Origin of the sequence: Klebsiella sp. CB_Kp196, from assembly GCF_040061575.1 — a bacterium.
Lineage (GTDB): Bacteria > Pseudomonadota > Gammaproteobacteria > Enterobacterales > Enterobacteriaceae > Klebsiella > Klebsiella michiganensis.
Window position 1 is genome coordinate 115,343 of record NZ_JBEAFH010000031.1, and the last position, 57,671, is coordinate 173,013.

Here is a 57,671-nt window from a genome sequence, read left to right on the forward strand (position 1 = left end):
TTTTCAGCTCCAGCGCATCGGTGGAGTCCCATACGCGCGGATCTTCATGCGGAATGAACGGCAGTTCGATCGGACGGGAGCCCGCCGCGATGATAGCGTTGTCGAAGTTGATGACGGTTTTACCGTTTTCGCCTTCCACTTCCAGGGTGTTAGCGCCGGTAAATTTACCCAGACCGTTAACTACCTTCACTTTACGCCCTTTGGCCATGCCAGCCAGACCGCCGGTCAGCTGAGTGATGACTTTTTCTTTCCAGGTGCGAATCTTGTCAATGTCAGTTTTCGGTTCACCGAAAACGATGCCGTGTTCGGCCAGCGCTTTCGCTTCTTCGATAACTTTAGCAACGTGCAGCAGTGCTTTAGAAGGGATACAGCCGACGTTCAGGCAAACACCGCCGAGGGTGCTGTAACGTTCTACGATGACGGTTTCCAGACCTAAATCAGCGCAACGGAAGGCAGCAGAATAACCTGCGGGGCCTGCCCCAAGTACCACGACCTGAGTTTTGATTTCAGTACTCATCATGACCTCTGTTATTTGTATCCGGCGGGTCTGACGCTATTGTTTTTACGCCCATGTCCACCGGGACGTTCTATCCGCAAGCATTTTACAAAATTGTTAACAATTTTGAAACAACAAACGGCAAACGATTTTGTCCTTTATTGCTGGTAACTTCAAAACGCAGAAGAGATTACCAGAAAAAAGCCGGCCGTCAGGCCGGCTTTTTGCTTACATCACCAGGCGGCGAATGTCGCTCAGCATATTGTTGATGATGGTGATAAAGCGCGCACCATCAGCACCGTCGATCACGCGGTGGTCGAAGGACAGAGAGATCGGCATCATCAGACGCGGCACGAACTCTTTGCCATTCCATACCGGCTCCATAGCGGACTTGGACACACCGAGGATAGCCACTTCCGGCGCGTTCACAATCGGTGCGAAGTGGGTGGTCCCCAGGCCGCCGATGCTGGAGATAGTGAAGCAACCGCCCTGCATTTCGCCAGCGGTCAGCTTACCATCACGCGCTTTCTTGGAAATCACGGTCAGTTCACGAGACAGCTCGGTAATGCTCTTCTTGTTCACGTCTTTGAAGACCGGAACAACCAGACCATTCGGGGTATCAACCGCCACACCGATATTGATGTATTTCTTCAGCGTCAGACGCTGTGCATCTTCAGACAGGGAGCTGTTGAAGCGCGGCATCTGCTCAAGCGCCGCGGCAACGGCTTTCATGATGAAGACCACCGGAGTGAATTTCACGTCCAGCTTACGCTTCTCAGCTTCGGCGTTCTGCTGTTTACGGAACGCTTCCAGATCGGTGATATCGGTTTTGTCGAAGTGCGTAACGTGCGGGATCATCACCCAGTTACGGCTCAGGTTAGCACCAGAGATCTTCTGGATACGGCCCAGTTCAACTTCTTCCACTTCACCAAACTTGCTGAAGTCCACTTTCGGCCACGGCAGCATGCCCGGGATACCGCCACCGGTAGCAGCAGGCGCGGCTTCAGCGCGTTTAACCGCTTCTTTCACGTAGGCCTGAACGTCTTCGCGCAGGATACGGCCTTTACGACCAGTTCCTTTCACTTTCGCCAGGTTTACACCGAACTCGCGCGCCAGGCGACGAATCAGCGGGGTGGCGTGAACGTAAGCGTCGTTTTCAGCGAACTCAGATTTGCCTTCTGCTTTTGCAGCAGGTGCAGCTGGTTTAGCAGCCTGAGCCGGTGCAGCAGCTGGTGCTGGGGCAGCCGCGGCAGCCGGAGCTGCGGCAGGCGCAGCGCCTTCCACTTCGAAGACCATAATCAGGGAGCCGGTGGAGACTTTGTCGCCGGTGCTGATTTTGATCTCTTTCACGGTACCCGCGAACGGCGCCGGCACTTCCATGGAAGCTTTGTCGCCTTCAACGGTGATCAGTGACTGTTCAGCGGCAATTTTATCGCCCACTTTCACCATCACTTCAGTCACTTCAACTTCATCGCCGCCGATATCCGGCACGTGAACTTCTTTAGAACCTGAAGCTGCCGGTGCAGCAGCAGCCGGAGCGGCTTCCGCTTTCGCCGGCGCCGCGGCAGGCGCTGCGCCCGCCACTTCGAAGATCATGATCAGGGAACCCGTGGACACTTTGTCGCCGGTGTTAATCTTGATCTCTTTCACGGTACCGGCGAACGGCGCCGGCACTTCCATAGAGGCTTTATCGCCTTCTACGGTGATCAGGGATTGTTCAGCGGCGATGGTGTCGCCCACTTTTACCATGATTTCCGTGACTTCAACTTCATCACCGCCGATATCCGGTACATGAACTTCTTTCGCGCTGGCGGCTGCCGGTGCTGCGGCGGCCGGAGCGGCTTCTTTCTTCTCTTCCTGCGCAGGTGCAGCGGCTGCTGCACCATCGGCGGAATCGAAAATCATGATCAGTTTACCGGTCTCGGTTTTGTCGCCGACGGAGACTTTGATCTCTTTAACGACGCCAGCCTGCGGAGACGGGACTTCCATAGAGGCTTTGTCGCCTTCTACGGTGATCAGCGACTGTTCAGCTTCAACTTTGTCGCCCACTTTGACCAGAATCTCGGTGATTTCAACTTCATCAGCCCCGATGTCCGGTACTTTGATTTCGATAGCCATTATTCTTTTACCTCTTACGCCAGACGCGGGTTAACTTTATCTGCATCGATGTTGAATTTAGTGATGGCTTCCGCAACCACTTTCTTATCGATTTCGCCACGTTTAGCCAGTTCGCCCAGCGCTGCTACCACCACGTAGGAAGCGTCAACTTCGAAGTGGTGACGCAGGTTTTCACGGCTGTCAGAGCGACCGAAGCCGTCGGTACCCAGTACGCGGTAATCATCGGCCGGTACGTAAGTACGAACCTGCTCAGCGAACAGTTTCATATAGTCAGTAGATGCGACTGCCGGAGCGTCGTTCATCACCTGAGCGATGTACGGAACGCGCGGCGTTTCCAGCGGATGCAGCATGTTCCAGCGTTCACAATCCTGGCCATCGCGCGCCAGTTCGGTGAAGGAGGTGACGCTATAAACGTCAGAGCCTACGCCGTAGTCTTTGGCCAGGATCTGCGCTGCTTCACGGACGTGACGCAGGATAGAACCGGAGCCCAGCAGCTGAACTTTACCTTTGCTACCTTCAACGGTTTCGAGTTTGTAGATACCTTTACGGATACCTTCCTCGGCGCCTGCTGGCATTGCCGGCATGTGGTAGTTTTCGTTCAGCGTGGTGATGTAGTAGTAAACGTTCTCTTGTTTCTCACCGTACATACGCTCCAGACCATCGTGCATGATGACCGCAACTTCGTACGCGTAAGACGGATCGTAAGAGATACAGTTCGGGATGGTCAGAGACTGAATGTGGCTGTGGCCATCTTCGTGCTGCAGACCTTCGCCGTTCAGCGTGGTACGACCGGAAGTCCCGCCGATCAGGAAGCCGCGAGCCTGCTGGTCGCCGGCCTGCCAGCACAGGTCACCGATACGCTGGAACCCGAACATGGAGTAGTAGATGTAGAACGGGATCATCGGCAGGTTGTTGGTGCTGTAGGAGGTCGCAGCAGCCAGCCAGGATGCACCGGCACCCAGTTCGTTGATACCTTCCTGCAGAATCTGGCCTTTCTCGTCTTCTTTGTAGTAAGCAACCTGCTCACGGTCCTGCGGAGTGTACTGCTGACCGTTCGGGCTGTAGATACCAATCTGACGGAACAGGCCTTCCATACCAAAAGTACGCGCTTCATCGGCGATGATCGGCACGAGGCGGTCTTTGATGGATTTGTTCTTCAGCATCACGTTCAGGGCACGAACGAACGCGATAGTGGTAGAGATCTCTTTATTCTGCTCTTCCAGCAGCGGACCGAAATCTTCCAGGGTCGGCAGCTCCAGCTTCTCATCGAAGTTTGGCTGACGGCTCGGCAGATAGCCGTGCAGTTTCTGACGCTGGGCGTGCAGATAGGTGTGCTCTTCAGAACCTTCCGGGAAGGTCACGTACGGCAGTTTTTCGATGTCAGCATCGGCAACCGGCACGTTGAAACGATCGCGGACGTAGCGAACGCCGTCCATGTTCATTTTCTTAACCTGGTGAGCGATGTTTTTACCTTCAGCGGTGTCACCCATGCCGTAACCTTTAATGGTATGGGCGAGGATTACGGTGGCTTTGCCTTTGGTTTCCTGTGCTTTTTTCAGCGCAGCGTAGACTTTCTTCGGATCGTGACCGCCGCGGTTCAGGGCCCAGATCTGCTCGTCAGTCCAGTCGGCAACCAGCGCTGCGGTTTCCGGATATTTACCGAAGAAGTGCTCACGCACGTAAGCGCCGTCTTTGGATTTGAAGGTCTGGTAGTCACCGTCAACGGTCTCTTCCATCAGCTGGATCAGTTTACCGCTGGTATCTTTACGCAGCAGCTCATCCCAGCGTCCGCCCCAGATAACCTTGATAACGTTCCAGCCAGCACCGCCAAAGATGCCTTCCAGTTCGTTAATGATCTTGCCATTACCGGTAACCGGGCCGTCAAGGCGCTGCAGGTTACAGTTGATAACGAAGACCAGGTTGTCCAGCTTCTCACGGGTCGCGATGGTGATCGCGCCTTTGGATTCCGGCTCGTCCATCTCGCCGTCGCCGAGGAAAGCGTAAACGGTTTGTTTAGAGGTGTCTTTCAGGCCGCGGTGTTCCAGATACTTCAGGAACTTAGCCTGATAAATCGCACCGATTGGGCCCAGACCCATAGAGACGGTCGGGAACTGCCAGAATTCCGGCATCAGTTTCGGGTGCGGATAAGAGGAGAGACCTTTACCGTGAACTTCCTGACGGAAGTTGTTCATCTGCTCTTCAGTCAGACGACCTTCCAGGAAAGCACGCGCGTAGACGCCCGGAGAGATGTGGCCCTGGAAGTAAACCAGGTCGCCGCCGTCCTGCTCGTTGCGTGCGCGGAAGAAGTGGTTAAAGCACACTTCATAGAAGGTTGCGGAAGACTGGAAGGAAGCCATGTGGCCGCCCAGTTCGAGATCTTTTTTCGATGCGCGCAGAACGGTCATAATCGCGTTCCAGCGGATCGCAGAACGGATACGACGTTCCAGATCCAGATTCCCCGGGTATTCCGGCTCATCTTCAACGGCAATAGTGTTCACGTAGCCGCCGGTTGATGCGCCAGCAGCCACTTTCACCCCGCCTTTGCGGGCTTCAGAAAGGAGTTGGTCAATAAGATACTGAGCGCGCTCAACACCTTCTTCACGGATGACCGATTCGATCGCCTGTAGCCAGTCGCGAGTTTCGATCGGATCCACGTCATTTGGTAAACGTTCTGACATGGGGGGTATTCCTTATCTATCTAATCGTTGATTAATCTGGAACCTGTCCCATTGCGCTCTTTGTTCTTCATACTTCTGGCTGTCTCTTTGTTGGCTTCGCTTCCTCACCCCAGTCACATAGTTCACTATGCTCCCGGGGATTCGCGCGCTTGCCGCCGCGATACACCCAAAATTATTTTGAACAACTAAAAGTGCAATAAGACAGGTTCTGCGTTTAGTTGCCGCGCTCTAAAAATGGCGCTTAAGAACCGGAGTTCTCATCTTTTCGTTGCTGTAAACGACGCAGTGAGCGTTCACGACGGCTCTGCTCACGGCTACGATCCAGCAAAATTTCCTCAATGAACGCCAGGTGACGATGCGACGCTTCACGCGCCTGCTCCGGTTCCCCGGCGATTATCGCCTCAAAAATGCGAGTACGATGATTGCTGACCTGCGGGAGCATCTCCCGACGGGCGTACAACAATTCAAAATTCTGGCGAACGTTCTGGGCCAGCATCGGCTCCATACAGCGTAGTAGATGGAGCAGCACCACATTGTGCGCCGCTTCGGTGACGGCGATTTGATACTGGACGACGGCATCGGATTCGGCGTCGAGATCGCCGGACTGCTGAGCCCGCTCAATGGCCTGATGCAGCTCGCGAATGCGTTCGCGGTCTTCATCATTGCTGCGCAGCGCCGCGTAATAAGCCGCGATGCCTTCAAGCGCGTGACGGGTTTCCAGCAGATCAAATTGGGATTCAGGGTGGTCGGACAGTAGCTCTACCAGCGGGTCGCTGAAGCTCTGCCACAGGCGGCTTTGTACAAACGTTCCGCCCCCCTGGCGACGAAGCAACAAGCCCTTAGCTTCGAGGCGTTGAATAGCCTCACGGAGCGAGGGACGGGAAACGTCGAACTGTTTTGCCAGTTCACGTTCTGGCGGGAGTTTTTCACCGGGGCGCAACGTCCCCTCAAGGATTAAAAACTCCAGCTGCTGCTCTATCACATCGGATAGTTTTGGTTGGCGGATCTTGCTGTAGGCCATATTCCCTGTCTCTGCCATTAGCCCGGAGTCAATTGGTCTTACCAATTCATAGTTCGTATCGCTAAAGTAACAAAGTATTCACCTTCTGTCCATACAGGTTTTGATTGAAATCATTAAACCCGGCACGTTTTAACAACCTTACAGAAATAACATTTCAAAAATGTAACCTTGCACAAATGTTGTGTTTACTCACAAAGAGGTAGCGTTAACGTAATAGAAACGAAAAATTACGCTATCTGAACCGATTCAACGCCTTATTCAGTGAATATAAATTCAATAAATTTGCATGAATGACAAATAGTGGGTAGGCACTGGCGCATGGGGTGGGATTTACAAATGGCGTCTTTTTGCTCGCTTCGTCATCATCCCTTCATAAAGCAGGTGCATTCAGCGGCGCTTATCACTATTCTCCATGATACGAAAGGCCTTTTCATGAATTCCCTCTCCGCCTTGCGTAAAGAAATAAGTACATCAACGGAATTTGATAATTACACAAACACAACAATATGTGCGCTACATCACTCGGGGCAAAACGGGCCGCAGGCTCAGTGAAAATTCGCTGACTATGCTATCAGGCAGGGATGGACAGCGAAGAAGTCACCTGATGGATGACGCGGACAAACATAATAACCATAACCACACACGAGGTTTCATGATGGAAGGTCAACAGCATGGCGATCGGCTAAAGCGCGGCCTTAAAAACCGCCATATTCAGCTTATTGCGCTGGGAGGCGCTATCGGTACCGGTTTGTTTCTGGGTAGCGCATCCGTCATCCAAAACGCGGGTCCCGGTATTATTCTCGGCTACGCAATTGCCGGTTTTATTGCTTTCCTGATTATGCGTCAGCTGGGCGAGATGGTCGTCGAAGAGCCGGTAGCCGGTTCATTTAGTCATTTTGCCTACAAATACTGGGGCGGCTTTGCAGGCTTCGCTTCCGGCTGGAACTACTGGGTGCTTTACGTGCTGGTCGCGATGGCCGAGCTGACCGCGGTCGGGAAATACGTCCAGTTCTGGTGGCCGGAAATTCCTACCTGGGTTTCTGCGGCCGTTTTCTTTATCGCTATCAACGCCATCAACCTGACGAACGTCAAGGTGTTTGGCGAGATGGAGTTCTGGTTCGCGATCATCAAAGTCGTCGCCGTCGTGGCGATGATCCTGTTCGGCGGCTGGCTGCTGTTCAGCGGCAACGGCGGCCCGCAGGCCACCGTACGCAACCTGTGGGAGCAAGGCGGATTCCTGCCGCACGGCTTCACCGGGCTGGTAATGATGATGGCGATTATTATGTTCTCTTTCGGCGGGCTGGAGCTGGTCGGTATCACCGCCGCCGAAGCGGATAACCCGGAGCAGAGCATTCCGAAGGCCACCAACCAGGTCATCTACCGCATCCTGATTTTCTATGTGGGCTCGCTGGCCGTTCTGCTTTCGCTGCTGCCGTGGAGCCGCGTAACCGCCGATACCAGCCCGTTCGTCCTGATTTTCCACGAGCTGGGCGATACCTTCGTCGCGAATGCGCTGAATATTGTGGTGTTAACCGCGGCGCTCTCCGTTTACAACAGCTGCGTATACTGCAACAGCCGGATGCTGTTCGGTCTGGCCCAGCAGGGTAACGCGCCAAAAGCGCTGATGAGCGTCGATAAACGCGGCGTGCCGGTCAACACCATCCTCGTCTCCGCGGTGGTCACCGCGCTGTGCGTACTGATTAACTACTTCGCGCCGGAATCCGCGTTTGGTCTGCTGATGGCGCTGGTGGTTTCAGCCCTGGTGATCAACTGGGCGATGATTAGCCTGGCGCACATGAAATTCCGTCGCGCTAAGCAGCAGCAGGGCGTGGTCACCCGCTTCCCGGCGCTGCTTTATCCGCTGGGCAACTGGATCTGCCTGCTGTTTATGGCGGGAGTGCTGGTGATCATGCTGATGACCCCTGGCATGGCGATTTCCGTCTACCTTATCCCGGTATGGATTGCCGTTCTCGGCGTCGGCTACCTGTTTAAACAGAAAACCGCCAGCGCCATTAAAGCATAATCCTGCATCTCCACAAGCTGTGTCCGCCCGCCGCTGGCGGACACAGCGCATTGTTACCTGCTTCACACTTTACCCCTGATAACCGATTTATCCATATCGTTAACCCTATCCTGCAACGCATTAGTCCATTACCCGGCTAATAATTCTCTCCATACCGCCACGGGGAGATCGCTGCGATGAATGGCAATAAGCTTTCAGTTAAAGAAAAAATAGGCTACGGGATGGGTGACGCCGGATGCAATATCATATTCGGCGCCATCATGTTGTTTGTTAACTATTTTTATACGGATATTTTTGGTCTCGCGCCGGCGCTGGTGGGCGTTTTGCTGCTTTCCGTACGCGTTATTGATGCCGTCACCGATCCGATTATGGGGGCGATGGCCGACCGTACCCGCAGTAAATACGGGCGCTTTCGCCCATGGCTGCTGTGGATTGCCTTCCCGTACGCGCTGTTCAGCGTGCTGATGTTTACCACCCCGGAGTGGTCGTACAATAGCAAGGTTATCTATGCTTTCGTCACCTACTTCCTGCTCTCGCTGACCTACACCGCGATCAACATCCCCTACTGCTCCTTGGGTAGCGTGATTACGAATGACCCGAAGGAACGCGTGGCCTGCCAGTCCTATCGCTTCGTGATGGTCGGTATCGCCACGCTCCTGCTCTCCCTGACGCTGCTGCCGATGGCGGACTGGTTCGGCGGTGAGGATAAAGCCAAAGGCTATCAGATGGCGATGACCGTGCTGGCGATTATCGGTATGTGCATGTTCCTGTTCTGCTTTGCCACCGTTCGTGAACGCGTAAAACCCGCCGTCCAGACCAACGACGAACTGAAAAAAGATCTGAAAGACGTCTGGAAAAACGACCAGTGGGTTCGCATCCTGCTGCTAACGCTGTGCAACGTTTGTCCGGGCTTTATTCGCATGGCCGCCACCATGTACTACGTCACCTGGGTGATGCAGCAAAGCACCCACTTCGCCACGCTGTTTATCAGCCTCGGGGTAGTCGGCATGATGATCGGCAGTATGCTGGCTAAAGTCCTGACCGACCGCTGGTGCAAACTGCAGGTGTTTTTCTGGACCAACATCGTGCTGGCGGTTTTCTCCTGCGCTTTCTACTTCTTCGACCCGCACGCCACCATGATGATTATGGTGCTCTACTTCCTGCTGAACATTCTGCATCAGATCCCCTCGCCGCTGCACTGGTCGCTGATGGCCGACGTGGATGACTACGGCGAATGGAAGACCGGCAAACGCATCACCGGCATCAGCTTCTCCGGCAACCTGTTCTTCCTGAAGGTCGGTCTGGCCATCGCCGGCGCGATGGTTGGCTTCCTGCTCTCCTGGTACGGTTACGATGCCGGTGCGAAGCAGCAAAGCGCCTCCGCGATTAACGGTATCGTATTGTTATTCAGCGTTATCCCCGGCATCGGCTATCTGATTACCGCCGGGGTGGTGCGTATGCTGAAGGTAAACCGCGAATTTATGCGGCTAATTCAGTCCGACCTGGAGAAACGCCGGGTCAACTACAGCGAGCTCAACGACTATCAGGAACTGAAAACCGGCGAACAGGTAAGGAAAGCGTAATGAAAAACTGGCCGAATCCATTTATTGAACAACGCGCGGACCCGTATATTCTGCGCCATCAGGAGAGCTACTACTTTATTGCCTCGGTGCCGGAGTATGACCGTCTGGAAATCCGCCGCTCAGCAACCCTTGAAGGTTTACGCCACGCGCAGCCGGTGGTCGTCTGGCGTAAACCGGACAGCGGCCCGATGAGCCAGCTCATATGGGCCCCGGAGCTGCATGAAATTGACGGCAAATGGTATATCTACTTTGCCGCCAGCCACACCCACGATCTGGATGCGCAGGGCATGTTCCAGCACCGCATGTTCGCGCTCGAATGCGCGGACAGCGACCCGTTAACCGGTAAATGGCAGGAAAAAGGCCAGATTAAAACGCCGCTTGATACCTTTGCGCTGGATGCCACCACCTTCCGCCATCAGGGTAAACGGTGGTACCTGTGGGCGCAAAAAGATCCTGAAATTAAGGGCAATACCAACCTCTATCTGGCTGAACTGGCAAATCCGTGGACGCTAAAAGGTCAGCCGGTCAGGCTGAGTCAACCCGAGTTTGACTGGGAGTGCCGGGGTTTTCTGGTGAATGAAGGCCCGGCGGTCCTGTTCCACGGCGACAAGCTGTTCGTCAGCTACTCCGCCAGCGCCACCGACGAAAACTACTGCATGGGCTTATTGTGGATAGACGTTAACGCCGACCCGCTGCGGCCGGAAAACTGGCATAAAGCGCCACAGCCGGTGTTCCGTACCAGCTATGAGAATCGTCAGTATGGGCCCGGACACAATAGCTTTACGCAAACGCCGGAGGGAGAAGATGTGCTGGTGTACCACGCGCGCAACTACACCAAAATCGAAGGCGACCCGCTGTACGATCCGAATCGCCATACCCGCCTGAAGCGGATTCGCTGGCAGGAAAACGGGATGCCTGATTTTGGCATCCCGGCAGCAGATACGGATTAAAAGCGAAACCTGCCCGCCAGCGGGCAGGTGCTTAAATCAGCGTACCGTAAATCGTCAGCAGCGCCATAATCACCACCACCACCAGCGATGTTTTTTTCGCCATGGAGACCGCCGCCTTCGGCGTCGCCACTTTATCCACGTGCGGCTCGCGCGCCAGCGAATACTGCGCCAGGCGCGTCAGCACCTGATACTGCGAAGAGTGGCGGTCGCCCAGCGAGGCAAACCACGCTGGCAAAGCCTTTTCCCCGTGCCCAACCAGCGCGTACACCACGCCGACCAGACGTACCGGAACCCAGTCGACCACGTGCAGAATGCCGTCAATACCCGACTGTAAGCGATGACGCGGCGTCTGATAACGCGCCAGCCAGGTCTGCCAGGCCCGCAGCGTACAGTAGGCAATCAGGGTTAACGGTCCCCACGGCCCGCCGACAACGAACCAGAACAGCGGAGCGAGATAGTAGCGGTAGTTAATCCACAGCAGCGCGTTTTGCAGCTCGCTCAGATATTCACGCTGGTCGCAGCCGGGCGGCACGCCGTGGATCAGGGTGAGCTCGCTGGCCATGGCGTCGCAGGCGCGGCTATCATCGCGCGCCGCCGCCTTCAGGTAGGCGTGATAGTGCAGACGGACTTTGCCCGCGCCGATGCACAGCAGGCCCAGCAGGATCCAGAACACCAGCAGAGGAATGTTAAACAGCTGCCCCTGCAGCAGACGCTGAATAATAAACACGACCGCCGCCGCCGCGACCGTCATCAGTAGGGTAGTGAGCAGGGAATAATGCTTTACCCGGCGAAACAGCACTTCCAGCCGGTGATCGAGCTGCCAGTGCTCGCCCAGCTTAAACAAACGCTCGGCAATGAGGACTAACAGCGTAGTGAACAACGTCATGGCATCTCCTTATTCTGACGACGGGGTTAACAGACCGCGAAATTTTACCCAGTCAAAAGCCGGGCCGGGATCCGTTTTACGCACTGGCGCAATATCGCTATGGCCGGTGATATTGTCAGCTATCGCCGGATAGCGCGAGATAAGCTGACGGGTAACGGCAACCAGCTGCTGATACTGCGCGTCGGTATAAGCCAGCTCGTCGGTCCCTTCCAGCTCAATGCCTATCGAAAAATCATTACAGCGCTCGCGCCCGTGATAGCTGGAAACCCCCGCGTGCCAGGCGCGCTGGTCGAAAGGCACATACTGCACGATTTCACCATCGCGGCGAATCAGACAGTGTGCCGAAACGCGAAGATGCGCGATTTCAGCAAAGAAAGGGTGGGCATGGGGATCGAGCGTACCGGTGAACAGGGCATCAATCCATGGCCCGCCAAATTCGCCGGGCGGCAGGCTTATATTATGCACCACCAGCAAAGAGGGGGTTTCATTATCCGGGCGGCTATCGTGGTGCGGCGAAGGAACCCGACGCGCCTCTTCCAGCCATCCCCCGTTCAACTGCATGTTGAGTCTCCTTTTACTAGCTTATGCATTCGCGGCACCGTGACCAAACAATCCCCGGCATCATACCCACGCTCGCTCGGTTGGCTAACGCTAAAACTTCACGCTGGCGCCGCCGGCGAAAGGACGCGGATGTGGTACAGAAACGTCGTTCAGGTTAGCATGTTTCCCACTTCTGAATCTTATCTATCTGGAGCTTTATCATGACGCCTCGTCGCTACAATCCCGACCGCCGCCGTGACGCGCTGCTGGAGCGTATTAATCTTGATATTACCGATGCCGTCGCTCAATCCCTGCGGGAAGATTTAGGCGGTGAAGTGGATGCGAACAACGATATTAGCGCGCAATTATTGCCGCAGGATGCGCGCTCGCATGCCGTCGTCATCACCCGTGAAGACGGCGTGTTTTGCGGTAAACGCTGGGTAGAAGAAGTCTTTATTCAGCTTGCGGGCGACGACGTTAACTTCACCTGGCACGTTGCCGATGGCGACGCGGTAAAAGCCAATCAGCCGCTATTCGAGCTGGAAGGCCCTTCGCGGATCCTGCTCACCGGCGAACGTACCGCACTCAATTTCGTGCAGACGCTCTCCGGGGTGGCCAGCGAAGTCCGCCGCTATGTCGACCTGCTGGCAGGCACCAAAACTCAGCTGCTCGATACGCGCAAAACGCTGCCGGGCCTGCGCACGGCACTGAAATATGCGGTCCTGTGCGGCGGCGGGGCCAATCATCGCCTCGGCCTCTCCGATGCCTTTCTGATTAAAGAGAACCATATTATCGCTTCCGGCTCGGTACGGCAGGCGGTAGAAAAAGCGTTCTGGCTGCACCCGGATGTGCCGGTTGAGGTGGAAGTCGAAACCCTTGAAGAGCTGGATGAAGCGCTGAAAGCCGGCGCTGACATCATTATGCTCGACAACTTCACTACCGACCTGATGCGCGAAGCGGTCAAACACACCAACGGCCAGGCGGCGCTGGAAGTCTCCGGCAACGTCACATTCGAGACTATTCGTGAATTTGCTGAAACCGGCGTCGATTACATCTCCGTTGGCGCGTTGACCAAGCACGTCCGCGCTCTCGATCTCTCTATGCGCTTCCGCTAATCCCCCTGCCCCGGTTCGTCGTTGATGCCGGGGCGCACTTTTGCGAGCCGGCTCGCACGCCAATAATCCCTCAATGCAACCCGCAAAAAAAGCCTGGAAGCGTGCTTCTCCAGACGCGATCTGCCGCTCGTATCGCTAAACAAACCCCGGCAAAGTGCTCCCGAAGATAACAAGGAGCAACTTATGGACAAACAACGCGGCTTTACCCTCATCGAACTTATGGTGGTCATTGGGATCATCGCCATTCTCAGCGCAATCGGCATTCCGGCTTATCAGAACTATCTGCGAAAAGCGGCGCTTACCGATATGCTGCAAACCTTCGTCCCGTTCCGCACCGCCATTGAGCTGTGCGCGCTGGAGCACGGCGGATTAACCACCTGCGATGGCGGCAGCAACGGTATCCCCTCGCCCGCCACAACCCGCTACGTCTCGGCTATGACCGTCGCCACAGGCGTTGTCACGCTCACCGGGCAGGAAAGCCTTAATGGCTTAAGCGTCACGCTGACGCCGACCTGGGATAACGCTAACGGCATCACCGGCTGGCAGCGAGTGTGCAACATTACCGGCGATAGCGCACTCAAGCAGGCCTGTGAAGACGTGTTCCGTTTTAACTGAGGGCGCGGCAATGAAAACTGAACAATTGATACCTCTTTGCCAGCGCTATCAGGCCTTGCTACTCGATAGCAATGAACACACCATCGCTATCGCCGTGGTTGACGCCCCCGCCCCGGAGCTGCTGGAAGCGTTACGTTTCGCGACGCAGAAAAGGATTGATATCGAGTGCTGGAGCCAGGACCAGATGGACAAGCGGCTGCAGACGCCGGGAATATCAACCCTCACCCGGCCTGTTGAAGCCTCGGCCAGCATCGTTGAACAGGTAAATAGCCTTCTGGAACAGGCCCTGCGCCAGCGCGCATCGGATATTCATATTGAACCCGGTGACGATCGCCTGAGAATTCGCCTGCGGGTAGATGGCGTACTCCATTCTCTTGCGCCGCTTGCGCCGGAACTGGCCGCCCCCATCACCGCCCGACTTAAAGTGCTCAGCAATCTGGATATCGCTGAACACCGGGTACCGCAGGACGGTCAGTTTACCCTCACGCTCGCAGACCGCCCGATCTCGTTTCGGATCGCCACGCTTCCCTGCCGCGGCGGGGAAAAAATCGTCCTTCGCTTATTACACCAGGTCGAACAAGCGCTGGACCTCGAAGCGCTGGGGCTATCATCTCAGCAGCTTGCCGCCTTTCGCTCGGCGCTTAACCAACCTCAGGGGCTGATGCTGGTCACCGGCCCGACGGGAAGTGGGAAAACCGTCACTTTGTACAGCGCGCTGCAGGCGCGGAATCGCGACGAGGTCAATATATGCAGCGTTGAAGATCCGCTGGAGATCCCCATCGTGGGGATGAATCAGACGCAGATTAATCCGCGGGCGGGCTTAACCTTTCACAGCGTACTGCGCGCCCTGCTACGCCAGGATCCCGATATCGTGATGGTCGGAGAGATACGCGATGCAGAAACCGCTGAAATTGCGATAAAAGCAGCGCAAACCGGGCACCTGGTTCTCTCAACGCTGCACACCAATTCAACCAGTGAAACGCTGGTTCGCCTGCAGCAGATGGGCGTTGCGCGCTGGATGATCTCATCCGCACTTTCTCTGGTGGTTGCTCAACGCCTGGTACGCAAACTGTGCCCGCACTGCCGCCGGGAAACCGGCAGTTCGGCCGATGTTCCACACAGCCTGTGGCCGCGGGCGCTTCCTCGCTGGCAGGCTCCGGGCTGTCAGCACTGCTATCACGGCTACTACGGTCGCCTGGCGCTATTTGAGCTGCTCCCCGTCACCACCGCGTTACGGCAGGCGATTACTCAAGGTCTTAGCGCCGGAGAGATCGAGTCCCTGGCGCGCGAATCCGGCATGATGACGCTGTTTGAGAGCGGCTGTCTGGCCGTCGAACGTGGGATGACAAGTCTGGAAGAGGTCATTCGCGTGTTGGGGATACCGCATGGCGACTAAACGACTGTGGCGCTGGCGCGGTCTCTCTCTCCAGGGCATTCCCTGCCAGGGAACGCTCTGGCAGGATAATCGCCCTGAGGCATTGCAGGCTCTGCAGCGGCAGCGAATTATCCCGCTGACGCTGCGCCGCTGTAGCGTGCAAAGCGCCCTCTGGCATCCGCGCTACAGTGGCGAAATCATCCGCCAGCTGGCCGCGCTTCTTCAGGCCGGTCTCCCCCTGGCCGAGGGGCTGGAACTGCTGGCGCAGCAGCAGCCCAATGCGCAATGGCAGGCGTTGCTGCAAACCCTGGCGGAGGATCTGGCGCAGGGCATTTCGCTTTCAGGCTCCCTGGAAAAATGGCCTGAGGCGTTCCCTCCGCTCTATCTGGCCATGATTCGCACCGGTGAACTTACCGGTAAACTGGAGCTTTGCTGCGCTCAGTTGGCCAGGCAGCAGCGAGAGCAACTGCTCCTCACCGAAAAAGTGAAAAAAGCGCTGCGCTACCCGTTGATTATCTTATCCCTGGCGCTGCTGGTGGTTATGGGAATGCTGTGCTTTGTCTTACCGGAGTTCGCCGCTATATATCAAACCTTCAACACCCCGCTGCCGTGGCTGACCCGCGCGGTAATAAGCATTGGCGAAGGGTTAACTCGCTGTTGGCCACTGCTCGCTGCCCTGGGTATTTTACCTGCAATACTCAACCGGCTGATTTGCCAGCGGCCAGGCTGGCTGCTGTACCGTCAGAAGCTGCTCCATACGCTGCCGGTATTTGGCAAACTGCTATGCGGCCAGCGGCTTAGCCAGATTTTTACCGTACTCGCATTGACGCAAAGCGCCGGAATCAGCTTCCTGCAAGGCCTGCAAAGCGTGGAGGAAACCCTGAGCTGCCCGCTATGGCGGCAGAGGCTCCAGCAGGTTTGCCGGCAAATTACCCACGGCGATCCCATCTGGCAGGCGCTCGCCAACGGCGGAGGCTTCACGCCGCTTTGCCTACAACTGATCCGTACCGGTGAAGCCTCGGGTTCGCTGGATACCATGCTGGACAATCTGGCTCGTCACCATAGTGAGCAGACGCATCAGCAGGCAGATAATCTGGCGACCTTGCTGGAACCGATGATGTTGGTAGTGACCGGAACGATTGTCGGCGTGCTGGTGGTGGCGATGTATTTACCCATTTTTCATCTGGGCGACGCCATTAGCGGAATGGGGGGATAACGCTGGCGCAAGCGCGCCAGCGAACGGCATTACAGGCTGTTGAACACGCGGTTCTCTTGTTCCTGTACGCGAATAAAAGTCGTGCGTTTAGTCAGTTCTTTCAGCCGTGAAGCACCTACGTAGGTGCATGCGGAACGCAGACCGCCAAGAATATCGCGCGCGGTGTTTTCAACCGGGCCGCGCAGAGGCAGCTTAACAGTTTTGCCTTCAGCCGCACGGTACTGGGCTACGCCGCCAACGTGACGGGTCATCGCCGACTCCGAGCTCATGCCGTAGAACAGCATGAATTTTTCGCCGTTTTCTTCAACCACTGTACCGCCGCTCTCTTCGTGACCGGCCAGCATACCGCCAAGCATCACGAAATCCGCGCCGCCGCCGAAGGCTTTAGCCACATCGCCCGGCATAGTACATCCGCCGTCACTGATAATCTGCCCGCCCAGGCCGTGCGCCGCATCGGCACACTCAATCACTGCGGAAAGCTGCGGATAGCCGACGCCGGTTTTCACGCGGGTTGTACATACGGAGCCCGGACCGATACCCACCTTAACGATATCAGCCCCCGAAAGAATCAGCTCTTCGCACATTTCGCCGGTCACAACGTTGCCCGCAATAATGGTTTTCTGCGGCCAGGCTTCGCGGGCTTTCGCGACAAACTGCACGAAGTGCTCTGAATAGCCATTCGCCACGTCAATGCACACAAAGCTAAGCTGCGGATTTTGCATCAGAATCTGTTTTGTTTTTTCAAAATCCGCATCGGAGGTGCCGGTAGAGACCATGACGTGCTGCACGACATCTGCCGATACGCTCTGAACAAACGCCTGCCACTGTTCAACGCTGTAATGCTTATGTACGGCGGTCAAAACGCCAAATGAAGCCAGGGCTTTAGCCATGGCAAACGTGCCAACGGTGTCCATGTTAGCAGCAATGATCGGCACACCAGACCAGGTCTGGCCAGAATGTTTGAAAGTGAATTCACGTTCCAGCTGTACGTCAGAACGGCTTTTGAGGGTAGAACGTTTCGGGCGGATAAGAACGTCTTTAAAACCAAGCTTCAAATCTTCTTCAATACGCATGTGCGAATTCCTGGGGTTAATTGCATTATTGTGAGAGCACAACTCCAGTGACGTTATCATACGCACGAATCATGGCCGCGCAAGACTGCGATTTTCACTTTTTTTACGCTACAATCGTATAAATTTACCTGGTGAACAGCCAAAAGCGAATTTGCGATATCCCATCGCAGGCGTATCATTTTTAACCATTTGATTTACATGCGCAAAAAGAACCAGGGTACGTGGTGACAGCCATTTATTGGTTGATATCACGTCGATAAAACCACTGTCGCAGTGGCGTCGTCGCGTCGTAAATCACGGCTCTGTTATTGAAAAATGTGCATGTAGTCAGTTTCAGGATTGAGGTGTATGACATACACGGTAGCGTTAACAGGCGGTATCGGTAGCGGTAAAAGTACCGTAGCCGACGCATTCTCACACCTCGGGGTTAACGTTATTGATGCTGACATTATCGCGCGCCAGGTGGTCGAGCCCGGTACCCCGGGGCTAAACGCGATTGCTCAACGCTTTGGTCCGCAAATCCTGAATAAAGATGGCACCCTTAACCGTCGCGCTCTGCGTGAGCATATTTTCGCTCACGCAGAGGATAAGAACTGGCTAAACGCGCTGCTGCACCCGCAAATTCAGCAGGAAACGCGTCGCCAGATGCAGCTTGCCACCTCGTCTTATATTCTCTGGGTTGTACCTTTACTGGTCGAAAACCGTTTGTCCGCCAAAGCCGATCGGGTTCTTGTTGTCGATGTGCCGAAAGAGACGCAGATAGCGCGCACGATGCTTCGCGATCGGGTCAGTCGGCAACATGCGGAACATATTCTTGCCGCTCAGGCAACGCGCGAGCAGCGCCTTGCCGTTGCGGATGATGTTATTGAAAATATGGGTTCACCTGATGCCATCGCATCAGCTGTCGCCCGCCTGCATGCAAAGTATCAACAGCTGGCAACGCAGGCCGCCTCACAGGAAAAACCGTAATGTCTACCCCTGTTCTATTTGAACATCCGCTTAATGAAAAAATGCGCACCTGGCTGCGTATTGAGTTTTTGCTCCAGCAGCTGACCGTACATCCCGCCATTACCAGCCATGCGGATGCGCTGCATTTTTTCCGCAATATCGGCGACCTTTTAGATGTTTTTGAACGCGGTGAAGTACGTACCGATCTGATGAAAGAGCTGGATCGCCAGCAGAGGAAGCTGCAATCCTGGGCGGAAGTCCCTGGGGTTGATCAGGATCGTATCAACGAACTGCGTCAGCAGCTGAAGCAATCAGGCAGTACGTTAATGTCGGCGCCGCGTATCGGCCAGTACCTGCGAGAGGATCGCCTGATCGCCCTGGTACGCCAACGCCTGAGTATCCCGGGCGGCTGCTGTAGCTTCGATCTTCCGACGCTGCACATCTGGCTGCATATGCCGCAGGAATATCGTGATGAGCAGGTCGGTAAGTGGCTGACCAGCCTGGAACCGTTGACGCAATCGCTGATGCTCATTCTCGATCTCATCCGTAACTCGGCCCCCTTCCGTAAGCAGACCAGCCTGAACGGTTTTTATCAGGACAACGGCGAAGATGCCGATCTGCTGCGTCTGCGTTTGGATCTTGCCAGCCAGCTCTACCCCCAAATATCAGGCCACAAGAGCCGCTTTGCCATCCGCTTTATGCCGCTGGACAGCGAGCACGGCATCGTGCCGGAACGTTTTGATTTTGAACTGGCCTGCTGTTAAGGAGTCGATATGTCAGAAGAGATAACCGTCAACTGCCCAACCTGCGGCAAAATTGTGGTCTGGAATGAGCAGAGCCCGCATCGCCCGTTCTGCTCCAAACGCTGTCAGCTTATCGATTTAGGCGAATGGGCAGCGGAAGAGAAACGTATCCCGAGCAGCAGCGATCTGTCAGATAGCGACGGCTGGAGCGAAGAAAAAGAGTAACGGATTTCGGGCGGGCATGCGCAGGCCCGCCCTGATTTGCCGGATGCAGGCGCACCCTACCCGATCAGAGAACCTTGAATTAACTTCGTAATGACGGGTTCGTTTGCCGGCGGAAAATCCTCAGCAACGAGCGCGCTCTGCGCAATCCAGCGGCCCGGCTGCCCTTCTTTCCCCCACGGCTCGCCTTCCCAGCTGTTCACCAGCCAGAACCATAGCGTGATATGGCGATCGGGAAACTGATACTCCAGCTTATCAAACAGGCTGTAAGCTTTGGCTGTAATGCCGACCTCTTCCTGCAGCTCGCGTACTAAGGCCTGTTCGGACGACTCGCCCTCTTCAATTTTACCGCCCGGGAATTCAAGCTTGTTCGCCATATGCGCATCGGCGGCTCGCTGAGTGATAAAAATCTCCCCTTGCGAATTACGGATAATACCCACTGAAATTTGCAGCGTTTTCATTGTCTTCATTCCATAAAAAAGGCGCAGATATCTGCGCCCTGGTATTCAATATTGTAAAAGCTTAGCTCAGGCGACCGTGGCACTGCTTGTATTTTTTGCCAGAACCGCACGGGCAAGGATCGTTACGACCCACTTTGCGCTCGCCGGTTTGTTCAGCCAGCGCGGCCGCGGCTGCGCTATCATCGTCCTGATGGCTCAGCTGCTGCATCTGCGCCAGACGCTCAGCTTCTTCACGACGCTGCTGCTCCATCGCTTCAACCTCTTCCGGCATCCGCACCTGAACTTTGCTCAGGGTACTGATCACTTCATATTTCAGGGATTCCAGCATTGAAGCGAACATGGAGAAAGATTCACGCTTATATTCCTGCTTCGGATCTTTCTGCGCATAGCCGCGCAGGTGGATACCCTGACGCAGGTAGTCCATCGCCGCCAGGTGCTCTTTCCACAGGGAGTCCAGCGTTTGCAGCATGACGCCTTTTTCAAAGTGACGCATCATCTCAGCGCCAACCACTTCTTCCTTACGCTGATAGGTTTCAATAGCGCTCTGCAGAATGCGCTCACGCAGCGTTTCTTCATGAAGCTCCGGCTCTTTATCCAGCCACTCTTTGAGCGGCAGCTCGAGGTCGAAGTCATTTTTCAGACGCTCCTGCAGGCCTTCAATATCCCACATCTCTTCCAGCGACTGCGGAGGAATATGGGCATCGATGGTCGCTTTAAATACGTCTTCACGAATGCTGTTAATCGTCTCGCTCACGTCGGTCACGTCGAGCAGCTCATTACGCTGGGTGTAAATAGCGCGACGCTGATCGTTAGCCACATCGTCATATTCCAGCAGCTGCTTACGAATATCGAAGTTGCGGCTCTCGACTTTACGCTGCGCGTTGGCAATCGCTTTCGTCACCCACGGATGCTCGATAGCCTCACCCGGCTTCATACCCAGTTTACGCATCATGCCGGACACGCGGTCAGACGCGAAGATACGCATCAGGGCATCTTCCATCGACAGATAGAAACGGGAAGAACCGGCGTCCCCCTGACGGCCTGAACGACCGCGGAGCTGGTTATCAATACGGCGGGATTCATGGCGTTCGGTGCCGATGATATGCAGACCGCCCGCAGCCAGTACCGCATCGTGACGAACCTGCCAGTCGGCTTTGATCTGCGCAATCTGTTCCGGAGTCGGGTCTTCCAGCTGGGCGACCTCGGCCTGCCAGCTACCGCCAAGCATAATGTCGGTACCACGGCCGGCCATGTTGGTTGCAATGGTTACCGCAGACGGATAGCCCGCCTGCGCAACGATGTCCGCTTCGCTGGCGTGGAATTTCGCGTTCAGCACGTTGTGCTTGATGCCCGCCTTCGTTAATTCATTAGAGACCACTTCTGATTTTTCGATAGAAATGGTACCCACCAGCACCGGCTGGCCCGCGGCGGTACGCTGCTTAATATCTTCGATAATGGCCTGAATTTTTTCCGCTTCGGTCATATAGACCAGGTCCGCCATGTCTTTACGAATCATCGGACGGTTGGTCGGAACCACAACGGTATCCAGCTTATAGATTGAGCTAAATTCAAACGCTTCGGTATCGGCGGTACCGGTCATCCCTGCCAGCTTCTCGTACAGGCGGAAATAGTTCTGGAAGGTAATTGAAGCCAGCGTCTGGTTCTCGTTCTGAATATCAACGCCTTCTTTAGCTTCAACGGCCTGGTGCAGGCCATCGGACCAGCGGCGCCCCTGCATCGTACGGCCGGTGTGTTCGTCGACGATGATCACTTCGCCATCTTTCACGATGTAATCAACATCGCGGGTGAACAGCACATGCGCGCGCAGCGCGGCGGTCACGTGGTGCATCAGCATGATATTGGTCGGTGAGTACAGCGACTCGCCTTCCTCCATAATACCTTCATTCACCAGCAGCTCTTCAATCAACACCAGGCCGCGTTCGGTCAGGTTTACCTGACGCGCTTTCTCATCGACGGAGAAGTGCCCTTCGCCGGTAAAGGTTTCGGAGTCTTCTTTATCCTGACGCACCAGGTGCGGAATGATCTTGTTCACCTTCTTATACATTTCCGAGCTGTCTTCAGCCGGGCCGGAAATAATAAGCGGGGTACGCGCTTCATCGATCAGAATGGAGTCGACTTCATCCACCAGCGCATAGTGCAGCTTGCGCTGTACGCGCTCTTCAGGACTGAAGGCCATATTGTCGCGCAGATAGTCAAAGCCGTATTCGTTGTTGGTACCGTAAGTAATATCGGCTGCGTAGGCTTCACGCTTGGCCGGCGCAGGCAGGCCGGACATGTTAATGCCAACGGTCATCCCCAGGAATTCAAACAGCGGGCGGTTGTTCTCGGCATCACGCTGCGCCAGATAGTCGTTGACGGTCACCACGTGAACGCCTTTACCGGTCAGCGCATTCAGATAGGCAGGCAGAGTTGCGGTCAGCGTTTTACCTTCACCGGTACGCATTTCTGCAATACAGCGATCGTTGAGAACCATGCCGCCCAGCAGCTGAACGTCAAAGTGACGCATGCCGAAGACGCGTTTACTGGCTTCACGCACGACGGCAAAGGCTTCCGGGATCAGGCTCTCCAGGGCTTCGCCTTTTTCCAGGCGAGCGCGGAACTCAGCGGTTTTCCCTTTCAGTTCGTCGTCGGACAGTTTTTCCATGGACGGTTCCATGGCGTTGATCACGTTGACGGCTTTGCGCATACGACGCAGCGTACGGTCGTTACGGCTACCGAATACTTTAGTTAATAATTTGATTAGCATAATAAAATCTCAAACGCCCCGCGGTGCGGAGTCACAAAAAAATAGAATGGTCCGTTTTTGGTTTAGCTGAGACGTTGAGGCCCTGCGCGTATGCCGGCCACCTGGCTAATCCAGGTACAGACGCGAAACGCGCAGTGGGAAATAGAGGGGTTATATGCCGCCAGATGAACAATGGCCGGAGGTTTACTCTCCTGCGTCAACAGCGCGCTAAGCGTGTCGAGAAGGGCCAGATGCTGCGCCTGAAGCGGTGAAGACTCTTCCGCTACCGGCAGCGCCTGCGGGGCCATCGCAAAAGAGAGGTGGCGAATGACCGTACGAATGGCGTGCTGATGCCAGTAATCAACCGTGAAATTGGGCCGACGACTGGAAGATTCCAGCAGCGCTAGCTGAGAAAAATTAACTTTAGCAGGATTATGGTTGCTGGACGTTGTTTTAGCGGGCGACGCGGTCTCATGCTCATGACCATTGCTAAGCGCAGGCAGGCCGAGGCTAGCCGCGACCATCCCCAACAGGAGATGCGGCCAGAAATACCGTCTGCCAAACTGTCGCCAGCGCGTCAGCAATCCACTCACTTACGTTACCTTTTGTTGGTAGCAACCCTAAGAAATATTTTGCGTCCAAATACTAACATTAATACGCCGTCACGGCAGCAGGAATGAGGTCTCAGGCGGGGGAAAAACGTTTAAAAAAGGAACGAACGCGCAAAAAATGCAGTTAAAAATCAAAGCAGGACGCAGCGGGAATATAAAAAAGAAAACGACTGGCTCCCTGGCCGGAGAGAGTACCAGGTTACCAGTCGAATTTACTGCCGGGTCTGACTTATGCCAGAACCAGCGTCGGGGCGCGGAACGCCAGCGGCATTTCTGCGTCGTCCTCGAAGGTCACATACTCCCAGGCTTCCTGTTTTGCCAGAACAGCCTGCAGCAGTTTGTTATTCAACGCGTGACCGGATTTGTACGCCGTAAATGCGCCGATAATATTGTGACCACACATAAAGAGGTCGCCAATGGCATCCAGCATTTTGTGACGGACAAACTCATCTTCAAAGCGCAAACCGTCTTCGTTCAGTACGCGATAATCGTCAACAACGATGGCACAATCGAAGCTGCCGCCCAGGCACAGGCCGCGGGACTGCAGATATTCGATATCACGCATAAAACCGAAGGTACGCGCGCGGCTAATCTGGCGCATAAACGCATCAGCCGAGAAGTTCATTGCGTAGCGCTGGCTGCTGGAGTCAATCGCCGGATGGTTAAAATCAATGGTGAAGTCCAGTGAAAAACCATTATACGGTTTGAATTCGGCCCATTTATCGCCATCTTCAACGCGAACTGTCTCTTTGATACGCACAAATTTCTTAGCGCAGTTCAGTTCATCGATGCCGGCATCCAGCAACAGATAAACGAACGGAGCCGCACTACCGTCCATAATTGGGACTTCCGGCGCATCGACTTCAATAATAATGTTGTCGATACCCAAGCCAGCCAGCGCGGCATTGAGGTGCTCAACCGTCGATATCCGCACGTCATGCTCATTGACCAGGCAAGTACAGAGCATGGTATCACGCACAGATTTGGCATCAGCCGGAAAATCAACCGGTGGATTCAAGTCGGTGCGACGATAGATGACCCCGGTATTTGCCGGCGCAGGGCGTAACGTCAGGGTGACTTTCTTGCCGGTATGCAAACCGACGCCAGTCGCCTGAACGATACGTTTAAGAGTCCTTTGTTTGATCATCGTATAATCTCGCCAAGTTACCTATCCAACCGAAGTGTACTATACATTCGGCAGGCCAGTTTAGCACAAAGAGCGCAGATGCCCAACTTCCAGCCAATTCTTAATCGGCTTGCTTACGCAGGAAGGCTGGAATATCCAGATAATCTGGCTCTTTCGCGGCCTGCGGCGTATTGTCGTTGACCACTTTTGCGGCCGGTTTCTGCTCTTGCGTCAGTGGAGACATACCGTGCTGCTGGTAACGATCCATCACCGGCTGCTGCACCTGTTTGTTGGTGACCAGGGTGATTTCCGGACGTTTGTCCATACCGATACCGGTAGCAACGACGGTTACGCGCAGCTCGTCGTTCATATCCGGGTCCAGAGAGGTACCGATAACCACGGTGGCGTTATCCGAAGCAAATGCGCGGATAGTGTTACCTACGGTCTCGAACTCATCCAGACGCAGGTCGAAGCCCGCAGTGATGTTGACCAGAACGCCACGCGCGCCGGACAGATCGATATCTTCCAGCAGCGGAGAAGAGATAGCCATTTCAGCCGCTTCTTCCGCACGGTCTTCACCGCTCGCCACGCCGGAGCCCATCATGGCGTAGCCCATTTCAGACATCACGGTACGCACGTCCGCAAAGTCGACGTTCATCAGGCCTGGGCGGGTGATCAGCTCAGCGATACCCTGCACCGCGCCTTTCAGCACGTCGTTGGCCGCACCGAAAGCGTCGAGCAGAGAAATGCCGCGGCCGAGAACCTTCAGCAGCTTGTCGTTCGGGATGGTGATCAGCGAATCCACATGCTTGGACAGCTCGGTGATGCCCTGCTCAGCGAACGCCATGCGCTTCTTGCCTTCAAAATTGAACGGCTTAGTCACCACGGCAACGGTCAGGATACCTAAATCTTTTGCAACTTCAGCCACCACTGGCGCAGCACCGGTTCCGGTACCGCCGCCCATACCGGCTGCGATAAACACCATATCGGCGCCGTCAAGGGCGGCACGCAGCGCTTCACGGTCTTCATCCGCCGCGTTACGGCCGACTTCCGGGTTTGCGCCTGCGCCCAGACCTTTGGTAATACCGCTACCGATCTGGATAGTCTGGCCAACAGCCGTTTTGCGCAGAGCCTGCGCGTCGGTGTTCACCGCGAAAAATTCAACACCCTCAATGCGCTCGCGCACCATGTGCTCAACGGCGTTACCGCCGCCGCCGCCGACGCCGATGACTTTAATCACCGCGTCGTTGGTCAGTTCCATAGGTTCAAACATAATTTCTCTCTCCGTTGTGCCTGTCGCCTGAGAACGCTAATTTTCTGCGTTCTCTTAAAAAATTAAAACTCTTTTCGCAACCAACTGTTGAGTCGTTTGATCCACGACCCGACCGTTACGCGTTTTTCCACCTCTGCTTCACCACTGAGATGAGATTCCTTCCCGTAGTGCAGCAGCCCAACCGCCGTCGAGTAATACGGCTCCTGGGCATAATCCGTTAATCCGGTAATATTCAGCGGCGCGCCAATTCTCACCTGCGTATGGAATACGCGCTGCGCACAGGCGGCAAGTCCTTCAATTTGCGCCGCACCGCCGGTTAATACAATGCCAGCCGCCAGGTGGTGCTTCACACCTTGTTGACGGAGCTGTTCCTGCAGCTGCAGGATCTCTTCATTCACCAGGTTGAGCAATTCGGTATAACGTGGCTCAATCACCTCGGCCAGCGTCTGACGCTGCAGACTACGAGGCGGACGCCCGCCCACGCTGGGGACTTCCACGTTCTCGTCTTTACCAACGATGGAACCCAGCGCACAGCCGTGACGCACTTTAATGGCTTCTGCGTCGCTCGGCGGCGTACCGAAAGCGTAGGCAATATCGCTGGTCACCACGTTGCCCGCGTACGGGATCACTTTGGTATGACGCAGCGCGCCGCCGGTATAGACCGCAATATCCATTGTACCACCGCCGATATCCACCACGCAGACACCCAGTTCACGTTCGTCTTCCGTTAATACGGAATAGCTGGCGGCTAAACCGGCGAAAATAAGCTGGTCGACTTTCAGACCGCAACGCTCCACCGCTTTGACAATATTTTTTGCCATATCGTTATGGCAGGTAATCAAATGCACTTTCGCCTGCATGCGTACGCCAGACAGTCCTACGGGGTTTTTAATCCCCTCCTGGTAGTCGATGGCGTACTCCTGCGGGATAACGTGCAGAACGCGATGCTCGTCGCGCACGCGAACCGATTTCGCGGTATGTACCACGTTCTCTACGTCGTCCTGCGTCACTTCTTCTTCAGAAATCGGCACCATACCGATTTCATTTTGACAGCTGATATGTTTGCCTGAAAGCGCCAGATAGACTGACGAGATCTGGCAATCCGCCATCAGTTCGGCCTGGTCAATGGCGCGCTGTACGCATTTCACCACGGATTCCAGGTCGTTCACTCCGCCTTTATCCATACCACGCGATGGGCAACTGCCCACGCCAATGATATTAATCATACCGTCGGGCAGAACTTCCCCTACTAAAGCGGCAACCTTAGCGGTGCCAATCTCCAGTCCAACTACCAGTTTTCTGTCCGTCGCCTTGATCATTGTTGTTCTGCCTGTGCCTGATTCTGTTGTTGTTGAGTTTCCTCTACAGGAGCCGGTACCCAACCGACTGCCGCTCCCGAGTCATAACGCAAATCAACGTAGCTTATCCGTTTGCCGTCGGTCTGCGCCTGCTGCTGAAGAACCGGGTAGAGTTCCATAAAGCGCTGAAGCCGTTTCATGGTGTCACCCCGGCCAAGGTTGAGCTTAATGTCGTTATTAAGCGTCAACTGCCAGGAGCGACGCGCGGTCATTGCCGCTACTTTCAACGTGAATTTATCCTTTGCCAGCACCTGCCCCATGTCGCGGTATCCCTGAAGGACTTCGTTCTCACTGCCTTCCGGGCCGTACAACATCGGTAAATTCTGTTTACTGGTGCGATCTGACGGCACGCTGAAAGAATTTCCGTCCACGTCTACCATATGCTGATCATTCCAGCGCGCTATCGGCACATATTCAACCAGATGAATCTTCAATTCGTCCGGCCACTGCTTTCTGACGCTCGCCTGCTTAATCCACGGCAGACGTTCAATCTGGCTTTGAATAATGTTGACGTCCTGCGTCATAAAGGTGCCCGGCGACCCTAATGCCAGAATCGCCTGACGGATATCATCGTTGCGCGTGTAGTGACGCTCACCGGTGACCACCATCTTTGACAGCGGTAATCGCTGTGCATCTTCCATCCAGCCCAGAACCATCCATCCGCTGACCAGCACGGTACAGAGCACCGCCAGCAGGAAGAAGATACCCGCCAGACGAGAGCCATTACTTCGACGCGAAGAGGTTTCGTCTTCCTCTTCGTGGTTCCGCGTATTCAGCGCAGCCTGCGACATATCACCCCGCCAGGTCCAGAATTCGTACAACAAGCTGCGAGAAGCTCATCCCTGCCTGACGCGCCGCCATGGGCACCAGGCTATGGCTGGTCATGCCAGGAGAGGTGTTTGCTTCCAGCAGATAAAACTGGCCATCGCTGTCCAGCATCACATCAATTCGCCCCCAGCCGTAACAGCCAAGACTATCCCAGGCTTTTTGCACCAGAGCCTGGATTTCTGCCTCGCGCGCGGAATCTTCCAGGCCAGGGCAGAAATATTGCGTTTCATCAGAGAGATACTTTGCTTCATAATCATAGAAGGTTCCAGCCGCCTGGATACGTATTGACGGTAAAATTTCTTCTCCGACGATAGCGACGGTAAATTCCGGCCCACTGAGCCATTTTTCAATCAGAACTTCGTCATCATGCTGAAAAGCCAGCGTCAATGCATTTTGTAATGCACAACTTTCGCTGACTTTGGACATACCGACGCTGGAGCCTTCGCGACTGGGTTTAACAATCAACGGCAGTCCGAGGGCGGAAATCTGCTGTTCTACCTCAGCGGAAAGCCCCGCGGTAAACTGTTTACGCGTTAGCGCAACCCACGGCGCAACCGGCAGCCCGGCGCCCTGCCACAGCAGTTTGCTGCGCAGCTTATCCATTGAGATAGCGGAAGCCATCACGCCGCTGCCGGTATAGGGGAGTTGAATCAGCTCCAGCAGCCCCTGCAACGTACCATCTTCACCGCCGCGACCGTGCAAGGCAATAAACGCTTTCTGAAAACCCATATTTTTCAATTGGGTAATATCCACGTCGCGCGGGTCGACCGGGTGCGCATCGACCCCGGCTTCACGCAGGCCGGCGAGCACCGCCGAACCTGAATTGAGAGAGACTTCGCGTTCAGCGGAGGTTCCGCCAAAGAGGACCGCGATTTTATCAGCCATGGCGCTCCTCCTGCGATTTTTGCGGCTGCAATTTGATTTCCGCCAGGTGACGGGCGATTTTACCAATATTTCCCGCCCCCTGAACCAGCACCAGATCGTTGCCGGTCAATACTGAAGCCAGCATCTCTGCCGCCTGCGCCGGGTCGGAAACCAGAATCGGGTCGACTTTACCGCGGCCGCGAATCGTACGGCACAGCGAGCGGCTGTCGGCGCCAGGAATAGCGGCTTCGCCCGCGGAATAAACGTCCAGCATCAGCAGCGCGTCAACCTGGGTCAGCACGTTGGCGAAATCATCGTACAGATCGCGCGTACGGGTAAAACGGTGCGGCTGAAACAGCATCACCAGGTTTTTATCCGGCCAGCCCGCCCGCGCAGCTTTGATGGTGGCATCCACTTCCGTAGGATGATGACCATAATCATCGATCAGCATCGCGGTACCCTCTTTACCGTTAACTTCAGCTAAGGGGTATTCGCCAAGGAAATCAAAGCGACGGCCGGTGCCCTGGAAGCTTTCCAGCGCGCGCAAAATAGCGTCATCATCAATGCCCTCTTCCGTCGCAACGGCCACCGCCGCCGCCGCGTTCAGCGCGTTGTGGCGACCCGGCGCGTTCAGCGTCACCTGAATGACCTCTTTATCCTGGCGAACCAGACGGAAATGGCCCTGAGCGCCAACCTGACGATACTCTTCCACGCGAACGTCGGCATCATCGCTAAATCCGTAGGTGGTGAGCTGGCGGCCAACGCGCGGCAGCAGTTCACGAATCACCGGATCGTCCACGCACATCACCGCGCGTCCGTAGAACGGCAGATTGTGCAGGAAGTTAATAAACGTCTGCTTCAGGTTTTCGAAGTCGCCGTGGTAGGTATCCATATGATCGGCTTCGATATTGGTTACGATAGCGACCATCGGCTGTAAATGCAGGAACGAGGCGTCGCTTTCGTCCGCTTCGGCAATCAGGTAACGACTATGGCCAAGGCGCGCGTGCACGCCAGCGGCTTTGACCAGACCACCGTTCACGAAGGTAGGATCCAGCCCGGCTTCAGCGTAAATGCTCGAGACCATCGCCGTGGTTGTGGTCTTTCCGTGCGTGCCGGCAATGGCAATGCCGTGGCGAAAACGCATCAGCTCCGCCAGCATCTCGGCGCGGCGAATAACCGGAATACGCGCTTCGTGGGCGGCGACGATTTCCGGGTTATCCGCAGAAATCGCGCTGGAAACCACGACAACGCTCGCATCGCGCACGTTTTCAGGGCGATGGTTGAAATAAATCGTGGCGCCAAGCTGAGTCAACTGCTGGGTCACCGGATTCGGCGCCAGGTCGGAGCCGCTAATCTGATAACCTTCGTTGGCCAGAACTTCGGCAATACCGCCCATGCCGGCACCGCCAATGCCAACAAAGTGAATGTGCCGGACGCGACGCATCTCGGGCACGATAGAACGCAGTTTTGCCAGATCTTGTGTATTCATTCTTTACGCCATCAACTTCTTTATTCGGACGGTGATCATCACCGCGATTAACGCGCCAGTGCTGCGGCGCTCACTTCTTCTGCTACCCGTTCGGTCGCGTCCGGAATCGAGGCTCTGCGCGCTCGCTCCGCCATATCCAGCAGCGTCTCGCGATCCCAACCCGCCAGGGTTTGCGCAACGGCCTCCACGGTAAACTGCGGCTGCTCAAGGATCTTCGCTGCCCCTGCCTTCTCTAACGGCAGCGCATTCCAGTACTGCTGACGATCTTTGTGCTGAAAAGGCACAAACAGCGCCGGTAAACCCGCGGCGGCAATTTCGCTCACCGTCAGCGCCCCGGAACGACATACGACAACATCGGCCCAGGCATAAGCCGCCGCCATGTCGTCAATAAATTCGGTGACTTTGTGCTGCGGCTGGCCGGCGTCGGAATAAGCCTGCTGTACGCTCTCCTGGCCCCCTTTACCGCTCTGGTGCCAGATGGTGACAGCAGAACCCAGCTTCGCCGCCACCTGCGGCATCGTCTGATTGAGCACGCGCGCGCCCTGCGAGCCGCCGACGACCAATACGCGAATCGGCCCCTGACGCCCGACTAACCGCTGTTCCGGCAGCGGCAGCGCCAGCACATCGGTACGAACCGGGTTGCCAACAACGTCGGCATGCGGGAAAGCGCCGGGAAATGCCTGCATGACCTTTTTGGCAATTTTCGCCAGCCATTTATTCGTCAGGCCGGCAATCCCGTTCTGTTCATGCAGGACAACCGGGATCCCCAGCGACCATGCCGCCAGACCGCCGGGTCCGGAAACATAGCCGCCCATGCCCAGCACCACGTCCGGCTGAAAACGCTGCATAATCGCTCGCGCCTGACGCCAGGCGTTGAAAATACGCACCGGCGCCAGCAGCTGCGCCTTCAGGCCCTTGCCGCGCAGGCCGGATATCTGAATGAAATCAATTTCAATGCCGTGCTTCGGCACTAAATCCGCTTCCATACGATCCGCGGTACCCAGCCAGCGGACCTGCCAGCCCTGGTCCATTAAATGGTGCGCAACCGCCAGTCCCGGGAACACGTGTCCGCCGGTACCGCCTGCCATCACCATTAAGCGCTTTTCCTGACCGCTCATCGAACACCCCGTGTAAACGCCTGGGCTTTTTCCAGACGCGTTTCATAATCAATTCGTAACAGCAACATGATCGCCGTCGACATAATCAGCAGGCTCGAACCGCCGTAACTGATCAGCGGCAGCGTCAGGCCTTTGGTTGGCAGCATCCCCGCCGCCGCGCCGACGTTAACCAGCGCCTGAAAGCTAAACCAGATCCCAATGGCGCAGGCCAGAAATCCGGAGAAACGGTGGTCAATCTCCAGCGCTTTGCGGCCAATGGACATGGCGCGAAAAGCGACGAAGAATACCATTAAAAGTGCGAGTACCACACCGATATAACCGAGCTCTTCACCTATAATGGCGAAGATGAAATCGGTGTGCGCCTCGGGCAAATACTCCAGCTTCTGGACCGAATTGCCCAGGCCCTGCCCCCACATTTCGCCGCGACCAAAGGCCATCAGCGACTGGGTTAGCTGGTAGCCGCTGCCGAACGGATCTTCCCACGGGTTCCAGAAAGAGGTCACGCGGCGGATACGGTACGGTTCAGCCAGAATCAGTAGTACGACCGCCGAAAGCCCCATCCCGATAATGGCGATAAACTGCCACAGCTTGGCTCCCGCCAGGAACAGCATGGCCAGGGTGGTCACAAACAGCACGACGACGGTACCGAGGTCAGGCTGCGCCAGCAGTAAAATCGCCAGTACGAAAATCACGCCCATCGGCTTTAAGAAGCCGCGCAGGTTGTTACGCACTTCGTCGCCTTTACGCACGAGGTAGTTGGCGATGTAGCAGAACAGCGACAGCTTGGTAAACTCCGCAGGCTGGATACGCAGCGGCCCCAGCGCAATCCAGCGCGACGCCCCGTTAACCGAGCTACCGACCACCAGAACAATCAGCAGCATGACGATAGAGGCGATCAGCATCGCGGTACTGTGGCGCTGCCAGAACTCCATCGGCAGGCGCAGCGTCACCATCGCCAGCCCTAGCGCCAGCAGAATGTATAAGCCATCGCGCTTGGCAAACAGAAACGGATCGTTCGCCAGACGCTGGCCTACCGGCATCGACGCCGAGGTCACCATGATGAAGCCGATTGCAGCCAGGCCAAAGGTCAGCCACAGCAGCATCCGGTCATACATCACCAGGCTATCGGTATCTTTTTGCCGCGAGCCCATCACCCAGCCTTTCAGCGCGGCGAACAGCCATGCGAAAATAAACATTCCCGGCAGACGCGGCAGTCTCAGCCGTGGCATTTTCAGGCGCGGGAGTGATAAACGCATCAACCTAACTCCTTCGCCAGGCGAGCAAAGATGTCGCCGCGTTGTTCAAAGTTTTTAAACTGATCGAGGCTGGCGCACGCGGGAGACAGCAGCACCATATCGCCCGCGACAACCTGCGGCGCAATCTGGCGCATCGCCTGCTCCATGGTTTCCGTTTGCACGGCGACTTCCGGGCGAAGAGCCGCCAGCTGCGCGCCGTCGCGGCCGAAGCAGTACAGGCGAACGTTGTCGCCGGTCAGGTAACGGCTTAACGGCGTGAAATCAGCGGATTTCCCATCGCCGCCCAGCAGCAGATAGAGCGTTCCATCAAGATGCAGCCCATTGAGCGCCGCTTCGGTACTGCCGACGTTGGTGGCTTTAGAATCGTTGATCCAGCGCACGCCGTTGTGCTCCAGCACCAGCTGGAAACGATGCGCCAGCCCGGTGAATGTGGTCAGCGCTTTCAGGCTGCTGGCGCGCGGCAGACCCACCGCGTCCGCCAGAGCCAGGGCCGCAAGCGCGTTACTGTAGTTATGCTGGCCGCTAATCTTCATCTCTTTGACGTTGAGCACTTTCTCGCCTTTGACGCGCAGCCAGGTTTCTCCCTGCTGGCGGTTCAGGTGATAGTCGCCAACGTCAACGCCGAAGCTGATGCAGCGATCGTCAGCGCCGCGTACCGGCATGGTTAACGCATCGTCGGCATTGACGATACAGGCCCGCGCATTCTCATAAACGCGCAGTTTGGCGGCGCGATACTGCTGAAGCCCCAGCGGATAGCGGTCCATATGATCTTCGGTGACGTTAAGGATCGTCGCCGCGGCCGCCCGCAGGCTGGAGGTGGTTTCCAGCTGGAAGCTGGAAAGCTCCAGGACATAGAGTTCGCGCTCAGCATCCAGCAGCATCAGCGCCGGCAGGCCAATATTGCCCCCGACGCCAACGTTCAACCCCGCCGCTTTCGCCATTTCTCCCACAAGGGAAGTCACGGTGCTTTTACCGTTGGAACCGGTGATCGCAATAATCGGCGCCTGCGCCTCGCGGCAGAACAGTTCAATATCGCCGACTATTTCTACCCCCGCATCCGCCGCGGCGCTCAGGGAAGGATGCGCCAGCGCGATGCCAGGGCTGGCAACAATCAGGTCCGCCGTCAACAGCCAGTCTTCGTTCAGACCGCCGACATAGCGCTCAACGGCTTCCGGCAGCTTATCCAGCCCCGCCGGAGCAACGCGGGTATCCATCACCCGCGGCGTCACGCCGCGAGCCATGAAAAAGTCCACGCATGACAGGCCGGTCATACCCAGCCCAATAATGACGACTTTTTTACCCTGATAATCTGCCATGATTAACGTACCTTCAGCGTCGCCAGGCCAATCAGCACCAGCATCAGCGAAATAATCCAGAAACGCACGATAACGCGCGGTTCCGGCCAGCCTTTCAGTTCATAGTGATGGTGAATCGGCGCCATGCGGAAGATGCGCTGACCGCGCAGCTTGAAGGAGCCGACCTGCAGAATCACCGAGAGCGTTTCCACCACAAATACGCCGCCCATAATCACCAGCAGGAATTCCTGGCGCAGCAGCACGGCGATAATCCCCAGCGCGCCGCCGAGTGCCAGCGAACCCACATCGCCCATAAAGACCTGTGCCGGATAGGTGTTAAACCACAGGAAGCCCAGGCCCGCGCCGACAATCGCCGTACAGACGATCACCAGTTCACCGGCGTGACGCAAATAAGGGATATGCAGGTAGTTGGCGAAATTCATGTTCCCGGTCGCCCAGGCAACCAGCGCGAAGCCGGCGGCAACGAATACGGTTGGCATAATCGCCAGCCCATCAAGGCCGTCGGTCAGGTTGACCGCATTACCGGTCCCGACGATAACGAAATAGGCCAGCAGGACGTAGAACAGGCCCAGCTGCGGCATCACGTCTTTAAAGAACGGCACCACCAACTGAGTCGCCGGCGTATCTTTACCCGCCATATACAGCGCAAAGGCGACGCCCAGCGCAATCACCGACATCCAGAAGTATTTCCAGCGGGCAATCAGACCCTTGGTATCTTTACGAACCACTTTACGGTAGTCATCAACGAAGCCGATGATGCCGTAGCCCACCAGTACCGTCAGCACGCACCAGACGTAGGGGTTAGATGGATAGGCCCACAGCAGAACGGAGACAACAATGGCGGTCAGGATCATGATCCCGCCCATAGTCGGCGTACCGCGCTTACTAAAGTGAGATTCCGGGCCATCGTTACGTACAACCTGGCCAAAGGAGAGTTTTTGCAGACGGGCGATCATGCGCGGGCCCATCCACAGAGAGATGAACAGCGCGGTCAGCAGGCTGACAATGGCGCGAAACGTCAGGTAGGAAAAGACGTTAAAGCCTGAATAATATTTGACCAAATGTTCGGCCAGCCATACTAACATGTTCCGTTCTCCTGTAATGCGCGTACTACCACTTCCATGGCGGCACTACGTGAACCCTTCACTAAAATGGTCATAATTTTATGTTCTGCGGTGAGCTCGCGCAGGCGGGTCACCAGCGCGGCCTTCTCGCTAAAATGTTCGCCAACGCCGCTGGCGCCGCTGATCTCTGCGCTCAACGTACCGACGCTCAGTACGCGATCGAGCCCGGCCGCTTTTGCCGCTTCGCCCACCTGACGATGGCACGCCTGGCTTTCCGCGCCGAGTTCGGCCATATCGCCGACGACCAGTACCCGGTAGCCCGGCATCTCAGACAGCACCTGTACCGCGGCGGTCAGCGAGCCGACGTTGGCGTTATAGGAATCATCCAGCAGCAGCTGGCTGTCGGTCAGCTGAATCGGGAATAGCCGCCCCGGTACCGCTTGCAGATCTTTCAGACCCGCTTTGATCGCCTCATGCGTCGCCCCCACCGCCATTGACAGCGCCGCGGCAGCCAGCGCGTTGGCGATGTTATGGCGCCCCGGCAGCGGTAGCAGTACATCAACGCTGCCCGTTGGGGTCTGCAGAGTAAATTCAGTCCCGTGCGAGGTCACATGAACGTTGGTTGCCGTGAAATCACTGTGGGCGGCGTTCGGCGAAAAACGCCAGGTTTTACGCTCGCCAATCACGCTTTGCCAGTTCAGCCAGTCATTATTGTCGGCGTTCATAATCGCGATGCCGTTGAGCGGTAGACCGGTGTAAATTTCGCCCTTGGCTTTCGCCACGCCTTCCAGAGAGCCAAAGCCTTCCAGGTGCGCGGCGGCCAGGTTATTCACTAACGCGGCTTCGGGACGGGTCAGACTAACGGTCCAGGCAATTTCCCCCTGGTGATTAGCGCCTAACTCGATGACCGCGTAGTCATGTTCTTTGGTGAGACGCAGCAGCGTCATCGGCACGCCGATATCGTTGTTCAGGTTACCTGCGGTATACAGCGTATTGCCGCACTGGCTCAGAATCGCCGCGGTCATCTCTTTAACCGAGGTTTTTCCGGAAGATCCGGTCAGCGCGACCACGCGCGCCGGCACCTGCTGACGCACCCACGCGGCCAGTTCGCCAAACGCCAGACGCGTATCCTGCACCACCACCTGCGGTAGATCGCAGGCCAGCTGACGGCTGACCAACAGTGCGCCCGCGCCGGCAGCTTTCGCCTGTTCGGCAAAGTCATGCGCATCAAAGCGCTCGCCTTTTAGCGCCACGAACAGGCAGCCCGCCGTGATTTTACGGGTATCGGAGGTGACGTCATCAATCGCCACATCGCGGCCGTGCAGCTCGCCATGCGTGATGCCGGCGAGCTGGCTGAGAGTCAAGCGAATCATGCTACCGCCCCCAGCAGACGCGCCACGGTGACGCGGTCAGAGTAATCGAGTCGGCGATTGCCGACGATTTGATAGTCCTCGTGGCCTTTACCCGCCACCAGAACGACGTCGTTTTCTTTCGCCTGCATCACCGCGTTAGTGACCGCTTCCGCACGACCTTCCACCGCCCTGGCATGGCCCGCGTCCAGCATGCCGGCCAGAATGTCGTTGATAATCGCCCGCGGCTCTTCGGTGCGCGGGTTGTCGTCGGTGACAACCACGATATCGGCAAACTCTTCGGCGATAGCGCCCATCAGCGGACGCTTGCCTTTGTCGCGATCCCCGCCGCAGCCAAATACGCACCACAGTTTACCGCGACAGTGCAGACGCGCCGCCTGCAGCGCCTTTTCCAGCGCATCAGGCGTGTGGGCGTAATCAACGACCACGGTCGGTTTACCCGGCGCGGCGAACACTTCCATACGCCCGCATACCGGCTGCAGACGCGCGGCGGTTTTCAGCAGATCGGCAAGCGGATAGCCCAGCGCCAGCAGGGTGGCTAAGGCCAGCAGCAGATTGCTGACGTTAAAGGCGCCCATCAGGCGGCTTTCGATCTCGCCGTTCCCCCAGCTGGAGGCAAACTGAATGGTGGCGCCGCTATCGTGATAGCTCACGGCGGTCGCTTTGAGCCAGCGGCCCCGGCAGTTCGGGTTAATGTGATCTTCCATCGATACGGCAACCGCATCCGGCAGCTTCGCCAGCCAGCGGCGACCGACTTCATCGTCCGCATTAACAATCGCCTGCCCGCAATGGTGGGTTGAGTAGAGCAGCCATTTCGCCGCTTCGTAATGTTCCATATCACCGTGGTAATCGAGGTGATCGCGGCTCAGATTGGTGAAGACCGAGGCGGCAAACTGCAGCGCGGCTACGCGATGCTGCACCAGCCCGTGGGAAGAGACTTCCATCGCGGCGAACGTCGCCCCCTGCCCTGCCAGGCCAGAGAGTACGTGTTGAACATCAACGGCCGAACCGGTGGTGTTTTCCGTTGGGATAACTTTCTCCAGCAGGCCATTGCCTACGGTTCCCATTACCGCGCTGGTTTCCCCCAGCAGCTGCGCCCACTGCGCCAGCAGCTGTGTCGTGGTGGTCTTGCCGTTAGTCCCGGTGACGCCCACCAGGCGCAGTTGTTCCGAAGGCTGATGGTAAAAACGCCCGGCCAGCGCGGATAAGCGCTCGTTGAGTTGGCTCAGATAGATAACCGGCACACCGTGCATCTCACGGATTTCGCCGTCATGGGCCTCATCTTTGGCCTCAGCAATAATGGCAGCAACACCTTGCGCTATCGCCTGCGGGATATAACGACGCCCGTCCGCCTGATGACCTAAAACCGCGATAAAAAGATCGCCAGAAGCAGCCACCCGGCTGTCCAGCGTCATTTCTCGCAGAATTCGCTCCGGCGCATTTGGCACCCACGGAGCGAGAAGGTCGCGCAAATTACGATCTGCCACCTGTTCCCTCGCCTTGATTAATCACTAATTCACTTTTTTCAGCCGTTGCCAGCGCATCCGGTTCAATGTTCATGGTGCGCAGTACGCCGCCCATGATGGCACCGAAGACCGGCGCGGAAACGGCGCCGCCGTAGTATTTACCCGCCTGCGGATCGTTGATCACCACCACCAGCGCAAAGCGCGGATGGCTGGCGGGCGCAACGCCTGCGGTGTAAGCAATGTATTTGTTGATGTAGCGGCCGTCGGGCCCTACTTTTTTCGCCGTACCGGTTTTAATGGCGATGCGATAGCCTTTGATCGCCGCCTTCACGCCGCCGCCGCCGGGCAGCGCCACGCTTTCCATCATATGAACAACGGTACGAACGAGTGATTCCGGGAAGACGCGCTCGCCCGGAACCGGTGGATCAACTTTGGTAATCGACAGCGGGCGATATATGCCGTAGCTGCCGATCGTTGCGTAGACTCGCGCTAACTGTAACGGGGTTACCATTAGCCCATAGCCGAAAGAAAAGGTGGCCCTCTCTATGTCAGACCACCGTTGTTTTTGAGGGTATAAGCCACTGCGTTCTCCGACCAACCCCAAATTGGTCGCTTTTCCGAGTCCAAAACGTGAGTAAGTATCTACTAACGCTGAGGACGGCATCGCTAACGCCAGCTTAGAAACACCGACGTTACTCGACTTCTGTAGTACCCCGGTCAGGGTCAATTCGCTGTAGCGCGCCACGTCTTTGATTTCGTGGCCGTTAATTCGATAGGGAATGGTGTTCAGTACGGTATTTTCGTTAACAATGCCGCGCTGAAGCGCCGTCATCACCACCATCGGCTTCACCGTTGAACCCGGCTCAAACACGTCGGTAATGGCGCGGTTACGCATCGTATCTTTGGAGGTACCCGCGAAATTATTCGGGTTGTACGACGGGCTGTTGGCCATCGCCAGCACTTCGCCGGTGTTAACGTCGACCAGAACCGCGGTACCTGACTCCGCTTTGTTGAACGCCACCGCATTATTCAGCTCGCGATACACCAGCGCCTGCAGGCGTTCGTCAATGCTCAGCGCCAGGTTATGCGCGGCCTGGCTATCGGTGGACGAAATATCTTCAATCACTCGACCATAGCGGTCTTTACGCACGATACGCTCGCCGGGCTGGCCGGTAAGCCACTTATCAAAGCTCTTCTCTACGCCCTCAATCCCCTGGCTATCGACGTTAGTGAAGCCAATGAGGTGAGCGGTTACTTCGCCAGACGGATAGTAGCGGCGGGACTCTTCCCGCAGATGAATCCCCGGCAGCTTCAATTTACGGATGTAGTCGGCCATATCAGGGTTCACCTGACGCGCCAGATAGATAAAACGCATCCGTGGATTGGTATTGATGCGCGATGCCAGCTGATCCAGCGGCATATTCAGCGCATCGGCCAGCGCCTTCCAGCGGTTGTCCAGGGTCACGCCCCCGGCTTCATGCAGCTCTTTCGGGTCAGCCCAGATAGCTTTTACCGGCACGCTCACCGCCAGCGGGCGGCCGGAACGATCGGTTATCATTCCGCGCGCGGTAGAGACTTCCTGCACGCGCAGAGAACGCATATCGCCCTGGCGTACCAGCATGTCCGGGCTAATCACCTGTAGCCAGGCCACGCGGCCCAGCAGGAAACCCAGCGCCAGCAGAATACAGCCGCACAGCAACGCAAAACGCCAACTGATAAAGTTGGCCTGTTCTTCCTGACGTTTTGCTTTTGGCGTTTTCGGCGCTGCTTTCATGCGTCGCAATAATCCTTATTTCTGTACAACGATATTTTCTTGTGATGGATCGACGTGCTGCATCTGCAGCTTCTCGGTCGCGATCCGCTCAACCCGACTGTGATCGCCGAGAGCATTTTCTTCGAGGATCAGGTTGCGCCATTCAATATCCAGCGCGTCGCGTTCCAGCACCAGCTGTTCGCGCTGCGCGGTTAAGAGGCGAGTATGGTGCGCCGTTGTCACCACCGTAATCGCCGTAATAATGATGCAAATGAACAGGCAGAGTGGCAGCTTCCCAAACCGCAGAAGGTCGTCTCCGATCACGCCAGGCAAAGCATGGCGCTCGTTGCTTCCTATCGACCCTTTCACCTTGCTTAGGGCTTCTGTCACTCTGCCGATCATGCGTTCGTCCTCTCTGCAATACGCAGAACTGAACTACGGGCACGAGGATTTTCAGCTACCTCTTTTTCGCCCGGCATCAACTTGCCTAATGCTCTTAGCTCACGGCCGCCCAGTTTTTTAAGCTGCTCTTCGGTCATCGGTAACCCTGCCGGAACCTGCGGACCGCGGCTTTGCTCGCGCATAAAGCGCTTCACAATACGGTCTTCCAGCGAGTGGAAACTGATGATTGAGAGCCGCCCGCCCGGGGCCAGCACGCTGAGCGAGCTTTTTAGCGCCTGCTCTATCTCCTCCAGTTCACTGTTCACCCAAATGCGCACCGCCTGGAAGGTACGGGTCGCGGGATGTTTGAATTTATCTTTCACCGGCGTCGCCGCCGCAACGACCTCCGCCAGCTCTTTGGTACGCGTCATCGGTTCGACGCGGTTGCGTTCGACGATGGCGCGGGCAATGCGTTTACCAAAGCGCTCTTCGCCGAAGGTTTTGATGACCCAGGCGATATCGGCTTCGTCGGCGGTTTGTAGCCATTCAGCGGCTGACTGGCCGCGCGTCGGATCCATGCGCATATCCAACGGACCATCGCGCATAAAAGAGAAGCCACGTTCAGCGTCATCCAGCTGCGGTGAAGAGACGCCAAGATCGAGCAGAATACCGTCGATCTTGCCGGTTAGATTGCGCTCGCCAACATAGTCGGCCAGCTGAGAAAAAGGACCATGAACGATGGAAAAGCGGGGATCATCGATAGTTTTCGCGACGGCAATAGCCTGCGGGTCGCGATCGATCGCCAGCAGGCGTCCCTCCGCTCCCAGCTGGGAGAGAATCAGGCGCGAGTGACCGCCGCGGCCAAAGGTACCATCAATGTAGATACCGTCAGGACGAATATTCAGGCCGTTAACGGCTTCATCCAGAAGTACCGTAGTGTGTTTATAATTTTCCATCATTTTACAAAGACAAATCCTGCAGGCGCTCCGACAGTTCCCCGGAAGCGGACTGCTCAGCGTCGATATCTTCCTTGACCCGTTGATACCAGGTCGTTTCGTCCCACAGCTCAAACTTATTGAACTGCCCGACCAGCATCACTTCTTTTGTCAGCCCGGCGTGTTGCCGCAGCACCGGGGCGATTAATAGCCTCCCGGCGCTATCCATCTGACATTCGCTGGCATGTCCCAGAAGCAAACGCTGTACGCGCCGCTCGGTGGGGTTCATGCTCGATAAACGCGATAATTTTTGCTCGATGATTTCCCATTCAGGCAAAGGGTAAAGCAGCAGGCACGGGTGATGGATGTCAATGGTGCATACCAATTGACCGGAAGCGTTCTCGATCAGCCCGTCGCGGTAGCGCGTCGGTACGGCCAGACGGCCTTTACTGTCGAGATTGACTAACGTTGCCCCACGGAACATGCCAGCCTCACCCCTTTTCGCCACTTTACCCCACAAATTCCCACAAGAAGGAGTTTACGGAGCGGAGGAAAAGCTTGTCAAGCCAGCACGGATGCCAACAGAGCTCAAAAACCCATTATTTACAGCCGATATTCGCCCTGAGGAAAAATCAACCAACAAACGAGGCAAATTAACGTTATGAATATCGGTAAGAAAACAACCAACAAACTTGTAACAGTTAAAGCAGCAAAATATCTTCGAAGGGAAAATATAAAGTGTCAGTTTGCGACGCGAGCGGCATTTTAGGCCATTCTGGTGACCGTTAACAGCACCAGTTTTCACAGGAGAGGTACTCTTACTGCGGGGTACAGCGCTTATCGCTACCATAATAGCGAGGAAATGAGTGTTAATTCAGCAACTCACCCGCTGAATGTAACAAAATAATACAAATAAATACGCTAATCCTTTTATGGGCTAATTAAACCGCGAAATAAATGGCGCGAAGAATAAAATTAAAAGAGATGTCAGGAAGATTAAGGATTTGTCTGAAAGATCCTTAACCCTGCAATTTTTGCGTCATCTCAGCGGATTATCGCCAGACGCGTCTCCGTCTGGCGAATGCTCTACGAATAATCCTGGTCACGCGCTTAGCGGCGATTCAGGCTGCCGCGACGATAAAGATTGCGCCGGATACGGCTTAACCCAGGTTTCGGCTTACGCGGTTCATCAAGACTGGCGAGCACGATCTCCAGCACGCGCTCCGCCACGTCGCGGTGGCGCTGGGCTACGGCTAAAACGGGACACTGGAGGAAATCCAGCAGCTCATTATCGCCAAAAGTGGCAATAGCCAGCTCAGAAGGCAGCTTCCCTTCCCGGCGCAGCGTGACGTCCATCACCCCCTGCAGCAGCGGAAACGAAGTCGTAAACAGCGCCTGAGGCATTGGATGCGTTTCCAGCCACTTTTCAAAGAGCTGCGCCGCGGCTTCGCGCTCGTAGCTGTTTGCATAGAGGAAATTCACCTCTCGCGGATCGTCCTTCCATGCCGTACGGAATCCCTGCTCGCGCAGGAAGCTCACCGAAAGCTCCGGCAGCGCGCCAAGGTACAGCACCGTTTCAGCCGGAAACTTACGCAATTCCGCACCGAGCATTTCAGCATCGTCCTGATCGGCGCCCACCACGCTGGTGAAGTGCTCTCGATCGAGCGCGCGGTCGAGCGCGACAATCGGGAACGGATCGTTAGCCCAGCGCTGATAGAACGGATGTTCAGGCGGTAATGAGGTGGAAACGATTATCGCGTCGACCTGACGCTGCAGCAGATGCTCAATGCAGCGCATTTCGTTATCCGGCTGATCCTCGGAGCAGGCGATCAATAGCTGATAGCCGCGCTGGCGCGCCTGACGCTCCAGGTAATTAGCGATGCGCGTATAGCTGGTGTTTTCCAGGTCCGGGATAACCAGACCAATGGACCGCGTACGTCCTGCACGCAAGCCTGCAGCAACCGCATTCGGATGATAGTTGTGCTCACGAACCACCGCCATCACCTTTTCAACAGTTTTATCGCTAACGCGATACTGCTTCGCTTTCCCATTAATCACATAGCTAGCGGTCGTTCGCGAGACACCGGCCAGCCGGGCGATTTCATCCAGTTTCACAATTGCCCCTTGGGTAATAAGTACAGAACATAACCATTCTTCAGGTATGGATTCGTTTTTATAACATCTAAGCGCAGAAAAGTAAGCGCAGCAACCGCTTTAGTCCACAGTTCCCACCGATTTCGCAAAAAAATAGCCCGACAGGCTGTGTCGGGCTATTTTTACGTCGGTTTCAGCGGCTCAGCGCATGATTTTGTCGCCGCGCGACAATCCGACTACGCCCGAGCGGGCGACTTCAACAATTCGCGCCACGTCGCGCAGCGAAGCCAAAAACGCATCCAGCTTATCGCTGGTTCCCGCCAGCTGAACGGTATAGATAGACGGCGTGACGTCGATAATTTGCCCACGGAAGATTTCCGTATTGCGCTTGACCTCATCGCGTCCATAGCCGCTGGCCTGGACCTTCACCAGCATAATTTCACGCTCAACGTGCGCGCCTTGTCCGAGCTCGTTAACGCGCAGCACGTCGACCAGCTTGTGCAGCTGCTTTTCTATCTGCTCAATCGCTTTCTCATCGCCAACGGTTTGAATCGTCATTCTGGATAACGTCGGATCGTCCGTCGGCGCTACCGTCAGGCTTTCAATATTATAACCGCGCTGTGAAAAGAGGCCGATCACGCGGGATAGCGCGCCCGATTCGTTCTCCAGTAATACTGATAATATCCGGCGCATAATCAGGTCCTCTCCGTTTTGCTCAGCCACATCTCGTCCATACCGCCGCCGCGAATCTGCATGGGGTATACATGCTCACTGCCGTCAACCGTTACATCAACGAAAACCAGTCGATTATTACGCACCTGCTCCAGCGCCTCAGCGAGTTTCGCTTCCAGCTCCTGCGGGTCGCTGATACGAATCCCCACGTGGCCGTAGGCTTCCGCGACGCGAGCAAAATCAGGCAATGACTCCATATAGGATTGTGAATGACGGCCAGAGTAAAGCATATCCTGCCACTGCTTCACCATCCCGAGGTAGCGGTTATTGAGGTTCAGCACCAGCACCGGCAGCTCGTACTGCAGCGCGGTGGAGAGCTCCTGAATATTCATCTGGATGCTGCCATCGCCGGTCACGCAAATCACCGTTTCTTCCGGCAGCGCCATCTTCACGCCCAGCGCGGCGGGAAGGCCAAATCCCATCGTTCCCAGACCACCTGAGTTGATCCAGCGCCGCGGTTTGTCGAAAGGATAATAAAGCGCCGCGAACATCTGATGCTGACCCACATCGGACGTCACGTACGCATCGCCGTGCGTCAGACGCCAGATGGTCTCAATTACCGCCTGCGGTTTAATCTTGCCGCTTTGCGTGTCGTACTGCAGGCAATGACGCGCGCGCCACTGCTCAATCTGCTGCCACCAGTCGCGGATTTCATCCAGCGGCTGCTGCGTCTCTTCATGGTCGAGCAGTTCCAGCATCTGTTCCAGCACCAGGCGGGCGTCGCCAACGATAGGCACGTCGGCAGGAACGGTCTTGGATATCGAAGTGGGATCGATATCAATATGCAGCACCGTCGCGTTCGGACAGTACCTGGCCAGATTATTCGTTGTACGATCGTCGAAGCGCACGCCAACGGCGAAAATCACGTCGGAATGGTGCATGGTCATATTGGCTTCATAGGTCCCATGCATGCCCAGCATCCCTAACGCCTGCTGGTGCGAGGCGGGGAAGGCGCCCAGCCCCATCAGCGAAGACGCCACCGGCAGCTTCAGTTTCTCAACCAGCGCAAATAGCTGCGGTTCACACTGCGCATTAATCGCCCCGCCACCGACGTAAACCACCGGTTTTTTGGCCGCCACCAGCGTCTGCAGCGCACGTTTAATCTGCCCTTTATGACCCGACGTCGTCGGATTATAAGAGCGCATGCTGACCGTATCTGGCCAGGCGTACGGCAGTTTTTTCGCCGGATTGAGAATATCTTTCGGTAGATCCACGACGACCGGGCCGGGACGCCCGCTGGCTGCCAGCCAGAACGCTTTTTTCAGCACGCCGGGAATATCTTCGGTTTGCTTAACCAGAAAGCTGTGTTTTACCACCGGTCGGGAGATCCCCACCATGTCGCACTCCTGGAAAGCATCGTAGCCAATTAAGGACGTCGCGACCTGGCCGGAAAGAATCACCAGCGGAATGGAATCCATATAAGCAGTCGCAATGCCGGTAATCGCGTTAGTCGCCCCCGGACCCGAGGTCACCAGGACTACCCCGACCTCGCCCGTTGCGCGCGCAAGGCCATCCGCCATATGCACGGCAGCTTGCTCATGGCGGACCAGTACGTGATCGATTCCGCCAAGGGTATGTAACGCATCATAGATATCGAGGACCGCGCCCCCGGGATAACCGAACACCTGCTTGACGCCCTGATCGACCAGCGACTGGACGACCATTTCGGCTCCTGACAACATCTCCATGGTTTGCCTCCCGGCTTATAGTTTTTAACGACAGCGGAATCCGATTTCCGCGCGCTCGCACAGGACGAAGCGCAAAAGCTTCGTCCTGAGGTGAATAGACTGCATGCCGTTACCATAACTGCTCGCTAACGGGCAGGCAATTGGCGACCGTCGGCACCTAAGAGCCATTAAAAGGATAAAAGAAAGGTTCGCAGCTAAAACACGGTGAAAAACTTCGGAGATAAGAAAATATGATAGTCAATGCTCGGGGAAAATAACCAACTACAGCAAATCATCCATTTTTTAACGGGCAGCGCCGGGGGCGGACAATCGCAAACAGAATAAAATTCTACGTTTAGTGATTTTTGTCACACAAAGCAGGAGCCGAAGCCCCCGTTTGTATCGCGACCGTTTAGCGCTGGCAGATATTGACCAGCAATTCTTCCATCCACTGATGCCCTTTATCACGGCCCGCCGCTTCATGCCATGAAAGATAGCAGGTACGGCTATTCACTTTCAGCGGCAACGGTAATATTTGCAAATCCAGCTTATCGGCAAACTCGCTGGCTAACCAGCGCGGTGCGATAGCAACCATATTGGTCTGGGAAACCACATTTAATACGCTGACCATCGCGTTACCTTGATAAGCAATACGCGATTGTTTATCCGCGGTGTCATACCATGGCTGGCTAAATGAAGCGTATCGGTCGAGAGCGACAACCGCATGCTCCTCCTGATAAATATCATTTTCCATCATTGGGCCAGAAATACGCGGATGTTTCCGGCTCGCCACCAGCACCATTTCATCTTTAAATAAAGGCACGCAGGCAAACTCGGGACGACGAAACTCTTCATAACCAATAACGAATTCAATTTCCTGATAACGTAATTGATGTTCCGTGTTTTGATTCAATGCTGATTTAAAGACCAAATGAATGTTGGGCGCAATCTCGCCAACTTTGTTGAAAATAACCGAAGTCAATGCATTATCCAGCGGGCTGCAAACGCATAAATTAAAGACCCGCTCGCTGCTGAGCGGCTCGAAGCCCGAGCCCGGCAACTCGTTCTGCACTAATTGTAATGCCTGTCGTACAGAACCAAATAGCTGATAAGCACGCGCCGTTGGCTGGATGCCGCGTCCATAACGAACAAACAGCTCATCATTAAACATCACCTTCAGTCTTGATACGGCATTGCTGACCGCCGGCTGCGACATCCCCAGGGAGTGTGCCGCACGGGTGATATTTTGTTCCTGCATTACCGCATCAAATACGGTTAACAGATTCAGGTCGACCATTCTCAGCTGAGGTTTTGCGTTTTCCACCTCTGAGTCCGGCTTATATTCAGTATTTTCTTTTAACATATTTAACTCCACTGTCACGCTAAATTCCCTTTGCCAAAGTGCAGTAATTAATTCTGAAAATATCATTTACCATGCATATGACATTTACAAAAGGGCAAAGATGAATTTTAGGAATATATTAAGGTTATGAGTGGCGACGAAAATTCTGCAGTTGAACGTACCCGCAACCCTCTAACCATATTGTTTACTTGATAAAACCAAGTGTACCCATAAATATCAAAAATAAACAATAACAGCAGCGGTTAACTATAATTTAAGCACTATTACAATATCGGTTTAAGCTGCCCTTAACATTCACATTTTATTATCATTGATAATTCCCCCTTACAAACACGGACACATTCAGCAAACAAATAAATTCAGCTATTTCATTAAGATATGATTCTGGCCAGGCGCGCTATCCTTGTGGCTTTCAGCGAAAATCAAAATTATCAAATAGTGAAAATATCTCAACATGCGCTGATGTCCTAAAAAGGATCATCGGCAAAAAAGCGCGATCGTCAGCACAATTAGCTAATTCTCCCCTCGGGTAAAAAGACCTTTTGTTCACCCAAGGGTTGACATCAAACCCCATATCCAGTAACTCTAAATGCATAACGATTTCATCTGGAGCATGACGCAATGATTCGCAGCATTCGCTTTCTCAGCCTACTACTACTAAACGCATCCATTTTGCGCGGTAGGCTGTTGGGCGACGTTCATCGTTAAGTCATCTTCCAGCAAGACTATAAAACCCGCGCCAATGCGCGGGTTTTTTTATGCTCGTAAGCAAGGCGCCAGGACACAGACCAAGGATCTAAACCATGAGCCAGCAAGTCATTATTTTCGATACGACCTTACGCGACGGTGAACAAGCGTTACAAGCCAGCCTGAGTGTGAAAGAGAAACTGCAGATTGCTATGGCCCTGGAGCGGATGGGCGTTGACGTCATGGAAGTGGGCTTCCCAGTCTCGTCTCCAGGCGACTTTGAATCCGTGCAAACCATCGCGCGCACGATCAAAAACAGCCGCGTTTGCGCCCTGGCCCGCTGCGTAGAAAAAGATATCGATGTTGCAGCAGAATCATTAAAAGTGGCGGAAGCGTTCCGTATTCACACTTTTATCGCCACCTCGCCGATGCATATCGCCACCAAGCTGCGCAGTAACCTGGATGAGGTTATTGAACGTGCCATCTATATGGTGAAGCGCGCACGCAACTACACTGACGATGTCGAGTTTTCCTGTGAAGACGCTGGCCGTACGCCGATTGCCGATCTGGCTCGCGTCGTTGAAGCCGCGATTAATGCAGGCGCAACAACCATCAATATTCCAGATACCGTCGGCTACACCATGCCGTTCGAATTCGCCAACATCATCACCGGTTTGTACGAACGCGTGCCTAACATCGACAAGGCCATTATCTCCGTCCATACCCATGACGACTTAGGCATCGCGGTCGGCAACGCCCTCGCAGCGGTCCACGCCGGCGCTCGCCAGGTTGAAGGCGCGATGAACGGTATCGGCGAACGCGCCGGCAACTGCTCGCTGGAAGAAGTGATCATGGCGATTAAAGTGCGCAAAGACATTATGAATGTGCACACCCGCATTAATCACCAGGAAATCTGGCGTACCAGCCAGACCGTCAGCCAGATTTGCAATATGCCGATCCCTGCCAACAAAGCTATCGTCGGAACCGGCGCCTTTGCCCACTCTTCCGGTATTCACCAGGACGGCGTGCTGAAGAATCGCGAAAACTACGAAATCATGACGCCGGAATCTATCGGTCTGAACCAGGTGCAGCTGAACCTGACCTCACGCTCCGGCCGCGCGGCGGTAAAACACCGTATGGAAGAGATGGGCTATAAAGACACCGACTACAACATGGACCATCTGTATGACGCGTTCCTCAAGCTGGCGGATAAAAAGGGCCAGGTATTTGACTATGACCTGGAAGCGTTAGCCTTCATTAATAAACAACAGGAAGAACCGGAACATTTCCGCCTGGATTACTTCAGCGTGCAGTCCGGCTCCAGCGATATCGCAACCGCCTCCGTGAAGCTGGCCTGCGGTGATGAAACAAAAGCTGAGGCCGCCAACGGTAACGGCCCGGTGGACGCCATTTATCAGGCCATTAACCGCATCACCGGCTATGAGATTGAGCTGGTCAAATATGACCTCAACGCCAAGGGTCAGGGTAAGGATGCGCTGGGCCAGGTGGACATCGTGGCGAACTACAACGGCCGCCGCTTCCACGGCGTGGGCCTGGCGACGGATATCGTGGAATCGTCCGCGAAAGCCATGGTTCACGTCCTGAACAATATCTGGCGCGCCGCTGAAGTCGAAAAAGAATTGCAACGCAAAGCTCAGAATAAAGAGAACAATAAGGAAACCGTGTAATGTCGAAGAATTACCATATTGCTGTTTTACCAGGTGATGGTATTGGCCCGGAAGTCATGAACCAGGCGATGAAAGTACTGGAAGCCGTTCGCCACCGTTTTGATATGCGCATTACCACTAGCCAGCACGACGTCGGCGGTGTCGCCATCGATCGTCAGGGCACTCCCCTGCCGCAGACTACCGTCGAAGGCTGCGAACAGGCCGACGCGATCCTGTTTGGCTCCGTTGGCGGACCGAAATGGGAGCACCTGCCGCCCGCGGAGCAGCCGGAGCGCGGCGCGCTGCTGCCCCTGCGTAAGCATTTCAAATTATTCAGCAACCTGCGCCCGGCTAAGCTGTACCAGGGCCTGGAAGAGTTTTGCCCGCTGCGCGCCGATATCGCCGCTAACGGCTTCGACATTTTATGCGTCCGCGAACTGACCGGCGGCATTTACTTCGGCCAGCCGAAAGGCCGTGAAGGCAGCGGCCAGCATGAGAAAGCGTTCGATACCGAGGTGTATCATCGCTTTGAGATTGAGCGTATCGCCCATATTGCGTTCGAGTCCGCCCGCAAGCGTCGCCACAAAGTGACCTCGATTGATAAAGCGAACGTGCTGCAGTCTTCTATTTTGTGGCGTGAAATCGTTAGTGAAGTCAGTAAGCAGTATCCTGACGTTGAGCTGTCGCATATGTATATCGACAACGCCACCATGCAGCTGATCAAAGATCCGTCCCAGTTTGACGTCCTGCTGTGCTCCAATCTTTTCGGCGACATCCTGTCTGACGAATGCGCCATGATTACCGGTTCAATGGGCATGCTGCCGTCCGCCAGCCTCAACGAGCAAGGCTTTGGTTTATATGAACCCGCAGGCGGCTCCGCGCCGGATATCGCCGGTAAAAACATCGCTAACCCCATCGCGCAGATCCTCTCCCTGGCGCTGCTGCTGCGCTATAGCCTGGATGCCGATAACGCGGCAACCGCGATTGAAAATGCGATCAACCGCGCATTAGAAGAAGGCGTACGTACCGGCGATTTAGCGCGCGGCGCGGCGGCGGTCAGTACCGATGAAATGGGCGATATCATTGCCCGCTATGTCGCTGAAGGGGTGTAATCATGGCGAAGACGTTATACGAAAAGTTGTTCGATGCTCACGTGGTTTATGAAGCGCAAAACGAAACCCCGCTGCTGTATATTGACCGCCATCTGGTTCACGAAGTGACCTCGCCGCAGGCGTTTGACGGTCTGCGCGCCCACAAACGCCCGGTACGTCAGCCGGGCAAAACCTTCGCCACGATGGATCACAACGTTTCAACGCAGACGAAAGACATTAACGCGTCCGGCGAAATGGCGCGTATCCAGATGCAGGAGTTAATTAAAAACTGCAAAGAGTTCGGCGTGGAACTGTACGATCTGAACCACCCTTTCCAGGGCATCGTCCACGTGATGGGGCCGGAACAGGGCGTCACCCTGCCGGGTATGACCATCGTCTGCGGCGACTCACACACGGCAACCCATGGCGCATTCGGCGCGCTGGCCTTCGGTATCGGCACCTCTGAAGTCGAACACGTCCTGGCTACGCAGACGCTGAAGCAGGGTCGCGCTAAAACCATGAAGATCGAAGTCAAAGGTAAAGCGGCTCCGGGCATCACCGCCAAAGATATCGTTCTGGCGATCATCGGTAAAACCGGCAGCGCCGGCGGTACCGGGCACGTTGTTGAATTTTGCGGCGAAGCCATTCGCGATTTAAGCATGGAAGGCCGCATGACCCTGTGCAATATGGCTATCGAAATGGGCGCAAAAGCAGGCCTGGTAGCGCCTGACCAGACCACATTTGATTACGTGAAAGGCCGCCTGCACGCGCCGAAAGGCGAAGATTTTGCCGACGCCGTCGCTTATTGGAAAACCCTGACCACCGATGATGGCGCGACCTTTGACAGCGTTGTCACCCTGCAGGCGGAAGAGATCGCCCCGCAGGTCACCTGGGGCACTAACCCAGGCCAGGTGATCTCCGTTACCGACATCATTCCAGATCCGGCCTCATTCTCCGACCCGGTAGAGCGCGCGAGCGCGGAAAAAGCGCTGGCCTATATGGGCCTGAAATCTGGCGTACCGTTAACCGAAGTCGCCATTGATAAAGTCTTTATCGGTTCCTGCACCAACTCGCGTATCGAAGACTTACGCGCGGCGGCCGAGATCGCGAAAGGCCGTAAAGTGGCGCCGGGCGTTCAGGCGCTGGTCGTGCCAGGCTCTGGTCCGGTAAAAGCGCAGGCCGAAGCCGAAGGCCTGGATAAAATCTTTATTGAAGCCGGTTTTGAGTGGCGTTTACCCGGCTGCTCCATGTGCCTGGCGATGAACAACGACCGCCTGAACCCGGGCGAGCGCTGCGCCTCCACCAGCAACCGTAACTTTGAAGGCCGTCAGGGCCGCGGCGGACGCACTCACCTGGTCAGCCCGGCCATGGCAGCCGCGGCGGCCGTGACCGGTCATTTCGCCGATATCCGTAGCTTGAAATAAGGAAACCATCATGGCAGAGAAATTTACCCAACATACCGGCCTGGTGGTTCCGCTGGACGCCGCGAACGTCGATACCGATGCAATCATTCCAAAGCAGTTCCTGCAGAAAGTCACGCGTACCGGTTTTGGCGCCCATCTGTTTAACGACTGGCGCTTCCTGGACGACAAAGGCGAACAGCCTAACCCGGAATTCGTGCTGAACTTCCCGGAATATAAAGGCGCCTCTATCCTGCTGGCGCGGGAAAACTTCGGCTGCGGCTCTTCGCGCGAGCACGCGCCGTGGGCGCTGACCGATTACGGTTTTAAAGTCGTCATCGCGCCGAGCTTCGCCGATATCTTCTACGGCAACAGCTTTAACAATCAGCTGCTGCCGGTCACCCTGAGCGAAGCGCAGGTCGATGAGCTGTTTAAGCTGGTCCACTCTCAGCCGGGCATTAAGTTTGAAGTCGATCTGGAAGCCGAAGTGGTTAAAGCAGGCGATAAATCTTACAGCTTTAAAATTGACGCTTTCCGCCGCCACTGCATGCTGAACGGTCTGGACAGCATCGGCCTGACTTTGCAGCATGAAGAGGCGATCTCAGCCTATGAGAAAAAACAGCCGGCCTTTATGAATTAAGGCAGCCGCCATGTATATCTCAGCCCGGACCGCGATCCGGGCTTTTTTTTCGCCGGTAAAAATGAGATCTGGCGCACATATATCAATATTCGTCGCTATAACGGGGCGACATTTTCGCCGCGATAAAAATAAATCATTATCAATTGGGCATCTATTCAATCATTCCCCTACTCTTTTTGTGTCATTCCACAAGTACAAGTAAAAAATCGATTGAAATATTTAAGGTAAAAACACTAATGTGTAAATAAATTGTTAATCCCATAGAATCACGCTATAGCTCCGCGCAAAAAAAAGCATTATTTTTCTATTAAACGCCTCGTTATCTTTCCCCACAGAGAAATATTAACTTTGGACAGGCCAGAATCGCCGTAAAAGGCCATCAGGCATCCAGTGGAGAGAGCATATGAGCCACTATCCCCATCTTTTTTCCCCGTTGACCATTAACGGAATGACAATAAAAAACCGCATCATCATGCCGCCAATGGGCACTAACCTGGCGAGCCTGAACGGGGAAGTCACGCAGGAGCAGATTGACTACTATGAGCTACGCGCGCGGGGCGGCACAGGACTCATCACTATCGAGAATATTTGCATCGATTTTCCTTTCGCCTCTAACGGCACTACGCAGCTGCGTATCGATAACGATCAATATATTCCGCGCCTGTTCAAATTAACCGAAACCTTACATAAACACGGCGCCTGCGTCAGTATTCAATTAAACCACGCCGGCGCGTCGGCCTATGCGTATCGCCTGAACGGCGAAATGCCGCTGTCTTCTTCCAGCACGCCGTCCAAAAAGAACGGGAATATTCCCCGCCCGATGACGCACGATGAGATATATCATGCCGTCGATAAATTTGGTGACGCGGCGGAGCGCGTTCGCCGCGCTGGATTCGACTGCGTGGAAATTCACGCCGGCCACTCTTATTTAATTAGCCAGTTTTTATCACCGCTGTTTAATAAGCGCACCGATGAATTTGGCGGCAGCGTAGAGAATCGCGCCAGAATATTAACCCTAATCGTCGATAAGGTACGGGCCTGCGTAGGCCCGCGTTTTCCGGTCAGCCTGCGTATTAGCGCCGATGACTTTCTGAAAGGTGGAAATACGCTCGAAGACTCCTTGCAGATCCTCGAACTGTGTCAGGAAAAAGTGGATATTATCAACGTCTCCGCCGCGCAAAACGACAACCTCAATTTCCAGATTGACCAGATGTCTCTGGAAGATGGCTGGAAGCGCTATCTCTCTCGCGCGGTACGCGACAAATTCCACAAGCCCACGGTGATTGCCGGCAACATCCGTACCCCGAAAGTCGCCGAAGATATTATCGCCAGCGGCGATGCCGACCTGATTGCCATTGGCCGCGGCCTGATCGCCGAGCCGGAGTGGGTGCAAAAAGTTCAAAGCGGCAACGAACGTCTGATGCGGAAATGCATCTCCTGCAACATTGGCTGCGCGGATCACCGCATCGCCCGCTCCCGCCCTCTTCGCTGCTCGATCAACCCGGATATCATCCACGGCGACGCGTATAAGCAGCAGCGCGTGATCCGCGATACCAACGTCGTGGTCATCGGCGCGGGTACGGCGGGAATGGAAGCGGCCTGCACCGCGGCTGAAGTCGGCTGCCATACCTGGCTGCTGGAAGAGAAGCACAGCATCGGCGGACTGGCCAGCGAGATCTCCCTGCTGCCGGAGAAAAAGCGTATCGCTGATTTTCCGCAGTTTATGAAAAACCGTATCGCCTCGCTCGATAACCTGATGCTGCAGGTCGGCAGACGCGCCACCGTGGCGTCCGTTTCCGCTCTTCGCCCGGATTTAATCGTCAACGCCACCGGTTCAGTGCCCCTGCTGCCGCCCATTGAAGGACTGCGCGAGAACATCGATGTCGAAGGCGGGAACGTCTTCTCCATTACCAACATGATTCATCATCTGGACCAGTTTGCCGATGCTACAGGTAAACGCATCGCCGTCGTCGGCGCAGGCGCCGTGGGTCTGGACGTCATCGAGTACTTCTCCGCGCGCGGTGCCAGCGCCGTGCTTATCGAGATGCAGGACGCGCCGGGTCGCGATCTGGACATCATTACCAAAAACGCCATGTTGACCATGCTGGATGAACATCACGTGGAACAGCACATGCGCACGCAGCTGGTTGCCGTCACCCCGAAGCATTTCACCGTTAAAAATGCGGATGGCACCTTCGACATTCCTTTCGATTACGGCTTCGTCTGCCTGGGAATGTGCGCCAACACCGCCGGTCTCACTGAGATTGAACAATGGGCCAGAGCCAATAACGTAAAAATAATGAACATCGGCGACAGCCTGATGGCCCGGCGAATCATTGATGGCGTGCGCGAAGGGCGCAACGTGCTGGACACCCTCGAAGATATGGGGGCTCTCGGCAACCGCGAATCGACAAAAATTCCATTTCTAACATATTGAGGATTTTATCATGGCAGAACGTATTACTGGACACACCGAGCTGATTGGCCTGATTGCGACTCCGATTCGCCACAGCATGTCGCCAACCATGCATAACGAAGCTTTTGCTCATCTGGGGCTGGACTATGTTTACCTGGCGTTCGAAGTCGGTAACGAAGAGCTGAAAGACGTGGTACAGGGCTTTCGCGCGTTAAAACTGCGCGGCTGTAACGTCTCCATGCCGAACAAAACGGAGATTTGCCAGTATCTGGACAAGCTCTCGCCGGCGGCAGAACTGGTTGGCGCGGTGAATACCGTGGTGAACGACAATGGCGTACTGACCGGCCACATTACCGATGGCACCGGCTATATGCGCGCGCTCAAAGAAGAGGGCATTGATATCATCGGCAAAAAAATGACCGTTCTGGGCGCAGGCGGCGCGGCAACCGCGCTCTGCGTTCAGGCCGCGCTCGATGGCGTCAAAGCGATCTCCATCTTTAACCGCAAAGATAAGTTCTTCGCCAATGCAGAACAGACCGTCGCCAAAATCCGTAATAACACCAACTGCGAGATCCACCTGTTCGATCTGGACGATCATGACAAACTGCGCGCGGAAATCGACAGCAGCGTCATTCTGACCAACGCCACCGGCGTGGGTATGAAACCGTTTGAAGGCCAGATGCTGCTGCCTGATGACAGCTTCCTGCGCCCGGATCTGATCGTGTCTGACGTGGTCTATAACCCGCGCAAAACTTATCTGCTGGAAGTGGCCGAGAAAAAAGGCTGCCGCACCATCAACGGTCTGGGGATGATGCTCTGGCAAGGCGCGCGCGCTTTTGAAATCTGGACGGGCAAAGAAATGCCGGTTGAACACGTCAAAAATATCCTGTTCTAAGGATGGGCGCGATGAAAAATCCATATGTCCCAACGGCGGCTGGGCTCTATCTTAACTACCTGATCCACGGCATGGGGGTTTTGTTAATCACCCTCAATATGGCGAATCTGCAGGAACAGTGGGGAACCGACGCTGCCGGCGTCTCCATCGTCATTTCGTCGCTCGGGATCGGTAAGCTCGCCACGATCGTCACAGGATTCCTGTCCGACCGTTTTGGCCGTAAACCTTTTATCTATCTCGGCATCGCCAGCTATCTGGTGTTTTTCCTCGGTATTTTACTGACGAAAAACATTTATATGGCCTACTTCTTCGGCATTATGGCCGGTCTGGCAAACAGCTTCCTCGATTCCGGAACCTATCCGGCGTTGATGGAGTCTTTCCCTAACTCCGCCAGCCGGGCAAATGTGCTGATCAAAGCCTTTGTCTCTGCCGGGCAGTTCCTGCTGCCGTTCATTATCGGTGCGCTGATTTGGGCGAATATGTGGTACGGATGGTCGTTTATCATCGCCGCTGTATTGATGATTATTAGCGCTATCTACCTGATAAAAATGCCTTTCCCGGACCATCGGGCGAAAAAGGAAACCGCAGAAAAATCGTCGGCCGCCGCCGTAGCCCCGCAGGCGAACGCCGGCAAGCTGGATATGGCCATCTTTACCCTGTACGGCTATATCGGTATGGCGACTTTTTATCTGGTCAGCCAGTGGTTAGCGCAGTACGGCGAGTTCGTTGCCGGCATCCCGCACGAGTCGGCCATTAAACTCCTGAGCGTCTATACTGCCGGTTCCCTGACGTGCGTGTTCGTCACCGCGGCCTTTGTCAAAGAGGTATTTAGCTCGGCCGTCGCCATGATCGTTTACACTTTCCTGTCGATGATGTCACTGCTGATCGTTTGCCTGTTCCCTACGCCAATGATAGTGACCGGCTTCGCCTTTATCATCGGCTTTGCCGCCGCCGGCGGCGTGCTGCAGATAGGCGCGACCATTATGGCCATGAGCTTCCCGAACGGAAAAGGCAAAGCCACCGGGATCTTTTATACCGCAGGAAGTCTGGCCAGCTTTACGATCCCGCTGATCACGGCAAAACTGTCGAAGATGGGTATCGCCAGCATTATGTGGTTCGATCTTCTGATCGCGATCGTCGGCTTTGTGATCGCCCTGTACATCGGTTATCGTCAGCTTCAGGTTCGCGCCGCTGCAAAAACATCCCGGGTTGCAGCAACCGCCTGATGGTCAATGACAAAAAGAATAATGGATACCAACATGACTCAAGCAGTAACAGTAAAAAACATCACCTTCCAGGAAGGGGAAACCTTAATCTGCGTACCGCTGATCGGCAAAACGCTCGCCGAGCTGCAGACTAACGCGCGCGCGCTGGCTACCGCCGGAGCCGATATTATCGAGTGGCGCGTCGATCACTTCACCCAGGTCAGAGAAACGGAGCAGGTACTACTGGCGCTGGGCGAGATTCGCCAGCTGCTGAAAGAGATCCCGCTGCTGTTCACCTTCCGCAGTAAAAAAGAGGGTGGCGAAACGGAAATCAGCGACGAAGCCTATTTTGAGCTGAATCGCCAGGCGGCCGTTAGCGGTCTGACCGACGTGATTGATATCGAGCTGTTCAACGACGAAGCGCAAATTCGCTCGCTGGTGAGCGATGCCCACGCTGCGGGCGTCAAAGTTATCATGAGCAATCATGATTTCCATAAAACGCCGGCTCAGGAAGATATCATCTACCGCCTGCGCCGCATGCAGGATCTTGGCGCTGACCTGCCGAAGATCGCGGTTATGCCGCAGTCGCCGCAGGATGTCCTGACCCTGCTCTCGGCAACCCTGACGATGAAAGAGAAGTACGCGACTCGGCCGTTAATCACCATGTCGATGGGTAAATCCGGCGGCGTGAGCCGGGTAACCGGCCGTTTGTTCGGTTCAGCAATGACCTTCGGTACCGTCGGCCAGGCTTCTGCGCCAGGGCAAATCGCCATTACCCAACTGCGTGAACTGATGGA

At 55.4% G+C, this 57,671-nt stretch carries 48 protein-coding genes (2 of these 48 running past the window's edge); 18 read left to right on the top strand and 30 right to left on the bottom strand.

Annotated features, from left to right (window positions below):
* The 4 genes from lpdA to pdhR form a co-directional block, all read right to left on the bottom strand.
* Positions 1-517, bottom strand: partial view of a dihydrolipoyl dehydrogenase gene (gene lpdA / locus ABLU87_RS05310; protein WP_004098637.1) — the beginning only. 908 nt of this gene lie to the left of the window's left edge; the window shows 517 of its 1,425 coding nt (coding positions 1-517); its start codon is at positions 515-517; its stop codon lies beyond the left edge, outside the window.
* Positions 518-724: 207 nt separating this feature from the next.
* Positions 725-2,614 (bottom strand): pyruvate dehydrogenase complex dihydrolipoyllysine-residue acetyltransferase, encoded by a 1,890-nt coding sequence (aceF, locus tag ABLU87_RS05315; protein ID WP_014227937.1) that lies wholly within the window; start codon positions 2,612-2,614, stop codon positions 725-727.
* Positions 2,615-2,628: 14 nt separating this feature from the next.
* Positions 2,629-5,292, bottom strand: coding sequence for a pyruvate dehydrogenase (acetyl-transferring), homodimeric type (gene aceE, locus ABLU87_RS05320; RefSeq protein WP_004098634.1), 2,664 nt, complete (start codon positions 5,290-5,292; stop codon positions 2,629-2,631).
* Positions 5,293-5,533: 241 nt separating this feature from the next.
* Positions 5,534-6,313: a pyruvate dehydrogenase complex transcriptional repressor PdhR gene (gene pdhR, locus ABLU87_RS05325; protein WP_004098632.1), complete on the bottom strand. Its 780-nt coding sequence runs from the start codon at positions 6,311-6,313 to the stop codon at positions 5,534-5,536.
* A 652-nt stretch (positions 6,314-6,965) separates the two neighbouring features.
* Between pdhR and aroP the strand changes: the two genes are divergently transcribed.
* The 3 genes from aroP (at position 6,966) to ABLU87_RS05340 (ending at position 10,869) form a co-directional block, all read left to right on the top strand.
* Positions 6,966-8,336 (top strand): aromatic amino acid transporter AroP, encoded by a 1,371-nt coding sequence (gene aroP, locus ABLU87_RS05330; RefSeq protein WP_086544283.1) that lies wholly within the window; start codon positions 6,966-6,968, stop codon positions 8,334-8,336.
* 176 nt (positions 8,337-8,512) lie between these two features.
* Positions 8,513-9,919 (top strand): MFS transporter, encoded by a 1,407-nt coding sequence (locus ABLU87_RS05335; RefSeq protein WP_049069183.1) that lies wholly within the window; start codon positions 8,513-8,515, stop codon positions 9,917-9,919.
* Positions 9,919-10,869, top strand: coding sequence for a family 43 glycosylhydrolase (locus ABLU87_RS05340; RefSeq protein WP_122117012.1), 951 nt, complete (start codon positions 9,919-9,921; stop codon positions 10,867-10,869). Before ABLU87_RS05335 ends, ABLU87_RS05340 begins: the two co-directional genes overlap by 1 nt.
* 31 nt (positions 10,870-10,900) lie before the next feature.
* Here the strand turns inward: ABLU87_RS05340 and ampE are convergent, their stop codons facing one another.
* A complete protein-coding gene (gene ampE, locus ABLU87_RS05345; RefSeq protein ID WP_004098628.1) occupies positions 10,901-11,755 on the bottom strand; it encodes a beta-lactamase regulator AmpE in 855 nt (284 codons plus the stop codon).
* A gap of 9 nt (positions 11,756-11,764) precedes the next feature.
* A complete protein-coding gene (gene ampD, locus ABLU87_RS05350) occupies positions 11,765-12,316 on the bottom strand; it encodes a 1,6-anhydro-N-acetylmuramyl-L-alanine amidase AmpD (RefSeq protein ID WP_032747986.1) in 552 nt (183 codons plus the stop codon).
* A 200-nt stretch (positions 12,317-12,516) separates the two neighbouring features.
* Here ampD and nadC point away from each other — a divergent pair, with 200 nt between their 5' ends.
* From nadC to hofC, 4 genes are all read left to right on the top strand, one after another.
* Positions 12,517-13,410 carry a carboxylating nicotinate-nucleotide diphosphorylase gene (gene nadC / locus ABLU87_RS05355; RefSeq protein WP_014227931.1) on the top strand — a complete coding sequence of 298 codons (894 nt, stop codon included), beginning with the start codon at positions 12,517-12,519 and terminating at the stop codon, positions 13,408-13,410.
* Positions 13,411-13,593: 183 nt separating this feature from the next.
* Positions 13,594-14,025 (top strand): prepilin peptidase-dependent pilin, encoded by a 432-nt coding sequence (gene ppdD / locus ABLU87_RS05360; protein WP_014227930.1) that lies wholly within the window; start codon positions 13,594-13,596, stop codon positions 14,023-14,025.
* Positions 14,026-14,035: 10 nt separating this feature from the next.
* A complete protein-coding gene (gene gspE / locus ABLU87_RS05365) occupies positions 14,036-15,421 on the top strand; it encodes a type II secretion system protein GspE (RefSeq protein WP_122117011.1) in 1,386 nt (461 codons plus the stop codon).
* Positions 15,411-16,616: a protein transport protein HofC gene (gene hofC, locus ABLU87_RS05370; RefSeq protein WP_122117010.1), complete on the top strand. Its 1,206-nt coding sequence runs from the start codon at positions 15,411-15,413 to the stop codon at positions 16,614-16,616. The genes gspE and hofC overlap by 11 nt, the downstream gene beginning before the upstream one ends.
* 29 nt (positions 16,617-16,645) lie before the next feature.
* On the opposite strand, the gene ABLU87_RS05375 is transcribed toward hofC, so the two are convergent.
* Positions 16,646-17,689 (bottom strand): GMP reductase, encoded by a 1,044-nt coding sequence (locus tag ABLU87_RS05375; RefSeq protein WP_122117009.1) that lies wholly within the window; start codon positions 17,687-17,689, stop codon positions 16,646-16,648.
* A gap of 348 nt (positions 17,690-18,037) precedes the next feature.
* Here ABLU87_RS05375 and coaE point away from each other — a divergent pair, with 348 nt between their 5' ends.
* The 3 genes from coaE to yacG are packed head-to-tail and all read left to right on the top strand — an operon-like array spanning position 18,038 to position 19,605.
* The gene (coaE, locus tag ABLU87_RS05380; protein ID WP_048262398.1) at positions 18,038-18,658 is read left to right on the top strand and encodes a dephospho-CoA kinase; all 621 of its coding nucleotides are present in this window, start codon (positions 18,038-18,040) and stop codon (positions 18,656-18,658) included.
* Complete coding sequence (gene zapD, locus ABLU87_RS05385) at positions 18,658-19,401, top strand: cell division protein ZapD (RefSeq protein ID WP_122117008.1); 744 nt, start codon at positions 18,658-18,660, stop codon at positions 19,399-19,401. The genes coaE and zapD overlap by 1 nt, the downstream gene beginning before the upstream one ends.
* A 9-nt stretch (positions 19,402-19,410) precedes the next feature.
* Positions 19,411-19,605: a DNA gyrase inhibitor YacG gene (yacG, locus tag ABLU87_RS05390; protein WP_004098607.1), complete on the top strand. Its 195-nt coding sequence runs from the start codon at positions 19,411-19,413 to the stop codon at positions 19,603-19,605.
* 56 nt (positions 19,606-19,661) lie between these two features.
* On the opposite strand, the gene mutT is transcribed toward yacG, so the two are convergent.
* The 23 genes from mutT to leuO all read right to left on the bottom strand — a co-directional run bounded on the left by mutT (position 19,662) and on the right by leuO (position 46,891).
* Positions 19,662-20,063 carry an 8-oxo-dGTP diphosphatase MutT gene (mutT, locus tag ABLU87_RS05395; protein ID WP_046877800.1) on the bottom strand — a complete coding sequence of 134 codons (402 nt, stop codon included), beginning with the start codon at positions 20,061-20,063 and terminating at the stop codon, positions 19,662-19,664.
* A gap of 61 nt (positions 20,064-20,124) precedes the next feature.
* A complete protein-coding gene (gene secA, locus ABLU87_RS05400; RefSeq protein ID WP_004098603.1) occupies positions 20,125-22,830 on the bottom strand; it encodes a preprotein translocase subunit SecA in 2,706 nt (901 codons plus the stop codon).
* Between the two features lie 62 nt (positions 22,831-22,892).
* On the bottom strand, positions 22,893-23,402 hold the full coding sequence (gene secM / locus ABLU87_RS05405; protein WP_014837406.1) for a secA translation cis-regulator SecM: 510 nt from the start codon (positions 23,400-23,402) through the stop codon (positions 22,893-22,895).
* Positions 23,403-23,649: 247 nt separating this feature from the next.
* A complete protein-coding gene (gene lpxC / locus ABLU87_RS05410; protein ID WP_004098599.1) occupies positions 23,650-24,567 on the bottom strand; it encodes a UDP-3-O-acyl-N-acetylglucosamine deacetylase in 918 nt (305 codons plus the stop codon).
* 100 nt (positions 24,568-24,667) lie between these two features.
* Positions 24,668-25,819, bottom strand: coding sequence for a cell division protein FtsZ (gene ftsZ, locus ABLU87_RS05415; RefSeq protein ID WP_004098597.1), 1,152 nt, complete (start codon positions 25,817-25,819; stop codon positions 24,668-24,670).
* A 62-nt stretch (positions 25,820-25,881) separates the two neighbouring features.
* Positions 25,882-27,138 (bottom strand): cell division protein FtsA, encoded by a 1,257-nt coding sequence (ftsA, locus tag ABLU87_RS05420; protein ID WP_004098594.1) that lies wholly within the window; start codon positions 27,136-27,138, stop codon positions 25,882-25,884.
* Positions 27,135-27,968 (bottom strand): cell division protein FtsQ, encoded by an 834-nt coding sequence (gene ftsQ / locus ABLU87_RS05425; RefSeq protein ID WP_014227923.1) that lies wholly within the window; start codon positions 27,966-27,968, stop codon positions 27,135-27,137. The genes ftsA and ftsQ overlap by 4 nt, the downstream gene beginning before the upstream one ends.
* 1 nt (position 27,969) lies before the next feature.
* Positions 27,970-28,890: a D-alanine--D-alanine ligase gene (locus tag ABLU87_RS05430; RefSeq protein ID WP_122117007.1), complete on the bottom strand. Its 921-nt coding sequence runs from the start codon at positions 28,888-28,890 to the stop codon at positions 27,970-27,972.
* Entirely contained in the window at positions 28,883-30,358 is a 1,476-nt protein-coding gene (gene murC / locus ABLU87_RS05435) for a UDP-N-acetylmuramate--L-alanine ligase (RefSeq protein ID WP_014227921.1), read from the bottom strand. Before murC ends, ABLU87_RS05430 begins: the two co-directional genes overlap by 8 nt.
* A 47-nt stretch (positions 30,359-30,405) precedes the next feature.
* Positions 30,406-31,476 carry an undecaprenyldiphospho-muramoylpentapeptide beta-N-acetylglucosaminyltransferase gene (gene murG / locus ABLU87_RS05440; RefSeq protein WP_122117006.1) on the bottom strand — a complete coding sequence of 357 codons (1,071 nt, stop codon included), beginning with the start codon at positions 31,474-31,476 and terminating at the stop codon, positions 30,406-30,408.
* Positions 31,473-32,732 carry a cell division protein FtsW gene (gene ftsW / locus ABLU87_RS05445; RefSeq protein ID WP_004098587.1) on the bottom strand — a complete coding sequence of 420 codons (1,260 nt, stop codon included), beginning with the start codon at positions 32,730-32,732 and terminating at the stop codon, positions 31,473-31,475. The genes murG and ftsW overlap by 4 nt, the downstream gene beginning before the upstream one ends.
* Positions 32,732-34,048: a UDP-N-acetylmuramoyl-L-alanine--D-glutamate ligase gene (murD, locus tag ABLU87_RS05450; RefSeq protein ID WP_122117005.1), complete on the bottom strand. Its 1,317-nt coding sequence runs from the start codon at positions 34,046-34,048 to the stop codon at positions 32,732-32,734. Before murD ends, ftsW begins: the two co-directional genes overlap by 1 nt.
* Positions 34,049-34,050: 2 nt before the next feature.
* Positions 34,051-35,133, bottom strand: a complete 1,083-nt coding sequence (gene mraY, locus ABLU87_RS05455; RefSeq protein WP_004098585.1) for a phospho-N-acetylmuramoyl-pentapeptide-transferase — start codon at positions 35,131-35,133, stop codon at positions 34,051-34,053.
* Complete coding sequence (murF, locus tag ABLU87_RS05460) at positions 35,127-36,485, bottom strand: UDP-N-acetylmuramoyl-tripeptide--D-alanyl-D-alanine ligase (RefSeq protein WP_122117004.1); 1,359 nt, start codon at positions 36,483-36,485, stop codon at positions 35,127-35,129. The genes mraY and murF overlap by 7 nt, the downstream gene beginning before the upstream one ends.
* Positions 36,482-37,969 (bottom strand): UDP-N-acetylmuramoyl-L-alanyl-D-glutamate--2,6-diaminopimelate ligase, encoded by a 1,488-nt coding sequence (gene murE, locus ABLU87_RS05465; RefSeq protein ID WP_004098583.1) that lies wholly within the window; start codon positions 37,967-37,969, stop codon positions 36,482-36,484. The genes murF and murE overlap by 4 nt, the downstream gene beginning before the upstream one ends.
* A complete protein-coding gene (locus ABLU87_RS05470) occupies positions 37,956-39,722 on the bottom strand; it encodes a peptidoglycan glycosyltransferase FtsI (protein WP_004098582.1) in 1,767 nt (588 codons plus the stop codon). The genes murE and ABLU87_RS05470 overlap by 14 nt, the downstream gene beginning before the upstream one ends.
* A 15-nt stretch (positions 39,723-39,737) precedes the next feature.
* Positions 39,738-40,103: a cell division protein FtsL gene (gene ftsL / locus ABLU87_RS05475; RefSeq protein ID WP_002888550.1), complete on the bottom strand. Its 366-nt coding sequence runs from the start codon at positions 40,101-40,103 to the stop codon at positions 39,738-39,740.
* Entirely contained in the window at positions 40,100-41,041 is a 942-nt protein-coding gene (rsmH, locus tag ABLU87_RS05480; RefSeq protein ID WP_004098579.1) for a 16S rRNA (cytosine(1402)-N(4))-methyltransferase RsmH, read from the bottom strand. The genes ftsL and rsmH overlap by 4 nt, the downstream gene beginning before the upstream one ends.
* A gap of 1 nt (position 41,042) precedes the next feature.
* Complete coding sequence (gene mraZ / locus ABLU87_RS05485) at positions 41,043-41,501, bottom strand: division/cell wall cluster transcriptional repressor MraZ (protein WP_009654608.1); 459 nt, start codon at positions 41,499-41,501, stop codon at positions 41,043-41,045.
* Positions 41,502-42,127: 626 nt separating this feature from the next.
* Complete coding sequence (gene cra / locus ABLU87_RS05490) at positions 42,128-43,132, bottom strand: catabolite repressor/activator (RefSeq protein WP_122117003.1); 1,005 nt, start codon at positions 43,130-43,132, stop codon at positions 42,128-42,130.
* 180 nt (positions 43,133-43,312) lie between these two features.
* The gene (gene ilvN, locus ABLU87_RS05495) at positions 43,313-43,804 is read right to left on the bottom strand and encodes an acetolactate synthase small subunit (protein ID WP_004098573.1); all 492 of its coding nucleotides are present in this window, start codon (positions 43,802-43,804) and stop codon (positions 43,313-43,315) included.
* A gap of 2 nt (positions 43,805-43,806) precedes the next feature.
* Positions 43,807-45,531 carry an acetolactate synthase 3 large subunit gene (ilvI, locus tag ABLU87_RS05500; RefSeq protein WP_025106489.1) on the bottom strand — a complete coding sequence of 575 codons (1,725 nt, stop codon included), beginning with the start codon at positions 45,529-45,531 and terminating at the stop codon, positions 43,807-43,809.
* Between the two features lie 391 nt (positions 45,532-45,922).
* Positions 45,923-46,891: a transcriptional regulator LeuO gene (gene leuO, locus ABLU87_RS05505; protein WP_086073947.1), complete on the bottom strand. Its 969-nt coding sequence runs from the start codon at positions 46,889-46,891 to the stop codon at positions 45,923-45,925.
* Between the two features lie 785 nt (positions 46,892-47,676).
* Between leuO and leuA the strand changes: the two genes are divergently transcribed.
* The 8 genes from leuA to aroD all read left to right on the top strand — a co-directional run.
* Positions 47,677-49,248: a 2-isopropylmalate synthase gene (gene leuA / locus ABLU87_RS05510; RefSeq protein WP_004098567.1), complete on the top strand. Its 1,572-nt coding sequence runs from the start codon at positions 47,677-47,679 to the stop codon at positions 49,246-49,248.
* Positions 49,248-50,339 (top strand): 3-isopropylmalate dehydrogenase, encoded by a 1,092-nt coding sequence (gene leuB, locus ABLU87_RS05515; RefSeq protein WP_004098566.1) that lies wholly within the window; start codon positions 49,248-49,250, stop codon positions 50,337-50,339. Before leuA ends, leuB begins: the two co-directional genes overlap by 1 nt.
* Positions 50,340-50,341: 2 nt before the next feature.
* Positions 50,342-51,742 carry a 3-isopropylmalate dehydratase large subunit gene (gene leuC / locus ABLU87_RS05520; protein ID WP_004128917.1) on the top strand — a complete coding sequence of 467 codons (1,401 nt, stop codon included), beginning with the start codon at positions 50,342-50,344 and terminating at the stop codon, positions 51,740-51,742.
* A 10-nt stretch (positions 51,743-51,752) separates the two neighbouring features.
* Complete coding sequence (gene leuD, locus ABLU87_RS05525) at positions 51,753-52,358, top strand: 3-isopropylmalate dehydratase small subunit (RefSeq protein ID WP_014227913.1); 606 nt, start codon at positions 51,753-51,755, stop codon at positions 52,356-52,358.
* 403 nt (positions 52,359-52,761) lie between these two features.
* Positions 52,762-54,795 (top strand): FAD-dependent oxidoreductase, encoded by a 2,034-nt coding sequence (locus ABLU87_RS05530; protein WP_122117119.1) that lies wholly within the window; start codon positions 52,762-52,764, stop codon positions 54,793-54,795.
* Positions 54,796-54,805: 10 nt separating this feature from the next.
* Positions 54,806-55,669: a shikimate dehydrogenase gene (locus tag ABLU87_RS05535; protein ID WP_004108154.1), complete on the top strand. Its 864-nt coding sequence runs from the start codon at positions 54,806-54,808 to the stop codon at positions 55,667-55,669.
* 11 nt (positions 55,670-55,680) lie between these two features.
* Positions 55,681-56,895 (top strand): MFS transporter, encoded by a 1,215-nt coding sequence (locus ABLU87_RS05540; protein ID WP_064380143.1) that lies wholly within the window; start codon positions 55,681-55,683, stop codon positions 56,893-56,895.
* A gap of 33 nt (positions 56,896-56,928) precedes the next feature.
* Positions 56,929-57,671, top strand: the 5' portion of a protein-coding gene (gene aroD / locus ABLU87_RS05545) for a type I 3-dehydroquinate dehydratase (RefSeq protein ID WP_014837399.1). It continues 13 nt past the right edge of the window; only the first 743 of its 756 coding nucleotides appear in the window; it begins with the start codon at positions 56,929-56,931; its stop codon lies beyond the right edge, outside the window.

Excerpts from the sequence above, each read along its gene's own strand:
- aceF (WP_014227937.1), bottom strand. The coding sequence starts at position 2,614 with ATGGCTATCGAAATCAAAGTACCGGACATCGGGGCTGATGAAGTTGAA.
- aceE (WP_004098634.1), bottom strand. The coding sequence starts at position 5,292 with ATGTCAGAACGTTTACCAAATGACGTGGATCCGATCGAAACTCGCGAC.
- pdhR (WP_004098632.1), bottom strand. The coding sequence starts at position 6,313 with ATGGCCTACAGCAAGATCCGCCAACCAAAACTATCCGATGTGATAGAG.
- aroP (WP_086544283.1), top strand. The coding sequence starts at position 6,966 with ATGATGGAAGGTCAACAGCATGGCGATCGGCTAAAGCGCGGCCTTAAA.
- ABLU87_RS05335 (WP_049069183.1), top strand. The coding sequence starts at position 8,513 with ATGAATGGCAATAAGCTTTCAGTTAAAGAAAAAATAGGCTACGGGATG.
- ABLU87_RS05340 (WP_122117012.1), top strand. The coding sequence starts at position 9,919 with ATGAAAAACTGGCCGAATCCATTTATTGAACAACGCGCGGACCCGTAT.
- ampE (WP_004098628.1), bottom strand. The coding sequence starts at position 11,755 with ATGACGTTGTTCACTACGCTGTTAGTCCTCATTGCCGAGCGTTTGTTT.
- ampD (WP_032747986.1), bottom strand. The coding sequence starts at position 12,316 with ATGCAGTTGAACGGGGGATGGCTGGAAGAGGCGCGTCGGGTTCCTTCG.
- nadC (WP_014227931.1), top strand. The coding sequence starts at position 12,517 with ATGACGCCTCGTCGCTACAATCCCGACCGCCGCCGTGACGCGCTGCTG.
- ppdD (WP_014227930.1), top strand. The coding sequence starts at position 13,594 with ATGGACAAACAACGCGGCTTTACCCTCATCGAACTTATGGTGGTCATT.
- gspE (WP_122117011.1), top strand. The coding sequence starts at position 14,036 with ATGAAAACTGAACAATTGATACCTCTTTGCCAGCGCTATCAGGCCTTG.
- hofC (WP_122117010.1), top strand. The coding sequence starts at position 15,411 with ATGGCGACTAAACGACTGTGGCGCTGGCGCGGTCTCTCTCTCCAGGGC.
- ABLU87_RS05375 (WP_122117009.1), bottom strand. The coding sequence starts at position 17,689 with ATGCGTATTGAAGAAGATTTGAAGCTTGGTTTTAAAGACGTTCTTATC.
- coaE (WP_048262398.1), top strand. The coding sequence starts at position 18,038 with ATGACATACACGGTAGCGTTAACAGGCGGTATCGGTAGCGGTAAAAGT.
- zapD (WP_122117008.1), top strand. The coding sequence starts at position 18,658 with ATGTCTACCCCTGTTCTATTTGAACATCCGCTTAATGAAAAAATGCGC.
- yacG (WP_004098607.1), top strand. The coding sequence starts at position 19,411 with ATGTCAGAAGAGATAACCGTCAACTGCCCAACCTGCGGCAAAATTGTG.
- mutT (WP_046877800.1), bottom strand. The coding sequence starts at position 20,063 with ATGAAAACGCTGCAAATTTCAGTGGGTATTATCCGTAATTCGCAAGGG.
- secA (WP_004098603.1), bottom strand. The coding sequence starts at position 22,830 with ATGCTAATCAAATTATTAACTAAAGTATTCGGTAGCCGTAACGACCGT.
- lpxC (WP_004098599.1), bottom strand. The coding sequence starts at position 24,567 with ATGATCAAACAAAGGACTCTTAAACGTATCGTTCAGGCGACTGGCGTC.
- ftsZ (WP_004098597.1), bottom strand. The coding sequence starts at position 25,819 with ATGTTTGAACCTATGGAACTGACCAACGACGCGGTGATTAAAGTCATC.
- ftsA (WP_004098594.1), bottom strand. The coding sequence starts at position 27,138 with ATGATCAAGGCGACGGACAGAAAACTGGTAGTTGGACTGGAGATTGGC.
- ftsQ (WP_014227923.1), bottom strand. The coding sequence starts at position 27,968 with ATGTCGCAGGCTGCGCTGAATACGCGGAACCACGAAGAGGAAGACGAA.
- ABLU87_RS05430 (WP_122117007.1), bottom strand. The coding sequence starts at position 28,890 with ATGGCTGATAAAATCGCGGTCCTCTTTGGCGGAACCTCCGCTGAACGC.
- murC (WP_014227921.1), bottom strand. The coding sequence starts at position 30,358 with ATGAATACACAAGATCTGGCAAAACTGCGTTCTATCGTGCCCGAGATG.
- murG (WP_122117006.1), bottom strand. The coding sequence starts at position 31,476 with ATGAGCGGTCAGGAAAAGCGCTTAATGGTGATGGCAGGCGGTACCGGC.
- ftsW (WP_004098587.1), bottom strand. The coding sequence starts at position 32,732 with ATGCGTTTATCACTCCCGCGCCTGAAAATGCCACGGCTGAGACTGCCG.
- murD (WP_122117005.1), bottom strand. The coding sequence starts at position 34,048 with ATGGCAGATTATCAGGGTAAAAAAGTCGTCATTATTGGGCTGGGTATG.
- mraY (WP_004098585.1), bottom strand. The coding sequence starts at position 35,133 with ATGTTAGTATGGCTGGCCGAACATTTGGTCAAATATTATTCAGGCTTT.
- murF (WP_122117004.1), bottom strand. The coding sequence starts at position 36,485 with ATGATTCGCTTGACTCTCAGCCAGCTCGCCGGCATCACGCATGGCGAG.
- ABLU87_RS05470 (WP_004098582.1), bottom strand. The coding sequence starts at position 39,722 with ATGAAAGCAGCGCCGAAAACGCCAAAAGCAAAACGTCAGGAAGAACAG.
- ftsL (WP_002888550.1), bottom strand. The coding sequence starts at position 40,103 with ATGATCGGCAGAGTGACAGAAGCCCTAAGCAAGGTGAAAGGGTCGATA.
- rsmH (WP_004098579.1), bottom strand. The coding sequence starts at position 41,041 with ATGATGGAAAATTATAAACACACTACGGTACTTCTGGATGAAGCCGTT.
- mraZ (WP_009654608.1), bottom strand. The coding sequence starts at position 41,501 with ATGTTCCGTGGGGCAACGTTAGTCAATCTCGACAGTAAAGGCCGTCTG.
- ilvN (WP_004098573.1), bottom strand. The coding sequence starts at position 43,804 with ATGCGCCGGATATTATCAGTATTACTGGAGAACGAATCGGGCGCGCTA.
- ilvI (WP_025106489.1), bottom strand. The coding sequence starts at position 45,531 with ATGGAGATGTTGTCAGGAGCCGAAATGGTCGTCCAGTCGCTGGTCGAT.
- leuA (WP_004098567.1), top strand. The coding sequence starts at position 47,677 with ATGAGCCAGCAAGTCATTATTTTCGATACGACCTTACGCGACGGTGAA.
- leuB (WP_004098566.1), top strand. The coding sequence starts at position 49,248 with ATGTCGAAGAATTACCATATTGCTGTTTTACCAGGTGATGGTATTGGC.
- leuC (WP_004128917.1), top strand. The coding sequence starts at position 50,342 with ATGGCGAAGACGTTATACGAAAAGTTGTTCGATGCTCACGTGGTTTAT.
- leuD (WP_014227913.1), top strand. The coding sequence starts at position 51,753 with ATGGCAGAGAAATTTACCCAACATACCGGCCTGGTGGTTCCGCTGGAC.
- ABLU87_RS05530 (WP_122117119.1), top strand. The coding sequence starts at position 52,762 with ATGAGCCACTATCCCCATCTTTTTTCCCCGTTGACCATTAACGGAATG.
- ABLU87_RS05535 (WP_004108154.1), top strand. The coding sequence starts at position 54,806 with ATGGCAGAACGTATTACTGGACACACCGAGCTGATTGGCCTGATTGCG.
- ABLU87_RS05540 (WP_064380143.1), top strand. The coding sequence starts at position 55,681 with ATGAAAAATCCATATGTCCCAACGGCGGCTGGGCTCTATCTTAACTAC.